The 57,216-nt window shown below is 40.5% G+C and carries 56 protein-coding genes, 7 tRNA genes and 4 pseudogenes (2 of these 67 only partly in view); 34 read left to right on the top strand and 33 right to left on the bottom strand.

Annotated elements, in window-relative coordinates; genetic code table 11:
• Nucleotides 1–1,178, bottom strand: the 5' portion of a protein-coding gene (locus ACWIUE_RS03380) for an NAD(P)-dependent alcohol dehydrogenase (RefSeq protein WP_454134855.1). 79 nt of this gene lie to the left of the window's left edge; the window shows 1,178 of its 1,257 coding nt (coding positions 1–1,178); its start codon is at nt 1,176–1,178; the stop codon falls past the left edge of the window.
• A 305-nt stretch (nt 1,179–1,483) separates the two neighbouring features.
• Here ACWIUE_RS03380 and ACWIUE_RS03375 point away from each other — a divergent pair, with 305 nt between their 5' ends.
• Entirely contained in the window at nt 1,484–5,311 is a 3,828-nt protein-coding gene (locus ACWIUE_RS03375; protein ID WP_454134853.1) for a type IIG restriction enzyme/methyltransferase, read from the top strand.
• An 8-nt stretch (nt 5,312–5,319) separates the two neighbouring features.
• Here ACWIUE_RS03375 and ACWIUE_RS03370 read toward each other — a convergent pair whose 3' ends face one another.
• Genes ACWIUE_RS03370 through ACWIUE_RS03360 form a run of 3 tightly spaced genes read right to left on the bottom strand, consistent with a single transcriptional unit; the run spans nt 5,320 to nt 7,891 of the window.
• Nucleotides 5,320–5,469 carry a hypothetical protein gene (locus tag ACWIUE_RS03370; protein ID WP_454134851.1) on the bottom strand — a complete coding sequence of 50 codons (150 nt, stop codon included), beginning with the start codon at nt 5,467–5,469 and terminating at the stop codon, nt 5,320–5,322.
• Nucleotides 5,470–7,245 carry an ATP-binding protein gene (locus tag ACWIUE_RS03365; protein WP_454134849.1) on the bottom strand — a complete coding sequence of 592 codons (1,776 nt, stop codon included), beginning with the start codon at nt 7,243–7,245 and terminating at the stop codon, nt 5,470–5,472.
• On the bottom strand, nt 7,232–7,891 hold the full coding sequence (locus ACWIUE_RS03360; RefSeq protein WP_454134847.1) for a response regulator transcription factor: 660 nt from the start codon (nt 7,889–7,891) through the stop codon (nt 7,232–7,234). The genes ACWIUE_RS03365 and ACWIUE_RS03360 overlap by 14 nt, the downstream gene beginning before the upstream one ends.
• A 203-nt stretch (nt 7,892–8,094) precedes the next feature.
• Here ACWIUE_RS03360 and ACWIUE_RS03355 point away from each other — a divergent pair, with 203 nt between their 5' ends.
• From ACWIUE_RS03355 to pstB, 7 genes are all read left to right on the top strand, one after another.
• The gene (locus ACWIUE_RS03355; protein WP_454134845.1) at nt 8,095–9,039 is read left to right on the top strand and encodes a hypothetical protein; all 945 of its coding nucleotides are present in this window, start codon (nt 8,095–8,097) and stop codon (nt 9,037–9,039) included.
• 90 nt (nt 9,040–9,129) lie between these two features.
• Nucleotides 9,130–9,360, top strand: a complete 231-nt coding sequence (locus ACWIUE_RS03350) for a hypothetical protein (RefSeq protein WP_454134843.1) — start codon at nt 9,130–9,132, stop codon at nt 9,358–9,360.
• A gap of 44 nt (nt 9,361–9,404) precedes the next feature.
• Entirely contained in the window at nt 9,405–10,286 is an 882-nt protein-coding gene (locus ACWIUE_RS03345) for a substrate-binding domain-containing protein (protein WP_454134841.1), read from the top strand.
• Nucleotides 10,265–10,414 carry a hypothetical protein gene (locus tag ACWIUE_RS03340; protein WP_454134839.1) on the top strand — a complete coding sequence of 50 codons (150 nt, stop codon included), beginning with the start codon at nt 10,265–10,267 and terminating at the stop codon, nt 10,412–10,414. Before ACWIUE_RS03345 ends, ACWIUE_RS03340 begins: the two co-directional genes overlap by 22 nt.
• Nucleotides 10,401–11,324 carry a phosphate ABC transporter permease subunit PstC gene (gene pstC / locus ACWIUE_RS03335; RefSeq protein WP_454134837.1) on the top strand — a complete coding sequence of 308 codons (924 nt, stop codon included), beginning with the start codon at nt 10,401–10,403 and terminating at the stop codon, nt 11,322–11,324. Before ACWIUE_RS03340 ends, pstC begins: the two co-directional genes overlap by 14 nt.
• A 14-nt stretch (nt 11,325–11,338) precedes the next feature.
• Nucleotides 11,339–12,199 (top strand): phosphate ABC transporter permease PstA, encoded by an 861-nt coding sequence (pstA, locus tag ACWIUE_RS03330; RefSeq protein ID WP_454134835.1) that lies wholly within the window; start codon nt 11,339–11,341, stop codon nt 12,197–12,199.
• Between the two features lie 64 nt (nt 12,200–12,263).
• Nucleotides 12,264–13,013 (top strand): phosphate ABC transporter ATP-binding protein PstB, encoded by a 750-nt coding sequence (gene pstB, locus ACWIUE_RS03325; protein ID WP_454134986.1) that lies wholly within the window; start codon nt 12,264–12,266, stop codon nt 13,011–13,013.
• A 53-nt stretch (nt 13,014–13,066) separates the two neighbouring features.
• Here the strand turns inward: pstB and ACWIUE_RS03320 are convergent, their stop codons facing one another.
• Both ACWIUE_RS03320 and ACWIUE_RS03315 read right to left on the bottom strand, forming a co-directional pair.
• Nucleotides 13,067–13,996: a ribose-phosphate pyrophosphokinase gene (locus ACWIUE_RS03320; RefSeq protein ID WP_454134833.1), complete on the bottom strand. Its 930-nt coding sequence runs from the start codon at nt 13,994–13,996 to the stop codon at nt 13,067–13,069.
• A 166-nt stretch (nt 13,997–14,162) separates the two neighbouring features.
• On the bottom strand, nt 14,163–14,309 hold the full coding sequence (locus tag ACWIUE_RS03315; protein ID WP_454134831.1) for a hypothetical protein: 147 nt from the start codon (nt 14,307–14,309) through the stop codon (nt 14,163–14,165).
• An 87-nt stretch (nt 14,310–14,396) separates the two neighbouring features.
• Between ACWIUE_RS03315 and ACWIUE_RS03310 the strand changes: the two genes are divergently transcribed.
• Together ACWIUE_RS03310 and ACWIUE_RS03305 are read left to right on the top strand one after the other, a co-directional pair.
• Nucleotides 14,397–14,591, top strand: coding sequence for an ankyrin repeat domain-containing protein (locus tag ACWIUE_RS03310; RefSeq protein WP_454134829.1), 195 nt, complete (start codon nt 14,397–14,399; stop codon nt 14,589–14,591).
• A gap of 95 nt (nt 14,592–14,686) precedes the next feature.
• Nucleotides 14,687–15,324, top strand: a pseudogene (locus ACWIUE_RS03305) (IS1595 family transposase).
• A 107-nt stretch (nt 15,325–15,431) separates the two neighbouring features.
• Here ACWIUE_RS03305 and ACWIUE_RS03300 read toward each other — a convergent pair.
• The 3 genes from ACWIUE_RS03300 to ACWIUE_RS03290 are packed head-to-tail and all read right to left on the bottom strand — an operon-like array spanning nt 15,432 to nt 17,760.
• On the bottom strand, nt 15,432–16,073 hold the full coding sequence (locus ACWIUE_RS03300) for a glycosyltransferase family 9 protein (protein ID WP_454134827.1): 642 nt from the start codon (nt 16,071–16,073) through the stop codon (nt 15,432–15,434).
• Nucleotides 16,066–17,520, bottom strand: a complete 1,455-nt coding sequence (locus tag ACWIUE_RS03295) for a Ppx/GppA phosphatase family protein (RefSeq protein WP_454134825.1) — start codon at nt 17,518–17,520, stop codon at nt 16,066–16,068. The genes ACWIUE_RS03300 and ACWIUE_RS03295 overlap by 8 nt, the downstream gene beginning before the upstream one ends.
• A 9-nt stretch (nt 17,521–17,529) precedes the next feature.
• Nucleotides 17,530–17,760 (bottom strand): hypothetical protein, encoded by a 231-nt coding sequence (locus ACWIUE_RS03290; protein WP_454134823.1) that lies wholly within the window; start codon nt 17,758–17,760, stop codon nt 17,530–17,532.
• Between the two features lie 129 nt (nt 17,761–17,889).
• On the opposite strand from ACWIUE_RS03290, the gene ACWIUE_RS03285 reads away from it, so the two are divergent.
• Entirely contained in the window at nt 17,890–19,188 is a 1,299-nt protein-coding gene (locus tag ACWIUE_RS03285; protein WP_454134821.1) for an ankyrin repeat domain-containing protein, read from the top strand.
• 324 nt (nt 19,189–19,512) lie between these two features.
• Here the strand turns inward: ACWIUE_RS03285 and argB are convergent, their stop codons facing one another.
• Nucleotides 19,513–20,367: an acetylglutamate kinase gene (gene argB / locus ACWIUE_RS03280; protein ID WP_454134819.1), complete on the bottom strand. Its 855-nt coding sequence runs from the start codon at nt 20,365–20,367 to the stop codon at nt 19,513–19,515.
• 58 nt (nt 20,368–20,425) lie between these two features.
• Here argB and ACWIUE_RS03275 point away from each other — a divergent pair, with 58 nt between their 5' ends.
• Nucleotides 20,426–21,370, top strand: a complete 945-nt coding sequence (locus ACWIUE_RS03275; RefSeq protein WP_454134817.1) for a D-2-hydroxyacid dehydrogenase — start codon at nt 20,426–20,428, stop codon at nt 21,368–21,370.
• Here ACWIUE_RS03275 and ACWIUE_RS03270 read toward each other — a convergent pair.
• The 3 genes from ACWIUE_RS03270 to ACWIUE_RS03260 all read right to left on the bottom strand — a co-directional run bounded on the left by ACWIUE_RS03270 (nt 21,317) and on the right by ACWIUE_RS03260 (nt 22,855).
• Nucleotides 21,317–21,484, bottom strand: a complete 168-nt coding sequence (locus tag ACWIUE_RS03270; RefSeq protein WP_454134816.1) for a hypothetical protein — start codon at nt 21,482–21,484, stop codon at nt 21,317–21,319. The genes ACWIUE_RS03275 and ACWIUE_RS03270 overlap by 54 nt on opposite strands.
• Nucleotides 21,485–21,500: 16 nt before the next feature.
• Entirely contained in the window at nt 21,501–21,962 is a 462-nt protein-coding gene (locus tag ACWIUE_RS03265; protein WP_454134814.1) for a hypothetical protein, read from the bottom strand.
• A 233-nt stretch (nt 21,963–22,195) separates the two neighbouring features.
• Entirely contained in the window at nt 22,196–22,855 is a 660-nt protein-coding gene (locus tag ACWIUE_RS03260; protein WP_454134812.1) for a hypothetical protein, read from the bottom strand.
• Nucleotides 22,856–22,962: 107 nt separating this feature from the next.
• On the opposite strand from ACWIUE_RS03260, the gene guaA reads away from it, so the two are divergent.
• From guaA to ACWIUE_RS03245, 3 genes are all read left to right on the top strand, one after another.
• Entirely contained in the window at nt 22,963–24,561 is a 1,599-nt protein-coding gene (guaA, locus tag ACWIUE_RS03255; RefSeq protein ID WP_454134810.1) for a glutamine-hydrolyzing GMP synthase, read from the top strand.
• 70 nt (nt 24,562–24,631) lie between these two features.
• Nucleotides 24,632–26,740 carry an McrB family protein gene (locus ACWIUE_RS03250; RefSeq protein ID WP_454134809.1) on the top strand — a complete coding sequence of 703 codons (2,109 nt, stop codon included), beginning with the start codon at nt 24,632–24,634 and terminating at the stop codon, nt 26,738–26,740.
• 16 nt (nt 26,741–26,756) lie between these two features.
• Nucleotides 26,757–28,106, top strand: coding sequence for an McrC family protein (locus tag ACWIUE_RS03245; protein WP_454134807.1), 1,350 nt, complete (start codon nt 26,757–26,759; stop codon nt 28,104–28,106).
• Between the two features lie 223 nt (nt 28,107–28,329).
• On the opposite strand, the gene ACWIUE_RS03240 is transcribed toward ACWIUE_RS03245, so the two are convergent.
• Genes ACWIUE_RS03240 through tatB form a run of 6 tightly spaced genes read right to left on the bottom strand, consistent with a single transcriptional unit; the run spans nt 28,330 to nt 31,655 of the window.
• Nucleotides 28,330–28,536: a PP0621 family protein gene (locus tag ACWIUE_RS03240; protein ID WP_454134805.1), complete on the bottom strand. Its 207-nt coding sequence runs from the start codon at nt 28,534–28,536 to the stop codon at nt 28,330–28,332.
• Nucleotides 28,521–29,081, bottom strand: coding sequence for a 16S rRNA (guanine(527)-N(7))-methyltransferase RsmG (rsmG, locus tag ACWIUE_RS03235; protein WP_454134803.1), 561 nt, complete (start codon nt 29,079–29,081; stop codon nt 28,521–28,523). The genes ACWIUE_RS03240 and rsmG overlap by 16 nt, the downstream gene beginning before the upstream one ends.
• Nucleotides 29,082–29,105: 24 nt before the next feature.
• Nucleotides 29,106–30,203 (bottom strand): tRNA preQ1(34) S-adenosylmethionine ribosyltransferase-isomerase QueA, encoded by a 1,098-nt coding sequence (gene queA, locus ACWIUE_RS03230; RefSeq protein WP_454134801.1) that lies wholly within the window; start codon nt 30,201–30,203, stop codon nt 29,106–29,108.
• Nucleotides 30,196–30,921, bottom strand: coding sequence for a twin-arginine translocase subunit TatC (tatC, locus tag ACWIUE_RS03225; protein ID WP_454134800.1), 726 nt, complete (start codon nt 30,919–30,921; stop codon nt 30,196–30,198). The genes queA and tatC overlap by 8 nt, the downstream gene beginning before the upstream one ends.
• Before the next feature lie 4 nt (nt 30,922–30,925).
• A complete protein-coding gene (locus ACWIUE_RS03220) occupies nt 30,926–31,105 on the bottom strand; it encodes a hypothetical protein (RefSeq protein WP_454134798.1) in 180 nt (59 codons plus the stop codon).
• The gene (gene tatB, locus ACWIUE_RS03215; RefSeq protein WP_454134796.1) at nt 31,092–31,655 is read right to left on the bottom strand and encodes a Sec-independent protein translocase protein TatB; all 564 of its coding nucleotides are present in this window, start codon (nt 31,653–31,655) and stop codon (nt 31,092–31,094) included. The genes ACWIUE_RS03220 and tatB overlap by 14 nt, the downstream gene beginning before the upstream one ends.
• A gap of 77 nt (nt 31,656–31,732) precedes the next feature.
• Between tatB and ACWIUE_RS03210 the strand changes: the two are divergent.
• The 6 genes and pseudogenes from ACWIUE_RS03210 to flgA all read left to right on the top strand — a co-directional run.
• Nucleotides 31,733–32,044 (top strand): annotated as a pseudogene (locus ACWIUE_RS03210) (hypothetical protein); the annotation flags it as partial.
• Between the two features lie 75 nt (nt 32,045–32,119).
• Nucleotides 32,120–33,178, top strand: a pseudogene (gene serS / locus ACWIUE_RS03205) (serine--tRNA ligase); the annotation flags it as partial.
• Between the two features lie 12 nt (nt 33,179–33,190).
• On the top strand, nt 33,191–35,719 hold the full coding sequence (locus tag ACWIUE_RS03200) for a tetratricopeptide repeat protein (RefSeq protein ID WP_454134794.1): 2,529 nt from the start codon (nt 33,191–33,193) through the stop codon (nt 35,717–35,719).
• Nucleotides 35,716–36,300: a hypothetical protein gene (locus ACWIUE_RS03195; protein WP_454134792.1), complete on the top strand. Its 585-nt coding sequence runs from the start codon at nt 35,716–35,718 to the stop codon at nt 36,298–36,300. The genes ACWIUE_RS03200 and ACWIUE_RS03195 overlap by 4 nt, the downstream gene beginning before the upstream one ends.
• Complete coding sequence (locus ACWIUE_RS03190; protein WP_454134790.1) at nt 36,293–38,362, top strand: ATP-dependent helicase; 2,070 nt, start codon at nt 36,293–36,295, stop codon at nt 38,360–38,362. The genes ACWIUE_RS03195 and ACWIUE_RS03190 overlap by 8 nt, the downstream gene beginning before the upstream one ends.
• A gap of 2 nt (nt 38,363–38,364) precedes the next feature.
• Nucleotides 38,365–39,138, top strand: a complete 774-nt coding sequence (gene flgA / locus ACWIUE_RS03185; protein WP_454134788.1) for a flagellar basal body P-ring formation chaperone FlgA — start codon at nt 38,365–38,367, stop codon at nt 39,136–39,138.
• Nucleotides 39,139–39,394: 256 nt separating this feature from the next.
• On the opposite strand, the gene ACWIUE_RS03180 is transcribed toward flgA, so the two are convergent.
• Nucleotides 39,395–39,955 carry a manganese efflux pump MntP gene (locus ACWIUE_RS03180; RefSeq protein ID WP_454134786.1) on the bottom strand — a complete coding sequence of 187 codons (561 nt, stop codon included), beginning with the start codon at nt 39,953–39,955 and terminating at the stop codon, nt 39,395–39,397.
• A 2-nt stretch (nt 39,956–39,957) separates the two neighbouring features.
• Complete coding sequence (locus tag ACWIUE_RS03175; RefSeq protein ID WP_454134785.1) at nt 39,958–41,406, bottom strand: L-aspartate oxidase; 1,449 nt, start codon at nt 41,404–41,406, stop codon at nt 39,958–39,960.
• A gap of 43 nt (nt 41,407–41,449) precedes the next feature.
• On the opposite strand from ACWIUE_RS03175, the gene ACWIUE_RS03170 reads away from it, so the two are divergent.
• From ACWIUE_RS03170 to uvrC, 3 genes are read left to right on the top strand one after another with little or no spacing between them, the layout of a single operon-like run.
• Complete coding sequence (locus ACWIUE_RS03170) at nt 41,450–41,710, top strand: hypothetical protein (RefSeq protein WP_454134783.1); 261 nt, start codon at nt 41,450–41,452, stop codon at nt 41,708–41,710.
• Complete coding sequence (locus ACWIUE_RS03165) at nt 41,707–42,207, top strand: hypothetical protein (protein ID WP_454134782.1); 501 nt, start codon at nt 41,707–41,709, stop codon at nt 42,205–42,207. The genes ACWIUE_RS03170 and ACWIUE_RS03165 overlap by 4 nt, the downstream gene beginning before the upstream one ends.
• Complete coding sequence (uvrC, locus tag ACWIUE_RS03160) at nt 42,185–43,966, top strand: excinuclease ABC subunit UvrC (RefSeq protein WP_454134780.1); 1,782 nt, start codon at nt 42,185–42,187, stop codon at nt 43,964–43,966. Before ACWIUE_RS03165 ends, uvrC begins: the two co-directional genes overlap by 23 nt.
• On the opposite strand, the gene ACWIUE_RS03155 is transcribed toward uvrC, so the two are convergent.
• Together ACWIUE_RS03155 and ACWIUE_RS03150 are read right to left on the bottom strand one after the other, a co-directional pair.
• Nucleotides 43,949–44,263, bottom strand: coding sequence for an SMR family transporter (locus tag ACWIUE_RS03155; RefSeq protein WP_454134779.1), 315 nt, complete (start codon nt 44,261–44,263; stop codon nt 43,949–43,951). The two genes, uvrC and ACWIUE_RS03155, sit on opposite strands and share 18 nt — an antisense overlap.
• A 13-nt stretch (nt 44,264–44,276) precedes the next feature.
• A complete protein-coding gene (locus ACWIUE_RS03150) occupies nt 44,277–44,774 on the bottom strand; it encodes a DMT family transporter (protein WP_454134777.1) in 498 nt (165 codons plus the stop codon).
• A 271-nt stretch (nt 44,775–45,045) separates the two neighbouring features.
• On the opposite strand from ACWIUE_RS03150, the gene ACWIUE_RS03145 reads away from it, so the two are divergent.
• From ACWIUE_RS03145 to ACWIUE_RS03120, 6 genes are all read left to right on the top strand, one after another.
• Nucleotides 45,046–45,121, top strand: a tRNA-Lys gene (locus tag ACWIUE_RS03145).
• A gap of 15 nt (nt 45,122–45,136) precedes the next feature.
• Nucleotides 45,137–45,211, top strand: a tRNA-Glu gene (locus tag ACWIUE_RS03140).
• 28 nt (nt 45,212–45,239) lie between these two features.
• Nucleotides 45,240–45,315: transfer RNA gene (locus ACWIUE_RS03135), tRNA-Val, on the top strand.
• A 1-nt stretch (nt 45,316) separates the two neighbouring features.
• Nucleotides 45,317–45,393, top strand: a tRNA-Asp gene (locus ACWIUE_RS03130).
• A gap of 33 nt (nt 45,394–45,426) precedes the next feature.
• Nucleotides 45,427–45,502: transfer RNA gene (locus ACWIUE_RS03125), tRNA-Glu, on the top strand.
• A 280-nt stretch (nt 45,503–45,782) separates the two neighbouring features.
• The gene (locus ACWIUE_RS03120; protein ID WP_454134775.1) at nt 45,783–46,640 is read left to right on the top strand and encodes a DUF5718 family protein; all 858 of its coding nucleotides are present in this window, start codon (nt 45,783–45,785) and stop codon (nt 46,638–46,640) included.
• A gap of 33 nt (nt 46,641–46,673) precedes the next feature.
• On the opposite strand, the gene ACWIUE_RS03115 is transcribed toward ACWIUE_RS03120, so the two are convergent.
• The gene (locus tag ACWIUE_RS03115) at nt 46,674–49,049 is read right to left on the bottom strand and encodes a hypothetical protein (RefSeq protein WP_454134773.1); all 2,376 of its coding nucleotides are present in this window, start codon (nt 49,047–49,049) and stop codon (nt 46,674–46,676) included.
• Nucleotides 49,050–49,058: 9 nt separating this feature from the next.
• Entirely contained in the window at nt 49,059–49,301 is a 243-nt protein-coding gene (locus ACWIUE_RS03110; RefSeq protein WP_454134771.1) for a hypothetical protein, read from the bottom strand.
• Here ACWIUE_RS03110 and ACWIUE_RS03105 point away from each other — a divergent pair.
• On the top strand, nt 49,301–49,456 hold the full coding sequence (locus ACWIUE_RS03105; protein WP_454134769.1) for a hypothetical protein: 156 nt from the start codon (nt 49,301–49,303) through the stop codon (nt 49,454–49,456). The two genes, ACWIUE_RS03110 and ACWIUE_RS03105, sit on opposite strands and share 1 nt — an antisense overlap.
• Nucleotides 49,457–49,540: 84 nt before the next feature.
• Here the strand turns inward: ACWIUE_RS03105 and ACWIUE_RS03100 are convergent, their stop codons facing one another.
• The 6 genes and pseudogenes from ACWIUE_RS03100 to ribB all read right to left on the bottom strand — a co-directional run.
• Entirely contained in the window at nt 49,541–51,649 is a 2,109-nt protein-coding gene (locus tag ACWIUE_RS03100) for an autotransporter outer membrane beta-barrel domain-containing protein (protein ID WP_454134768.1), read from the bottom strand.
• Nucleotides 51,650–51,652: 3 nt separating this feature from the next.
• Nucleotides 51,653–52,990: an FAD-dependent oxidoreductase gene (locus ACWIUE_RS03095; protein WP_454134766.1), complete on the bottom strand. Its 1,338-nt coding sequence runs from the start codon at nt 52,988–52,990 to the stop codon at nt 51,653–51,655.
• Nucleotides 52,991–53,000: 10 nt separating this feature from the next.
• Entirely contained in the window at nt 53,001–53,927 is a 927-nt protein-coding gene (locus ACWIUE_RS03090; RefSeq protein WP_454134764.1) for a metal ABC transporter ATP-binding protein, read from the bottom strand.
• Entirely contained in the window at nt 53,928–54,875 is a 948-nt protein-coding gene (locus ACWIUE_RS03085) for a metal ABC transporter solute-binding protein, Zn/Mn family (RefSeq protein WP_454134762.1), read from the bottom strand.
• Nucleotides 54,876–54,888: 13 nt separating this feature from the next.
• Nucleotides 54,889–55,206, bottom strand: a complete 318-nt coding sequence (locus ACWIUE_RS03080) for a hypothetical protein (RefSeq protein WP_454134984.1) — start codon at nt 55,204–55,206, stop codon at nt 54,889–54,891.
• A gap of 569 nt (nt 55,207–55,775) precedes the next feature.
• Nucleotides 55,776–56,373, bottom strand: a pseudogene (gene ribB, locus ACWIUE_RS03075) (3,4-dihydroxy-2-butanone-4-phosphate synthase); the annotation flags it as partial.
• A 110-nt stretch (nt 56,374–56,483) separates the two neighbouring features.
• Between ribB and ACWIUE_RS03070 the strand changes: the two are divergent.
• Nucleotides 56,484–56,558: transfer RNA gene (locus ACWIUE_RS03070), tRNA-Gln, on the top strand.
• An 89-nt stretch (nt 56,559–56,647) separates the two neighbouring features.
• Nucleotides 56,648–56,724, top strand: a tRNA-Met gene (locus ACWIUE_RS03065).
• A gap of 42 nt (nt 56,725–56,766) precedes the next feature.
• On the opposite strand, the gene ACWIUE_RS03060 is transcribed toward ACWIUE_RS03065, so the two are convergent.
• On the bottom strand, nt 56,767–56,910 hold the full coding sequence (locus ACWIUE_RS03060) for a hypothetical protein (RefSeq protein WP_454134760.1): 144 nt from the start codon (nt 56,908–56,910) through the stop codon (nt 56,767–56,769).
• 12 nt (nt 56,911–56,922) lie between these two features.
• Between ACWIUE_RS03060 and ACWIUE_RS03055 the strand changes: the two genes are divergently transcribed.
• Entirely contained in the window at nt 56,923–57,048 is a 126-nt protein-coding gene (locus ACWIUE_RS03055; RefSeq protein ID WP_454134759.1) for a hypothetical protein, read from the top strand.
• Here ACWIUE_RS03055 and ACWIUE_RS03050 read toward each other — a convergent pair.
• A protein-coding gene (locus tag ACWIUE_RS03050; protein WP_454134757.1) for a SixA phosphatase family protein crosses the window boundary here: on the bottom strand, nt 57,012–57,216 show its 3' portion. The gene runs 311 nt beyond the window's last position; 205 of the gene's 516 nt are visible here — the last part of the coding sequence; its start codon lies beyond the right edge, outside the window; the stop codon is at nt 57,012–57,014. The genes ACWIUE_RS03055 and ACWIUE_RS03050 overlap by 37 nt on opposite strands.

The raw sequence follows: 57,216 nt of genomic DNA, 5'->3' as shown, positions 1-57,216 counted from the left end.
TCGCTAATAGGGATTAGCTCAATCTGCGGGTAGATATTATTTTTCACGCTAAAATCTAGCATTTCTTGCGTTTCTTTTATGCCACCGATAAGTGAGCTATAAATCTTGCGCCTAAACTGCCAAATCATCGCATTTGCGTCTAAATGCGGATTATCTTTTGGTGCGGGTAAGCCTACGATTGCCATTTCGCCATACATTTTTAGCATTTTTTGATAGGCGTTTATGTCGTAGTGATAGGGGATAGTTGAGATGATAAAGTCAAATTCATTTGCGATTTGGCTAAATTCTTTATCTTTGACATTGATAAATCGCTTTGCGCCAAGTTTTAGCACAGATTCGCGCTTATCAACTATGTCAAATCCCGTAACCTCCGCGCCTAATGCCACCATATATTTTACCGCCATATGCCCTAGTCCGCCTACCCCTGCGACTGCGACTTTTTGCCCTCTTTTTACCTTGCTAAACATTATAGGCGAATAAGTCGTAATCCCCGCGCAAAGCAAGGGTGCGACTTTTTCAATCTGTGCGGATTTTGGCACTTTTATGGCAAATTTTTCGCTTACTACATAGTTGTTTGAGTAGCCACCATAGGTGTTTTCACCGCCGTGAAAGACATCTTTGCTATTGTAAGTAAAGACGGTTTTTGCATTGGTGCAAAACTGCTCTTCGCTACGCTTGCACGCTTCGCACTCGCCACAGCTATTTACCATACAGCCAATTCCCGCGTAATCGCCGATTTTAAACTTGCGAACTTTGCTCCCAACTGCGACTACGCGCCCTGCGATTTCGTGCCCGGGCACTATGGGATAGATAGGCGCGTGGTGGTCGCCAGCGACTGAATGCAAGTCGCTATGGCAAATCCCCGCGTATAAAATCTCTATCAAAATGTCGCGCTCGCCTAGTGGGTGGCGCGTGAAGGTGTATGGCTTAAATGTGAAATCCTTGCTAAAAGCTGCGTAGCCTTTAGAATCAATCCGCGCTCCGCTTTTTGCCTGTGCGATTGCCTCATCTGTGCCGATGATTTGGGATTTGCCTTTTGGATTCGCGCTTTTTGGATTCGCGTTTTCTGCACCAAATGCTAGTGAATGCCCCAAAATCGCACTTATGCCAATCGCACCGCCGATTTTCGCACTATCTTTTACAAACTCTCTGCGTTCGCTATGAATCTCTTTTTTCATCTTTTATCCTTTGAATTTAAATTTAAAAATGCAATTATAAAAGATGATAGTTACTATCTGTCAAGGGGCAAATCAAAATTTTTGCAAAAAATTTTAAGATTCGCGCAAAAATCAAAAATCACAAATCTTAGATTCACGCGAATCTAAAAGGCGAGAATCTAAAATCCACGCACAAGATTCGCACTCCAAAATCACTCCAAAATCGCATTTTATGTCGATTGCCACGAATCTATTGCATTCACATTATTCAAAGAAATCAAACAAAATAATGCTATAATGCACCAAATTTTACAAAAAGGGCGAAAATGCTTCAATTAAACATAAGAGAGACGCCTCAAGAGATTGCGAGTTTTCTTGGGGGCGATTTATACTACCACTCCAAAGTCCCCGAGCAGCAATACAAAGAATTTAAACAAAAAATCAATAATTATCTCCCAACACTTATTAGCCAAAACGAGGATTATTTGGTGGCAAACGCGCTTACGCCATTGCTCCAATCGCTAGGATTTAGCACAGCTATCAAGCAAAAATCACAAGGCAAAAGTGAGATTGATTTAGCCCTTATGCAAGATAGTAATATCGCAGTGATTATCGAAGCAAAAAAGCCAAGCAATGCAAATGAAATGATAAGCGCGGAGAATCACAACAAAAAGGCGTTGCACGAAGTGATTTTATATTATTTGCGTGAAAAAGAGCGTTGCTTAGAGAGTGGGGCAAGGTTTGATATAAAATATATCATTATCACGGATTTTTATCAATTTTTCATTTTCAAAGAAAGCGAATTTGAGAGATATTTATACAAAGATGAACATATCAAAAACAATCTTTATGGCAAATACAAATCTTTGACAAAGCAAACGGATTTAAAAAAAGAAAAAATAGCGCAAAAAACAAACGAGGATTTTTACAATGAGCTAAAAGAATATTTCGATAGCGAGCATTTTAATGCAGAATTTAGACCGCTATATTTGGATTTGCGTCAAATTGTGGATTGCAAAGATTTAAGCGAGATTAAGCCCTTTGTCAAGGCGTTTTCGCCCGAATTTTTGCTTGAATTATATATCCACAAAAATGACATTAACGAGGCGTTTTATAAAGAGTTGCTTTATATTTTGGGATTAAAAGTCCTAGATGGGAGCAGAGATAAAAACAAAAACACCATTATCCCAAACAATGTAAGCGGGACGCTGTATCATAACATAATCGATTCGCTACCTGATGAAGCAGACAAAACCCAAGAAAACATTATCTCTCTTATTATTTTGTGGCTAAATCGAATCTTATTTTTGAAGTTAATCGAGGCGAATCTCATTCGTTTTAATAGCCAAGAAAAAGGCAAACAATCCATAAAATTTCTAAACAACAAACACATAAAAGATTTTCAAAGTTTGGAGAATCTCTTTTTTGAAGTCTTTGCCAAGCCACACGATGAGCGCGATAAAAATTCGCCATTTTTTGCGATGCCATATCTCAACTCATCGCTGTTTAATCCAAATAAAATCGAGCAAAATCTCATTCACATACGCGCCCTAAGCAATGATAAAGAATTGCTCCCTTACAGCGAATACAACAAAAAATCCAAAATCTCAAATGTCGCTAAAATCCCGCTTTTGCGCTATTTGCTAGATTTTTTGGATAGCTATGATTTTGGTAGTGGCGAGGAATACGAAGCCGATACACTCATAAATGCAAGCATTTTAGGCAATGTCTTTGAGCGCATAAATGCGTATAAAGATGGCTCTTTTTACACGCCAAGTGCGATTAGCGCGTATATATGCGAGGAAAATTTGCAACAAGTCGTTGTGCAAAGATTTAATGAGGCAAATCCCAAATGGCAATGCAAAAATATAGCCGACATAGAATATGAAATCTACCGCGAAATCCGCACCGCTAGAAACACGAATGCCAAATCTACCCCACCCCAACCCCTCCCGCAAGGGGAGGGGCTTAAAGATGCCAAAAACTCCCCCTCCCTTGCGGAGGGGGACAAAGGGGGTGGGTTGCAATCCGCAAAAATAGATTCTCGCAATGACAAAAATCCCCATAACGATAGACAATCCATTATAAATAAACACATAGCCACGCTAAAAAGCATAAAAATCTGCGACCCAGCGGTAGGGAGCGGACATTTCTTAGTCTCCGCGCTAAATGAGATGATAAGAATCTACTATGATTTGGGGCTATTAGATTCTAGCATTTTAAGCAAAGAGTTGCATATTATCGGTGATGAGCTAGTTTTGAGTGATTTTGTCTATGCCAAGCCAAAAAGCCCAAATGAGCCAAGACACAAAATCCAAAAGGCATTATTCGCGCTAAAAAAATCTATCATCGAAAATAATCTTTTTGGCGTGGATATAAATCCAAATTCTGTGGAGATTTGCAAATTGCGCCTTTGGATAGAATTGCTAAAAAATAGCTATTATTTGACAGATTCAAACGATGGATTCAACGAAAATTTAGATTCGTGCATTCACCAAATGCAAACCCTCCCAAATATCGATATAAACATAAAATGTGGCAACTCTCTTATCTCAAACATAACCCTAAATTTTAGCAAAGAAAAGCTAGAATCCCAGCTAAAAGCCCTGCTAAACAAAGATAGAAAACTAGGCGAATCCGATGAAGAAGTCGCCGAAATAAAATCCATTTTAGATGATTTGAAAGTGAAACTACCCAAACAAATACAATCCTACAAAAACGCCACAAATGCCTACAAAAACGAGACAAACGAGGATTTAAGGGCATTGCATAAGCGCGAGATAGAATCTGCAAAAGAATTTATTTTAAGCCTTTTTATCAAAACCCACCCAAGCTATCGCGCATTTAAAAGCACCCTTGCAAACTATCTAAAATCCTATGGCTACGGCGGAATCGATAATGCAAAATTGCCAAACGCAAACCCAAAAGAATTGCAAGAAGCAAGCAAAAAGCTAAATGACTACCTAATCGCATTTAATTATCACAAAACGCTTGGCATTACAAACGAGCCACGCGCCTTTGTGCAAAAAGATTTTATCGCTTTGCTAAATTCTATGAAATCTTATGAATCCATCTCAAAAGAGGCAAAATCCTACTTTGAATGGCGATTTGAATTCCCCGAAGTGTTGGATAAAAATGGGGATTTTATGTGCTTTGATTTGATAGTGGGTAATCCGCCCTATGGGGATTTGCTAGATAGCGCGCAAAAGGATTTTTGCCAAAACAAAAAATTGCCAAAAGAGCAATGGAAATATCAATACGCCGACACAGGCGATACTTACAAACTCTTTATCGAAAAGGGCTTTAATCTCATTAAGCAAAATGGCAATCTTGCCTACATTGTCCCAATAACCGTTACTAGCAGTAAATCAAATATTGATTTACATAAAATGCTTTTGGATAATTGCGAATGGATTAAAGTCAGTAGCTATGGCGATAGACCCGCCAAAGTGTTCCCTAGTGCCGAGCAAAAAGTCTCAGTTATTAGCATTAAAAAAACGCTCTCACCCACAAAAGAACTATTTACAACGCAAGTAAATAAACGCTATTCTAGCCAAACCCTAAAAGAGCTAATAGAAGCTCAACAATTTATAAATAGTATCGAATTTGTGCGAGAAGGGGCGTTTTGTAAAATTAGTTTGCCGATTGAAAAAGTCATAATGAAAAAACTTTATGCCCAAAAACAAACGCTAAAATCCTTTATGAAAGGCAAAGAGAGAATCTATTATAGAGACACGGGCAATCGATATTATAATTTATTTACGACTTATTCTACCACCGATTCGACTACGCAAAAAAGTTTTGAGGTTAAAAATGCTAATGCAATCGTTGCCTTAATGACAAGCAATCTTTTTTGGTGGTTTAAAAATGCGTATGCGGAGGGCAGACATAGCTATATTTATGAATTTGAGCGATTCCCTATCCCAAAATTAAGCAAACAAATACTTGCAAATCTTGCTAAACTAGGCAAAAAACTTCAAGCCGACATAGAGAAAAAATCAAACTTCACCTCCACAGGCAAAAAAGAATACCGCCTCCGCAAATCAAAACACATAATTGATGAAATCGATAGGCTTATTTGTCCGCTTTATGATTTGAGCGATGAAGAAATGGACTTTATCATAAACTATGAAATCGAATTTAGAACGGATTGACATTTAAATCACCATTGCAATGCGAATCGCAAATTTTTGCAAAAAATTTTAAGATTCGCACCCACTTCGTCATTCTGAGCGAACAAAGTGAGCGAAGAATCCAAACCACGCGAATCCAAAAGGCGCGAATCTAAAATCCACACATAAGATTCGCGCATTTATTTTTGTGGCAAAAATCTTATCTCAAACTCACTTCCCTTGCCTAATTCGCTATGCACGGAGATTGTGGCGTTGTGGATTTTGGCGATGCGCTTCACTATTGCAAGTCCAAGCCCATTGCCACCCAAATTTTTAGAGCGCGACTTATCCACGCAGTAAAATCGCTCAAAGATTCGCTCGCATTCATTTGGCGCGATTCCTATGCCATTATCCACCACGCGCAACACCACGCCACCATTTTCATAATCCAAAATGACTTTCACCGCGCCATTTTCGCCACTATATTTAATCGCATTTTCGCACAAATTATACACCATATCTTCAAGCAACGCAGGGATTCCTAAAATCTCTTGCGCCCCCATTTTACCATCCACAAGCTCTTCGCATTCTACAAACTCGCATTTTATGCCCTTTTCACGCGCCAAAATCTCAATATTTGGCAAAATCTGCCTTATGATATTTGATAGATTTAACCGCTCTTTTTCCACCGCCACTTCTTCTAAAAATGAGATTTTTAAAATCTTTTCAATAAGCGTCAAAAGCCTTTTGGATTCGGCGTAGATTTTGGCGATAAATTCGGCTTTATCACGCTCTGCTACTAAATTGTTGCTTAACATTTCCGCACTTAGTAGAATGCTAGATAGGGGCGTTTTTAGCTCGTGGGTTACATTTGCGCTAAACTCTTTTCGCAATGCCAAAATGTCGCGCTGTGTGCTTTTATCAAAGAGCAAAATGATGATAGCTTTTAGCGCGGATTTTACAAAAATCGGCATACAAATAACGGCGCAAAAATACTCATTTAGCGTAATTTCAAAGGATTCGTTGCCCGAATCTATGCTATTTTGCACGGCATTGCCAAATTTTGGATTTTGGCTAAAAATATTGCTATTTTGCGTGGTTTTTAGGATTTGCAACGCCTTTGCATTGCATTGCGTGATATTGCCCTCCCAATCCACCACCAAAAAGCCTTCGTTCATATTTTTTGTGATTAGCTCAAAGCTCATTTTGCCCTGTTTTATGCGCTTTAATTGCTTTTTGATTTTCTTTTTTTGTTTGGAGATTTGTTGCATAAAAATATGCAATTCAGCGTAAGGATTCGTGCGAATGGGGTGGGATAAATCGATATTTTTGATGGGATTTAGGATTTTGCGTGAGAGCAAAATGCCAAGTGCCACGCTAAAAATCGCGCTAAAAATTAACAGCGTGGCAAAAAGTGGAGTGAAATTTTTGAGATAGGCAAAAAGCGAATCTTTGTCCTTGCTAACGCGCAAAATAAGAGATTCGCGCTGCGAATCCTGCGAATCTGCGCCCAAATTTAGCGTAATAAAGCGCGTAAAATAGAGATTTTCTTTTAGCTCTGAATCTGAAAGCCTTGCGACTTTTGGGCTTTTGCCTTGTAGTAAATTTTGCACTTCTGCGCGGTGCAGGTGATTATCTAGCGTTGCAATGTCGATTTTATTATCAAAAATCACTTTGCCACTCAAATCAATAATGCTTATGCGATAATGCGAATCTATCGCGCCAAACGCATTTTCAAGCAAATTTTGCGATAGATTATCCCCTAGCGATTCGCCCAAAATATTCGCATAAACTTCCAAATCCGCAAACGCTTCATTTTTGTGCGATTCGTTTAAAAATATCGCGCTTATGGCAATGCTAATCACTTGCACGATAAAAATAAGCGAAAAAATCCCAAGCACAAGCCGTCTTGCAAGGCTTTTTGGGCGGTAGATTTTGCCTAACGCAAATTCGCCTAAAAATTTAGGATTCGTCAAACAGGTAGCCTATTGAGCGAATCGTCTTTATGCAAGTGCCATATTTGCCTAATTTGGCGCGTAGAGAGCTTATGTGAATGTCAAGTGTCCGCGTGTTGCTATATCCCCAAATATTTTCAAGCAAATCTCCCTTGCTAAAAGCGCGATTGCGATTGCTAAAAAGTAGCACCAAAAGTTCAAATTCCTTTGGCGTCAAATCCACGCGCTCCCCATCAATGCTAATTTGGCGCGAATCCACTGCCACGACAAGCCCACTATGTTGCAAAATATTGCTATTTTGCGCGGGATTTCGGCGCATTTGTGCCTTTACTCGTGCGATTAGTTCAAGGGCAGAAAAGGGCTTTGTGAGATAGTCATCTGCGCCCAAATCTAGCCCGCTCACTTTGTCATACTCTGCGTTTAGTGCGCTAAGAATGATGATAGCGATATTTTTTGTCCTGTGATTTTCACGCAATTTTTTAATCACACTCAAACCATTTTCATTTGGTAGCATAATATCGCACACCAAAACCTGCGGAATCTCGCTTTTTAGCGCAATATAAAGACTTTGTGCGTCTTCAAAAATGCGCGAATCTATGCGCTGACTTTTTAGCGAATACGCCACAATCTCGGCGATATTTTTATCGTCCTCTAAAATAAATACCATTGTTTGCTCCAAAATTATTTTGGTATTTTAGCAGTATTTTGCCTTGCAAAAATAGTTAAGTTGCGATATTTTACAAAGATTTTACATTTCTTTGGGTGCAATTTTTGCGTGAGAGTAGAGATTTGCCAAACAAAAAGGGCGATTTAATTAAGCGATTTTAGATAAGATTCACGCGAATCTAAAAAATATTAAGGTAGTGAAAAATGAAAAAACTAATAGTTTTGTGCTTATTATGCCTTGCACCAAGCAATGCCTTTATAGAAACCTTGCCATCACAAGAAGAAATAGAATCTCAACCATTGCTTTATAGCCCAAATACCACGCAAATAAACGGCGAAACATTGTTTTTTAACGATTTGCGACAAAATCCCACATTGCCACAAAAACTAAAACCGCTTACATTGACAAAAAGCACAAAAGATTTTACAGATAGCCAAAAAGAAGGTGCAAATACATATCATCGCTTTGAGGGGGATTTGGAGGTTAGAGGTGTGTTGCAATATGCTATGAGTGCGGATTATAGCGGGTTTTATCAAGGGTGGATTTTGTTTTTTGATGAGCCTTATTATATGCAAAATCTCATTCCCAAAAATAAACCATATCCAAGCAAAACAGATATTTTCCCATATAGCGCGTATATGAGTATCACAAATCATCAACTACCCAAAGAACTTTATGATTTGGCTAGTAAAAATCCTTTATCTATCATCGGTGTGCGCGTGAGTGCGAAGCTAAAAACATTAGATATTACCACAGGCGATGGCGATGAGTGGAGGTTTTTTGGAGAAATACAAAATTTACAACCCATAGGCAAAACATTTATCAAATATCCTAATAGATTAGAATTGTATGTTTTAGGTGCGAATGGGGAGGCGATTTTGGAGTATGCGTCCAAAGATTCTTATGTCAATCTACGCGAATCGCCAAATGGCAAGATTCTCTATGCAATACAAAAAAATGATATGCCTGGCAATGTTTGTGAATATGAAAAATACAAAGCAAACAAAGGCGTAATCATATTTTTAGGCAAAGTTTCTACTAATCCTAAATGGTATAAAATCGCCTATATCCCACCAAATGCAAAAGACACAAGCAAAGCAATCTATGGCGTGATTCATAGCTCACAAGTGGGCTTTGAGTGTGAGTAGATTCAATGCTTCAAAAGCGAATCAATAAATTTTGCTTTTGATTCGCCTAAAGTAAGCAATTCTTACAGATTTAAAATTTGCTAAAATGTGTTGCTTCGTTGCGTTTGCTTCACTCACGCGCCTCGCAATGACGGGTGGGGCGCGGATTGCTTTGTGCGAATCTATGATTCGCCTTGCGATGACGAATCGGATTTGCGATTTACCACCAAAATTTACAAAAATTTTACAAAACCCTGTGTGTTGCTCTTACATTGCGTTGTTATGATTTCGCTCGTGTTGGTTGTGTATTGCAATCTAAGCGCAACATATCGCGTTTGCTAGCATTTACGCAAACTTCGCAAAATCTTAAAACAAAAGGAGCAAAGATGAAAGCGATTGTAAAATTAACAAAAGTCGCGCAAATGGTGGGCTTAATCGCCTTAATAGCAATGTGTTTTGGGTTAAATAGCCTCAAGGCAGCGGAGCAAAGTGGTAAAATCAATGTCATCTCACGCGAAGATGGCTCTGGCACACGCGGGGCGTTTGTAGAGATTTTTGGATTGCTTGAGAAAAAGGGTGATAAAAAAATCGATACCACGACACTAAAAGCAGAGATTACCAACTCCACCGCCGTAATGCTTCAAAGCATCGCAAAGGACAAAAATGCCATAGGCTATGTCTCATTAGGCTCGCTAAAGCCAATGGTAAAGGGCATTCAAATCGATGGCGTTGCGCCAAGCGTGGAAAATATAAAGGCAAAGAAATACGCCATTTCGCGCCCATTTAATGTCGTAACAAAGGGCTTAAGCGGTGATAAACTTGCGTTAGTGCGGGACTTTTTGGATTTTAGCAAGGCAAATGCTGGGGTGATTTCAAAGGCGGGATACATTCCGCTTGATGTCAAAAAAGTAGCGAGCAAAAAGCTAAATGGCAAAATCGTGGTGGCTGGTTCAAGCTCGATTACCCCACTAATGGAAAAGCTAAAAGAAGCCTATAAGGCGCAAAATCCAAGCGTGGAGATTGAGATTTTGCAATCCGATTCGACAACGGGGATAAATTCTGTCGTGCAAGGAATCGCAGACATTGGAATGGTGAGCCGTGAGCTAAAAGCCAAAGAGAGAGATTTGGGGATAAAAGATGAAGTTTTGGCGGTTGATGGATTGGCGGTGATTGTGAATCCTAAAAATAACATTAGCGATTTGACAAAGGCGCAGGTTAAGGACATTTTTAGTGGCAAAATCACAAAATGGGAAAATTTGGGGAAATAGCACTTTGTCATTGCGAGGCAGTGGCTGAAAGCCACAACGAAGCAATCCACAAAATAGATTGCCACGAAAATGCTACGCATTTTCTCGCAATAACGATACAAAATAGGACAAAAAATGGCAAAACATAAAAAATCGCCAAATAAATTTGACACCAAAACAAAGGCGCGAATCACACAAAGTTTCAAAGGGCGAATCACTGACTTTTTTACGCTCGAATCTTTGGCAAAAGTCGCATTTGGCTTTAGCGCGATTGTCTGCATTCTCGCGGTTATCATTATCTGCGCGTTTTTGTTTGGCAATGCTGTGCCTACGATTTATCACATTGGCGTTGGCGAATTTCTCTTAGGCGATGTGTGGCAGCCGCTCAATGAAGTCTTTGGGATTTTCCCTATGATTGTGGGGAGCGTGTATGTAACGGGACTAGCGATTGCCTTTGGCGTGCCTTTTGGGATTTTGTGCGCGGTGTATTTGGCGTATTTTTCGCGCCAAAACCGCTTTTTAACGCCTTTGGTTGAGCTGATGGCTGGGATTCCTAGCATTGTGTATGGATTTTTTGGGCTTATTGTGGTTGTGCCATTTTTCTCCCAAATCTTTGAGACAAATGGCAAGGGGCTTTTGAGCGCGAGTGTGTTGCTTGCGATGATGATTTTGCCCACCATAATTTTGGTATCAAAAAGTAGCATTGAAGCGGTAAGCAAAAGCTACTTTGAGGGCGCAATCGCGCTAGGGGCAAGTGTGGAGAGAGCGGTGTTTTTTGTCGTGTTGCGCGATGCTAAAAGCGGGATTTTGGCAAGCGTGATTTTAGGCATTGGACGGGCTATCGGTGAGGCTATGGCGGTAATCGTAATCGCGGGGAATCAACCCGTGATACCGCAATCCATAAGCAATGGCGTGCGGACGATGACGACAAATATCGTGCTAGAGCTTGGCTATGCAAGTGGGATTCACAGAGACGCGCTCATCGCTTCAAGTGCGGTGCTGTTTGTGTTTATATTGCTAATCAACGCGTGCTTTTTAGCGATAAAGAAAAGGGCGTAAAAAGGGGCGATTAAATGGGATTTAGAGACAAAATCGACAAAGAGATGATAGCCACCATAAAGGCGCAGGACTTTTTATCGCTATTTTTAAGGTGGATTATGTATGTGGGCGTGGGCTTTACACTCGCCACAATCGCGCTCATCGTTGGCTACATTTTGCTAAAAGGCATTCCGTTTTTAAGCGCGGAACTCTTTGAGTGGGAGTATTCTAGCGAAAATGCTTCGATGACACCCGCAATCATAAACACGCTTTTTATGATTGCGCTGTCGCTGTGCTTTGCCCTGCCTTTTGGAATCTTTGGGGCGATTTTCTTGCAAGAATACGCCAAGCCAAATAGCGCAGTGGTGGGCGTGATAAACCTCGCTTCGCAAGTGCTAGTGGGGATTCCTAGCATTGTGTATGGGCTTTTTGGATTTTTGGCTTTTGTCATCTATTTCAAAATGGGGGTTAGTATGCTCTCTGGTGCGCTTACTTTAGCGGTTATGATTTTGCCTTTGATTTTGACCGCCACACAAGAATCGCTCAAATCCGTCCCAAGTGCCTACAAAGAGGGGAGCTTCGCGCTGGGTGCGGGGAAACTGCGGACGATTTTTATCGTGGTGTTGCCCTGCGCGTTAAGCGGGATTTTAAGCGGAGTGATTTTAGGCGTGGGACGCATTATCGGGGAGAGCGCGGCATTGCTTTATACTTCTGGGAGCGTGGCAAAGGTAGCGGGAGTGGGAGATTCTGGACGGACGCTTAGCGTGCATCTCTACGCGATTTTAAGCGAGGGGCTATACATAGAGCAGGCGTATGCTACGGCGGTAATCTTGCTTTTTATCGTGGTGGGGATAAACCTGCTCTCAAATCTCGCAGTGAAAAAACTGCAAAAATAGATTGCCACGAAGTCGTGCCGACTTCTCGCAATGATAAACCAAAACAAAAGGAGACAAAATGGGTGTGGCGTTTAAAATCAAGGATATGAATCTCTATTATGGCAATTTTCGCGCGCTAAAAAATATCAATTTGGAGTTGCAAGAAAATGAGATTAGTGCGTTTATCGGTCCTAGTGGCTGTGGCAAATCCACGCTTCTAAAAAGCCTCAATCGTATGAATGACTTTGTGGAGGGTTGCAAAATCAAAGGGCAGATTTTACTCAATGACAAAAATATCTACAAAAATTACAATGTCAATCTGCTTCGCAAAAAGGTGGGAATGGTGTTTCAAAAGCCAAATCCATTTCCTATGAGTATCTATGAAAATCTTGCGTTTGGTCCCAAAACGCACGGAATCAAGGACAAAAATAAGCTCAATGAAATCGTGGAAAAATGCCTAAAAAATGTCGCGCTCTTTGATGAGCTAAAAGATAGGTTGCAAGATTCTGCGTTATCTCTAAGCGGAGGGCAGCAGCAGAGGCTTTGCATTGCAAGGGCGTTGGCAATCAACCCCGAAGTGATTTTGATGGACGAGCCTACAAGTGCGCTAGACCCCATCTCTACGCTAAAAATCGAAGAGCTTATCAAAGATTTGCGCACCAAATACACCATCATAATCGTTACGCACAATATGCAACAAGCAATGCGAATCAGCGATAAAACGGCGTTTTTCTGGCTAGGCGAAGTGGTGGAGTTTAACAAAACAAAAGTGATTTTTAGCGATGAAGCAAAAGAGAAAAAGACAAGGGATTACATCGCGGGGAGGTTTGGGTAGGATTTGCGTTTTTGGTGCGATTCTTGCGATAGATTCTGCGTTTTTACGCAAATTCACAAAAACAGCGAATTTACGCTTTCGTTGTGGTAGATTCGGCGCATAACTTCTGCAAATAGCGGTGCTACGGACAAAACTTTGATTTTTTTGCTAGTGTTTTCAAATGGTATCGAATTTGAGACAGCGACTTCATCTAACGCGCCATTTTCGATTTTTTCAATCGCATTGCCACTAAAAACCGCGTGTGTGCCTAGCGCAATCACGCTTATTGCGCCATTTTTTTTCAATACATCGGCTGCCTTTACCATAGTCCCCGCCGTATCGATAATATCATCAACCATAATCACGCTTTTATCCCGCACATCGCCGATAATATTCATCACTTCGCTTTCATTTGCCTTCTCGCGCTTTTTATCGACAATGACAAGTGGCAATCCCAAATGCTCGGCAAAATGCCGTGCTCGCGCCACTCCGCCAATATCTGGCGAAGCGATTATGGGATTTTTGAGATTTTTTGCCTTCACATAGTCATAAAATACGATTGAGCCATAGAGATTATCCACAGGAATGTCAAAAAAGCCCTGAATCTGCCCCGCGTGCAAATCCATAGTAATCACGCGATTCACCCCCGCACTTTGCAGTAGATTTGCCACAAGTTTCGCGCTTATAGGGACGCGTGGGGCAGCCTTTCTATCCTGTCTAGCATAGCCAAAATATGGAATGACAGCGTTGATATTGTTTGCAGAACTGCGCTTAAAGGCATCTACCATAATCAAAAGCTCCATAAGATTGTCATTTGTGGGTTTGCAGGTGGGTTGAATAATATAAATGTCCTTGCCACGCACCGATTCGGTAATCTTTACATTTATTTCGCCATCGCTAAATCGATTTATCTCCGCACTAGACAAGGCAATATCCAAATATTTCGCTAACTCTTTGGCAAACGCAGGATGCGCACTGCCCGTAAAAATCTTAAATCCTTTCACTTTTCGCTCCGCTTTTGTGTTTTTACTTTTTGTGTTTTCAAAGGCGAAATTATAGCGAAAAAATAAATGAATTTAGATTTTGCGAAATTTGTGAGATTTTGCGAGAGATTTTGTGAAGTTTGTGAGATTCTGCGATTTTTGCGCGAATCGCAGAATCTACCATAAATCAGTGCGGATTCTGCGAATCTCGCACGAAATTCGCAGAATCTAAAAAAAATTCGTCATTACGAGATTCGGCAATGCCGAATCGAAGCAATCCGCAGAATTTACTAAATAAACTTCGTTTTGCGAACGCAGTGAAGCAACCATCCAAATCTTACAAATCTTAAATCATTTTTCGCTAAAATCGCAAATTTATTTTAAAAATCAAAAGGATTGGATTAAGAGCTGGAATTGTAAATTGTGCAAATCTGCTGCGATTGGAAATTTAGATAGTGTCAAAAATTGCTTAGCAAATGATGTGAATGTAAATGCAAAAGATGAATTGGGATACACTGCTTTAATGCAGGCGTCACAAAATGGACATTTTGAGATTGTAAAATATTTGGTATCCAAAGATGCAAATGTGAATGCAAAAAAATTTGGTTCTCTTTAACTTAATCTCACACAAAGGAGTCTTAAGTTTATGATGCACACAATTAAAAACAAGTATATCATTCGTTTAAGAATAGTGAAGCTAAATTTAGAGAGATTCTTAAATATTTCCGCCTCGATATTGAAGCTACAAAAATATCAAAAATCGCTCAAATTTCAGAGGTTACTCTATGTAAAATCTTTAGGCAAATTAGAATTTTAATAGCAAAAGAATGTGAGAAAACTTCTAAAATGCAAGGCGAAATTGAAATAGATGAGAGTTATTTCGGAGCTAAAATAGTGCGAGGAAAAAGAGGTCGTGGAGCAGGGAGAAAAACGCCCGTGTTTGGAACGTTAAAACGAAATGGACAAGTCTATACTCAAATAGTAAAGAATTGCTCTGCTAACGAGCTATTGCCCATTTTATCTAACTTTGCAGGGTTAGAATCTAGCATAATGTATAGTGATACTTGGGCTGCCTATGATGGATTAGTAGATTTCGGTGCAAAGGCACATTATTAAGTAAAACACTCAAAAAATTAGTTTGCGTTAGGCAGAAATCACATAAATGGCATTGAAAACTTCTGGGGCTATGCTAAACATAGACTTGCTAAATTCAAAGGAATCAAAAAAGAGAATTTTTTATTTCATCTAAAAGAGACAGGATTTAGATAACCATAACCAAAAATCAAGGATAAGATTTGTATAAAATCTTGCTAAAAATAATAAGAAATAATCCGCTTAAGTTAAATTGAGCCAAAGATTTTATCATCCATCAAAGATAACCAAAAGCCCGTCCAATACGCAAAAATCATAATGGCACAATCTAAAATTTTGCGCGTGAATCTTGTGAGAAATTTTTTCATTTTAATAAATCCTTTGCGCTTTTGTGGATTTTTTGAATGATTTGTGGTAAATCTAACGCAAAATCGCTCAAATCAAGCGAAATATGATTTGCCCAGCCAAGCGCGAATCGCTCCATATTTGTGCTAATATAAAGCGTGATTGATGGGATTTTCATCGCCCACGCCGTGTGCGTTATGCCCGTATCGCCACCAATCACCAAATCCATACGCACTAACAACGCCTTAATCTCATCTAAATTTAATTTCGGTAAAACACAAAAGCGCGAATCTGTTTCGCCAAGTGCGCGAATCTCAGCCTCTTTTTTATCCCAAATAAGAAAAATTTTGGCATTTTCAAAATCGCCCCAAAGATTTTGTGCGAGTGCGTAAAAGGATTTAAGCGAAAATTCTTTATTTGCTTTGCTAGATTCGGCTAAAAATAAAATTTTGGGCGCGGATTTTGTGTGCGAATCGTGCGAATCTTGCGAATCTTGCGCTGATTTTGTGTGCGAATCTTGCGAATCTTGCGCTAAATTTTTAGCGAATTTTGCCTTTATAAAGTCCAAAAATACAAGGGTTGAGATTATGTCGCCTAGCGAACTTAAACGGATTATGGCGACTTTTAGCGTGGAGTTTGTCATTAAAATTCTCTCACTCAAAGGCGATTTTTAGGGTTGAATCAGGCAGATTTAACGCCAACATTTTCTCTTTTAGCAAATAAAAATCACTTTTCACGCATAAAGTATCATCGCTAAACTCAAATGCCACGCCTTTTGGGCTTAGAGACGCCACTTCTGCCACGCTCAAAATGAAGCTAAGCCACTGCAAAATAGCGATTGGCGGCATAAGTTTGCTAATGTATAAAATCTCATCGTCCTTTGGAATGCGCTTGTCGCTATATTTCACAAGCAGACTAATTATCGCTCTATCAATGTGCGAATAGCCGTAGTTTAGGGCATTTAGGATAAAATACGCGCTGTGATTATACATCGAATAAAATCCAAGCGAATCGCCGATTTTATTTAGTCCAGCGGCATTTTCAAGGTGAAAGAGATATTTTGGCGAAATCTTATGCTTTGGCGCAAGTAGGTTAAAAAGCAAAGTCGCATTCTTTTTAACCGCGCCTTGCGCCCTTTCATTTATGCAAAATCTATCAATTAGGCTACGATAGGATGGATTGAAACCATTTGGAAACAAAAAGCGCGAATTGCGAAGCAAATCGCTTAAAAATACGCCCTCGCGCACTCCCACGCCACTTGTGATAACGCTTTTTGCGCCAAATTTTTCAAGTAGCATTGACAAAATCAGCGCACCTTCGCGGATATTATCCTCCCTATCTTGTGGCACTTGAAGCGCACGAAGCCCCTTAATGTCGCTTGTGTAGATTTCTTTGAAAAAATCGCTGTATTTTTGGACTTCAAATTCATAGCCGTGAATTGTGTTTATGGGGTATTTTTCTTTTTTCATTATCATTTTTGAGAGAGCGCGAATCGTGCCACCTATGCCAAAAACGCACTCATTTTGAAAATCAAACGATATTTTTTCAAATTCGGTTTGAATGAATTTTTTTGCTTTTTTTATGTCGATTTTCGCGCCTGAAAATAGCTCTTTTAGGCGAATCGTGCCAATGTTTAGGGAGATTAGATTTTGGAGTTTGCCTTCTTTAATAATTGCGCACTCCGTGCTACCGCCGCCTATGTCGATTGTAATGCCATCTTTTTTGTGAAGCAGATTCGCACACGCCACGCCCCCAAAAAACGCCTCTTTTTGCCCGTCAATGACTTTGATTCGCACTCCTGTTTTGCGCTTTACGCGATTTAAAAACTCTGCCCTATTTGGCGCGTCTCTTGTCGCACTTGTCGCCACGCAAAGGATTTTTCGCGCTTTGTAATTTTTGGCAATGCCTACAAAATCACAAATGGCATTTATGGCGCGATTCATCGGCACTTCTTGCAAAACCCCGCCATTTTCATAGCAATTTTCACTGATTCGCACCTTGCTTTTCACTTCGTAGATTAGATGAAATCCAAAGCGACTTGTCCGCTTAAAAATCGCCATTCGCGCGGAGTTTGAGCCTATGTCAATAACTGCTGTAATCTTACTCATAATCACCCCTTAAAAATTTGCGATTGTAGCAAAAATATATTTAGATTTGGCGAATTTGGTGGGTAGATTCAGCGAATCGCTCGAAATCGTAGAATCTAGTGCGTTTTTTGGCATTTTTGGTGAATCGTAGAATCTTAAAAAAATTCTCCCCCTCCCTTGCGGAGGGGGATTAAGGGGGTGGGTTGAATCAAAATAATCCATCTTTGCGAGACTTGCTTTTGGCAAGTCGTGGCAATCCAAAATCAAAAGCGATTCACCGATTTAATTCGCAATGTCAAAAATCTCACACCAAATCTACTTAATTTTCTTTTTAAAGTTCATTTAAGCAATGCGATATAAAATTCACAAAATTTAAAAAAAGGACTTAGAATGACAAAAAATCTACTTTTGATTTTTATGCTAACCATAGCACAGATTCAAATAGCGTGGGCGAACTATGATGAAGACTTAATCAGTGCGACAAGACAAGGCAACCTAAATGAAGTTAAGTTGCTAATATCAAAAGGTGCAAATGTGAATACGAAAGATGGTATTGATTGGACTGCTTTAATATGGGCTTCATTAAACGGACATTTGGAGATTGTAAAATATTTAGTAAAAAATGGTGCGGATGTGAATTCATCAGTCGGTTATGCTTTAATATTGGCTTCACAAAAAGGACATTTTGAGATTGTGAAATATTTGGTATCCAAAGGCGCAAATGTAAATGCGAAAGGTGGCACTTTTGAAAGGACTGCTTTAATGAATGCTTCATTAAATGGACATTTTGAGGTTGTGAAAATTTTAGTCGCAAATGGCGCAAATGTGAATGCGAAAGATGAATGGGGCAATAGCGCATTATACTATTCGGCAACTGATGAAATATGGGACTATCTCCGTCCAAAAACAATCGGTATGAATCTTAACGCCGCTTTTATGAACGCTGCGATGCGTGGCAATATTAAGCAACTCAAATATTTTTTATCGCAAGGTGCAAATGCGAACGCAAAATATGAAAATGGCAACACTGCTTTAATGGCGGCTTCATCAAATGGATATTTGGAGGCTGTGAAATATTTGGTAAAAAATGGCGCAAATGTGAATGCAAAAAATGAAGATGGCGAAACTGCTTTAATGTGGGCTTCAAGTGAAGGACATTTGGGGGTTGTAAAATTTTTGGCATCCAAAGGCGCAAATGTGAATGCGAAAAGTGAATGGTATGGCACTGCTTTAATAGAGGCTTCATCAGAAGGATATTTTGAAATTGTAAAAATTTTAGTCGCAAATGGTGCGGATGTAAATGCGAAAGATGATGGCGGCTGGACTGCTTTAATGTGGGCTTCTAAAAATGGACATTTTGAGATTGTGAAATTTTTGACAGAAAAAGGTGCAAATGTGAATGCGAAAGACAAAAATGGCTGGACTGATTTAATTGTTGCTTCGCTCTATGGACATTTGGAGATTGTAAAATATTTAGTCGCAAATGGCGCAGATGTAAATGTAAAAGATGATAGTGGCAACACTGCTTTAATAGAGGCTTCATCAAGAGGACATTTTGAAGTTGTAAAATATTTAGTAAAAAATGGTGCAAATGTGAATGCAAAAGACAAAAATGGCTTTACTGCTTTAAATTGGGCAAAAACTAGCGAAATAAAGCAATTTTTGATAAACAATGGGGCGAGAGAATAGGGATTTATTCTACCCACCCCTTAATCCCCCGCGCGCATTTGGGAGGGGGAGAGTTTGAGATATTTCGCTACGCTCAATATGACAAAATATAGATTGCCACGACTTACCAAAGGCAAGTCTCGCAATGACGAAGTGGGGGCGATTCGCGTTTGATTCGTGGATTGCTTCGATTCGGCGTTGCCGAATCTCGCAATGACGAAATTTTTTTAGATTCTGCGAATTGAGTGCGGTTTTATGTAAAAGTAGTTTTATGCAAAAGTAGTTTTATATAAAAATCATTCAAATGATTACCCAAAGACACAACTTGCCACCCACAAATCCCGCTCAATCGCCCACGATTTGCGTCCCTATCCCTTCGCTTGTAAAAAGCTCCAACAAAATCGAATGCAACACCCGCCCATCGATAATATGCACCTTTTTCACGCCATTTTCTACGCAACTCACGCACGCATCGATTTTTGGTATCATTCCACCGCTAATCACGCTTGAATCTTTATACGCCTTTGCGCTTTTTGGCGTGAGCGTGGGGATAACTTCGCCTTTTTCGTCTAAAACGCCCTTTGTATCTGTCAAAAAAATCGCCTTATTTGCGCAAATCGCCTTTGCGATTTCACACGCCGCGCTATCGGCATTTATGTTAAATCCGCAGTGTTCTATGCTATCTCCCGCCGCGATTGGCGCGATGATTGGCACAAAGCCGTCATTTAGCAACTTTTCGACAATCTCTGTATTTACATTCACAATCTCCCCTGTGAATCCAAATGCGCCATTGTCCTTTGGTATCGCCTTTAAAAGCCCCGCGTCCTTGCCTGAAATGCCCACCGCTTTGATTCCATAGTGGCTGAAAAAAAATGTAAGTTCGCGGTTTATATCCCCGCTTAGCACCATTTCTACGACTTTCATCGCTTCTTTTGAAGTTACGCGAATCCCATCTCTAAATTCGCTCTCAATCCCCAAAGATTCGAGCATAGAAGTGATTTTTTTGCCTCCGCCGTGTATTATTATGGGTTTGATTCCTAGCATATAAAGCAAAATTATGTCTTTTGCGAAGTTTTCTTTTAGTTTTAGATTTTGTTGCGCCGCCCCGCCGTATTTGATAACCATAATGCTCCCGCGAAATTCTTGGATAAAAGGTATCGAATCTACCAAAATATCTGCGATTTTTATCTTTGCTAACATATTTCCCCCAAAAATGTAATATAATTTCAGCGCATTATAACTAAAAAAGGGGGTTTTTATGAATATTGTATTATTAGATGCGGAGACGCTAGGGAGCACGGATTTAAGCGCGATTGAGAGATTGGGGCGATTTAGTAGCTATCAAAAAACAGCGAAAAAGGACATTATCAAACGCGCAAAAGATGCGGATATCATTTTGACAAATAAAGTTGTGCTAGATTCTGCGACTTTGGCGAAGTTGCCGAAGTTAAAGCTGATTTGCATAACCGCCACAGGGATGAATAATATCGATTTAGAAGCCGCCAAAAAGCTAAAAATCGCCGTCAAAAATGTCGCAAATTACAGCACCGCAAGTGTGGCGCAACACACGCTTGCCTGTGTGCTAAATGCAATGGCAAAGCTAAATTATTATGATAGATTCTGCAAAAAGGGCGAGTGGAGCAAAAGCGCGATTTTTAATCATCTAAATGATAATTTTGAGCTTTATGAGCTGCAAGGCAAATCTTGGGGGATAATTGGGCTTGGCAATATCGGCAAAGCGGTGGCAAATCTCGCCCTTGCTTTTGGCGCAAATGTGGCATATTTCTCCACAAGTGGCAAAAATGATGATAAAAAATTTAAGAGAGAAAAGGATTTAGGCGCGCTTTTTAAAAATTGTGATATTATCAGCATTCACGCGCCACTGAATGAATCTACGAAAAATTTGATTACCAAAAAGGAACTTCGTTTGCTTAAAAAAGATGCGATTTTGGCAAATATGGGGCGCGGTGGGATTGTAAATGAAGCGGACTTGGCAAGTGCGCTAAAAAAGAGGGACTTTTATTTTACCGCCGATGTGCTAGAAGTCGAGCCGATGACTAAAAAACACGCCTTACTTGATAAAAAGCTCCGCGCTAAAATCTTGCTAACGCCCCACATCGCGTGGGCGTATAAAGAAAGTCGGGAGCGACTAATTGAAGGCGTAGAGAAAAATATAAAAGAGTTTTTGGATAAAAAGCAATGATATTTTTTGCAAAAACGCAGAATCTTGCACGGATTCTGTATAATTCGCAGAATCTATAAAATTTTGCCTTTTGCCCGTGCGAGTCGCAGAATCTAAAAGGCGAAATTCACGCAAAATTTGTAGAAAATTATTATCTTATATTTATGCTTTCATAGCCTTCGTATGGCTTATTTGGGTTATCCAATCTAAACAATCTACTAAATCGCTTTTGCACTTTGTCCAAAAACTTTACTTCCTCATCATAGTTTTTTGGAACACCATTTTCTTTGATGATTTCATTATATGCTATTGGCATATATTTGGAGCACTCCCCGCTATATGAAGTAGGTCCTGTCTGTTTGTTAAATTGCAAACCTACTTCAACTTGCAAATTTCGAGCTTTTGGATACATATCATCATCGTTTTTATACTGCTCTACATATTTTGTGACCCTCTCCCTCAAATCGCTTGGCACGCAGTCTATATCGCCACTAGCTGTTCTTGGCTTTGTCCATATATCCTTGACTTCGTCGCCCCATTCGGTAAAGAAGCCACATCCGCCAAACATCGCACCGCAAATGCCTACACCTACAAGCAATCTTAATTTGCTCATTTTTTCTCCTTTTGAAATAAATTTTTAAGAGAAAATTGTATCTGCCCCCCTTAAAGTTTTCTTAAAGAAAGATTAAAGTTTGCTTAAATTGCTTAAATTGTTTTGGTGGAAGTGTGAAAATCGTGGGGTTGTGCTAGATTCTGCGATTTTGCGTCAAAGACGCATTTTCTCGCAACGACAAAAATGGAGCAACTTTTGCGAATTTTTGAGGGATTTTTGGATTGACACGCAACTCATAGCACATTTATCATTAAACTCACACTATGCGTTGTCTGCGCCCCTATGCCACCTTTTTTGCCATAAAAAGTCGCACGATAGATTATGTCCAAATTCAGCGGAAAATACTTAAATAGCGCAACCCCAGCCTCCACATAGCCACCATTGAAACTATGCCCGCGAGGCGAAGTAGAGTTGCTATATCCCCCACCAAGCAAAAATGATAGCGGTTGAATGATGGGCGAATTATACATTATCGGGTAAGTGTAGGGGTGTAGATACGCCACAAGTCCCACGCTGTGCGTTTTGTAGTCGCTTTTGGTGTAGAGATATTTTAGGCGCAAACCCATATCGATTTCCTCGTCCTCTGCCTCAAAGTAGTTCCACCCCACGCTTACGCCCAAATCCATCGCTACCTTTTTATTGTCCGCGCCAAGCGCATTATTTAAGCGCGAAGTCAAAAAGTTCGCGCCGATGTGAAATGTCGCCATCTGCAAAATGTTGCCATAAAACATTTTGGTTTCTTCGCTATTTTGCATAAATCCACGCGGTGCAAAGGCGTTATTTGCGTCCCACGCGTTGCTTTGCGGATAGTAGATAAAATCATCTGCTACAAGATTCGCACCAAATGCGCTCAAAATCACCGCCACAAAGGCGAATTTTCGTAGTTTTTTCATTGTTGTCGCTCCATTTTTAAAGATTTAAAGTTGAAATTCTATGAAGCGGTTGTGAATTATTTGTGAAATTTAAGCTAAAATTTCGCATCTTAATACAAGGAATTTTTATGTTTAATCCACAAATAATCGTGCTTGATTTTGGCTCACAATACACGCAGTTAATCGCTAGGCGTTTGCGCGAAATAGGCGTATATACGGAAATAATGCCATATTTTGAGAATGCCGAATCGATTCAAGCCAAAAATCCGCGCGGACTAATCCTAAGCGGTGGTCCTGCGAGCGTGTATGAAAAGGACGCGTATAAGCCTGATTTGCGCATTTTTGAATTAGGAATCCCCGTGCTAGGAATCTGCTATGGAATGCAATTTATCGCGCATTTTTTCGGCGGACAAGTGGCAAAATCAAATGCGCAAGAATTTGGCAAAGCAAAATTGAAAATTTTAGATTCGGGCGAATCTATCGAATCTAACAGCGATTCACGCGAATCTAATGCCGATTCGCACGGAATTTTTAGTGGCGTGAAGCAAGATTCGATTGTGTGGATGAGCCATAGCGATAAAGTTACCGCCTTGCCTAGCGGATTTAGCGCGATTGGTAGCAGTGAAAATAGCGAGATTTGCGCGATTGCAGATTTTACGCGCAAAATCTATGCGATACAATTCCACCCCGAAGTTGTGCATAGTGAGTGCGGAGCGAAGATTTTAGAAAATTTCGCATTAAAAATCTGCGGGGCAAATAATCAATGGAATATGAAAAATTTTGCCGAGTTAGAAATCGCCAAAGTGCGAGAAATCGCACAAAATGGCAAGGTTTTATGCGCGGTGAGTGGGGGCGTGGATTCTAGCGTTGTCGCCGCGCTTTTGCACCGCGCCATCGGGGATAATCTAATCCCAGTCTTTGTCGATACAGGCTTGCTCCGCGCAGGCGAGCGAGAGGCAGTGGAGCAAATGTTTAGGGAGAATCTACGCGTCCCGCTTATCACCGCAGACGCAAGTGAGCTGTTTTTAAGTCGCTTAAAGGGCGTTACCGAGCCAGAGCAAAAGCGAAAAATCATCGGCGAGAGTTTTATCGAAGTCTTTGAGCGCGAAGCAAAAAAGCACAACGCAAATGGTGAGATTAAATTTTTGGCACAAGGCACGCTCTACCCCGATGTCATCGAATCTGTAAGCGTAAAGGGACCAAGCAAAACAATCAAATCTCATCACAATGTCGGCGGACTGCCTGAATGGATGCGCTTTGAGCTAATCGAGCCATTGCGCGAACTCTTTAAAGATGAAGTGCGGAGCTTGGGGCGCGAGCTAGGAATGCCAGAATCTATGCTTATGCGACACCCATTTCCCGGACCCGGACTTGCGATTCGCATTATGGGCGAGGTTACACGCGAGAGTTTAGCGATTTTGCGTATGGCAGATTCTATCTTTATCGAGGAGCTGCATAAAAATGGGCTATATGATAGCGTGTGGCAGGCGTTTTGCGTACTACTCAATGTCCGCAGTGTAGGCGTGATGGGCGATAATCGCACCTATGATAACACCATCGCGCTTCGCGCCGTAGAGGCGATTGACGGAATGACAGCGAGATTTTCGCATTTGAGCTTTGAGTTTTTAGAAAAAGTGAGTAATAGAATCATAAACGAAGTAGAGGGGATAAATCGCGTAGTCTATGACATAAGCTCCAAGCCCCCAGCCACGATAGAGTGGGAGTAGTGATTTTAATGAAATCTTTAACTAATATGTGTTACAATATAAAACTTGATAATTTTAAAAGGAGCGAAATATGGAAGCAAATAACAGCGAAGCAAGGAAATTATTTGAGAATTTTCAAAGTGTTTGGACTTTGGATAGAGTCAAAAATATGACTTTGGAGGATTATACGGGCATAAAAAGCGATGGAGAACGCAATGATTTTACATATTGGATAGAGAGAAAATTGGAAACTTTAGGCAGTATATGGGGTGGCAGTGGGTTTAAATTTGGCATTTACAGGAGAAGCAATACAGAAACTAAAGAGCAAGGTAGCGGGAAAATATACGATGAAAATTATGGGTGGTTTGAAGAATATGGTAAAACACCAAGCGAAGCATTTGAAAAAATAAAATCCTTGATTATACAAGTTATTGAATATAGTCAAAATAATAATCTTATAGAAATTGACAAAATAAATTTGTGGTTTTTGTATAAGTGGAAAATTGCCTTTCATTATCAAAATCCAAACAATATGAAAATATTTTGTATCTTTGCAAAGCAAAAATTGGCTGAAATTGCCGACAATGAATTAGGAACAATAGAGCTAAAGCCGTATGAAATTTATACACAAATTTTAGATAAATTGTTACAAAATAAACCCTATAATTTTAATGATGTGTTTAATATAAGCAAAGATTTATGGGAAAAATATAACACAAAAGAAAATAGAAATAATAAATCTGCACAAAGTAGCGAAATAGAACATAACAAAGGAGAAAAAATGAATGATAAAATCAAAGCCCTGCCACTTAATCAAATCCTTTATGGACCGCCGGGCACGGGCAAGACTTATAGCACGATTGATAGGGCTTTGGAGATTTTGCACCACTATGATGAGTTGATAGAGATTCCTGAATCTAGAGAGAATAAAAAGGCGATTTTTGAATCTTACCGCGCAAATGGGCAAATCGCGTTTGTAACCTTTCATCAAAGTTTTTCGTATGAGGAATTTGTCGAGGGGATAAAGCCTATCATAAAAGATTCGGGTGATATGATTTATAAAACACAACAAGGAATTTTTAGAAAAATTTGTGAAGTTGCATTAAAAAACTTGCTAGATTCACAAAAAAGCAAAGAGATTCTGCAAAACGAAATAAATTTTGAAAATAAATTTAAAGAATTTTTAAATGACTTAATAGAAAATCAAACCGAGATTGAAAAAAGCAATGTCGGCAGTTTTAGAATCAGCGATTTCGATGATGATAAAATTTATATTAACACACAGGATACACCAAGAAATGTGGATTTAAAAATGGATATACTAACAAAGATTTTGCAAAGCGATAAGGTGTTTAATACTGCGCAAAGTATATGGAATGAATTTATTGGTAATTATAGAGACCAAAAATCCACATACTATTTTCAAATATATAAAAAATTTAAAGAATTTGAAAAATCCTACAAACCACAAAATCAAGCTGTTGGCGAAGTTAAACTAAAACCCTACATTCTCATCATCGATGAAATCAATCGGGGGAATATCGCTAAAATTTTAGGCGAACTCATCACGCTTATCGAGCCTAGTAAGCGAATCGGCGCAAGTGATGAGGAAAAAGCGCGTGGCATAGGCAACGAATCTTTGGAAGTAACTTTGCCGTATAGTAGCGAGAATGGCAAAACCTTTGGTGTGCCAAGCAATCTCTACATAATTGGCACGATGAATACCGCTGATAGAAGTATCGCATTGCTTGATACCGCGCTTCGTAGGCGATTTGAGTTTGTAGAGATGATGCCAAAGCCTGAAACATTAGAAAAAATCAAAGTCGAAAATGGCGAAATAAATTTACAAACGCTTTTAGAAAAAATGAATGCGCGAATCGAATTTTTACTTGATAGAGAGCATACCATAGGACACGCATTTTTCTTTGAAAAAGTTTGTGAAAATACTTTGACACTTGAATCGCTTAAAGAAATCTTTGCAAAGAAAATTATCCCGCTGTTGCAAGAGTATTTTTATGATGATTATAAGAAAATCCAAGCCGTGCTAAATGATAATCAAATGATTAAACCAAAGCCAAAACCTGACTTTTTGGGTAAATTTAACGATGAAATAGATAGCGAAAAGGTCGTGTATGAAATCACAGATTCTAACTCGTGGGATACATTGACTTTCATTAAAATCTGCAAATCAAACGATTAGCGCGAATCTAGCGACAATGAGTAAAAATAACACCCTTTGTATCGCCGAGTGGCAGAGCTTTGGCGTGAAGGATATAAAAGCCGTCATTGCCGATAAAAGCAAGGCAAAAGCGAAAAATATTTTCAAAGAACTTAAAAATTTCGCTGATGACAAAGGCAACCATATATTTTTAAATTCTTATGGCAAAAATCGCCTTAAAGCACGAAATTATGTCGGGCTTATCCAAACAAAAAGCGGATTTTGTTTAGAGATTTTGCCAAAGACTTTTCGCACAGCAAATGAAAATGAGGGCTTTAAAAATCACCAAAATAAAATAAACGAGGCAAAGGACATTTTGCTAAAAATGTTGCAAACTTTGCGCGATTCGCCATTCAAACAAAGCCATATTTCAAACCTCAAAACACACAAATTCCCCTTGCTAGAAATCTTTGCCAATATGTTTTTGGACGAGTTAGAGTGCCTTATCAAAAGGGGCATAAAGAGCGACTATGTGGAGCGAACGGAAAATCGCACATTCCTAAAAGGTAAGCTACTTTTCACGCAAAATCTAAAGCAAAATCTCACGCACAAAGAGCGATTTTACACCGCTAGTGATGAGTTTATCGCCGATATTGCGCCAAATCGCCTTATCGTTAGCACACTTTTGCTTTTAAACAAGTGCAATTTCAGTACCAAAACAAGCACACGCATTTTGCAAAGTCGCTTTGTGTTTGATGAGATTCGCCAAAGCTCAAATTATGACAAAGACTTCGCAAAATGCGCGAATCTAAGGCATTTTAAGAGCTATGAGATTTTGCTTTTATGGTGCAAAATTTTCCTTAAACGCCACAATTTTATGCCATATCAAGGCGATAAAAAAGCATTCGCATTGCTTTTTAAAATGCAAAAATTATTTGAGAATTTTGTGGCGTGGCATTTGAAAAAGGCACTCACAAATCACACTATCAAAGCCCAAGATAAAAGCAAATACCTTATTAAAGGCGATAAATTTAATATAAAACCCGATTTAGTCATCTATCACAAAAATGCTAAATTAGAAAATCCACCAAAAATTATCGCCGATACGAAGTGGAAAATTTTGGATTTTAGCAAAGATGATTGCGGAATTTCGCAGGGCGATTTGTATCAGCTTTTTGCGTATTTGGCGAAGTATGAGTGCGAAAATGGACTTTTGATTTTCCCAAAGATTGATGGAGAGAGCGCACCGCAAACTTTTATTTATAAAGCAAAGTCAAATTTAGGCGAAGCGAAATGCCACAAACTTCAAATCCACTTTTTTGATTGCCAAAATCCAAGCGAGATTCTGCGATTCGCAGAATCTACCCACCCCCTAGCCCCCTCCGCAAGGGAGGGGGATAATTTTTAGATTCTGCGTTTTTAAACACTTCGCAGAATCTACTTTTTTGTCATTGCGAGACTTGCGAAGCAAGTCGTGGCAATCCAAAATTTGATTTATGGATTGCTTTGGTAAATCAAGATTTGCCTCGCAATGACGAAGTAAGGCAATGATAAAATAAGGTAAGTTCGCAGAATCTCGTAAATGACGAACACTTCGCAGAATCTATAAATCCGCAGAATCTAATCCATTTTTATCCCAAGCATTTTGTGCTACAAAAATATTTATTGCCCTTTTTGATTGCCTCATCTTTTGCGGTGTAAGTGCCACAAACCGCGCATTCTACCATTTCAAAGGATACTTCATCATTTTTTTGCGAATCATTTCGCAATGATTTTTTGCGAAAAAACAAAAAATATACCGCCACAATAATGCCTAAAAATATCAGTAATTTTCCCATTTTATTGCCTCGCTTTTGGATTTGTAAAAGATTTTTGCGCTAGATTCTGCGATATTTGCGCTAGATTCTGCGTTCTTTGTGTAAAGCAAAAAATGCCCATTTTCATCTAAAAATCGCGCAGATAGTGCGATGATTGTGCTGCATTTAGCAAATGCGCGCGAAGTGATTAAGTCAATCTTTGGTAGCGTGCTAATTTCTTCAATACGACTTTTCAAAATTCTTATATTTTTTAGGTTTAAATTTATAGCGATAATGTTTAAAAAACTCGCCCTTTTGATTTGTGGCTCAACCAAAATAAACTCGCACTGCGGGAGTGAAATCGCTAATGGAATCGCAGGGAATCCGCACCCACTGCCAATATCAAGCGCACTATGAAAATCGCTGATAAATCCTAGTGGCGCAATCGAATCTGCGATATTTTGCATAATATCCGCCTTTGTTTTGTAGCCTGTGATATTGTGCGTTTTGCTCCATATAAGCAATTCATCACAAAAAAATTCAAATTTATCCGCATAGTTTTTTAGCAAATTTCTTATATTTTTCATAATAAACCTACAATATCAATTAACCTACAATATCAGCATACAATCGCCATAAGAGTAAAATTTGTATTTTAAATTTTGTGCGATTTGGTAAATTTCAAGCGTCTTATCAAGCCCGATAAATCCCGCCACAAGCATAATTAGCGTGGATTTTGGCAAGTGAAAATTTGTCAAAATATGCGAAGTTTTGCGCGGTGGATTTAGCGGATTTATAAAAATATCGCATTCGCCATAAAAATCACCATTTTTATTAGAAATTTGATTTTGCGCTAAATGCTCCACGCACCTTGTCGCAGTCGTGCCTACGCACAAAATTTCACGCGCATTTTTAATCATTTCTGCGCTTTTTTGTGCCACAAAAAACGATTCGCAGTGCATTTTGTGTGCCGTAATGTCGGCAGATTCGACAGCAAAAAATGTCCCAGCCCCGATATGTAGGCTCACAAAGCAATGCGGACGCGCTTTAATCTCACGCATATCATCATCGCTAAAATGCAAACTTGCCGTAGGCGCGGCGATTGAGCCGATATTTTTGGCAAAAATGCTTTGATAATCAGCTAAATCGGCTTCATTGTCGCTTCGTTTGATATAGGGTGGGAGCGGAATATGCCCGTGCGCTTCTAAAAATGCCAAAATTGCGCATTCATCTAAAATCTCATCATTGCGATAAAATTCTACTTCGCGCAGTCCATTTTCGCGCAATTTGCGCACTTTTGCGCTCACGCCATCGCTAAAATTTATGCAATCGCCCACACGCACTTTGCCTTTAATCTGCACTAAAAATCTATGCCGTGAATCCGCGTTAGATTCGCCCAAATATTTATGATATAAAAGCTCGATTTTTGCCCCGCTTGACTTTACTCCGTAGATTCGCGCATTTATTACTTTTGTATCATTTAGCACAATTAGGCAATTTTGCGGGATAAAGTCCCAGATTCGCGCAAAAGTCGTGTGAGTGATAGTATCCCGCGCCCTATCATACACCAAAAGTTTTGCCGCACTCTTTGGCATCGTGGGCTTACTAGCAATGAGGCTTGAATCTAGCGCGTAGTCGTAGCTTGTCAATCGTTTTAGTCGTGCCAAATCATTAAGATTCGCCGAATCTTTTAGCGCAAAATCACTCATTGTCTTTTGGCTCGGGATTTACGAAGCGCACGATGATTATGGATAGTCCATAAAGCAAGATTAGCGGGATTGCCATCAAAAACTGCGTGATGACATCAGGTGGGGTTAGAAATGCCGCTAGGATAAAGATTAGCACGATTGCCACGCGAAAAAAGCCAATTAGCGTTTTGTCGCTAATAAGCCCTAATTTGGCTAGAAAATAGCACGCCACAGGCAATTCAAAGGCGATTCCAAAGCCTATCATAACTTTTGCAAAAAATCCCGTGTAATATCCTATGCTAGGCGTTGCGACAAAGTCTTTTGCGTTGCCAAAATTGATAAGATAATCTAACCCGATGGGAAACACCACATAGTAGGCAAATAACGCACCGCCCAAAAACATAAGCGTCCCAAAAAGCACGAATGGCAAAATGAGCTTTTTTTCGTTTGAATAAAGTCCCGGCGCGATAAAAAGCCAAATCTGCCAAAAAATAACAGGCAAAGCGACAATGATTGCGGCAAAAAATGAGACTTTGATAGCCGTCAAAAATGCCTCGCCTACTTGCAAAAATACGGGTTTTGAGCCTTGTGGCAGGACTTTTATGAGTGGCTCTAACATCCATCCTAAAATCGCTTCATTGAAGCTAAAACAAATCGCAAAAGCTATGATGAGCGCAAGTGCGGAGGTTACGAGCCGTTTGCGAAGGTCGATTAAGTGGGGTTTTAAATCTTCAAGCATTATTTTATCCGTTTTTCAATTTGTGTCTTTGGTATGCAAAATTCGCCATTGCGAGATTTGGCATAGCAAATCTTATGGATTGCAACGCTTGGGCTTCGCCACTGCCTCGCAATGACGAAGTGGGGGCAGATTCTGCGTTTTTATGCGAGATTCTGCGATTTAAACTAATTTTATTTATTTTCATTTTTACTCTTTTTTGTAGTTTTTGCTTTTGGTGTGCGCTTTTTAGGTGCAGAATCTGCGCTAGATTCTGCGATTTTGGGTTTTAAAGCGCGTTTTTTCGCAGAATCTGCGCTTTTTTTGGGATTTTTCGCTTCGCTCAAAGTGGCAACTTTTTTAGATTCTGCGATTTTGGGCGTTAAAACGCGTTTTTTCGCAGAATCTTTTGTTGATTTTGCGCTAGATTCTGCGATTTTATTTTGCATTTCTTTACCCATATTTTCGACTTCATCAAAGGTGCTTTTTACGCGCTCAAAGTCCGCATCCTGCAAAATTTCATCCTTTAATTTCAGTGCCGAATCTTCAAATTTTTTCTTGTATTCTAACGCGTCTTGCTTCATTTCAGTGATGTGAATCTCCCTATCTATCGACTCTTTGGCGTCATTTATCGTCTTTTTTACGGCGCGAAGGAACTTTGCGAACTTTACAAACGCCTCTGGCAGTTTGTCAGGACCCAAGAAAATCACCGCAATGATGGCAATCACAAGGATTTCGCCAAACGAAAAATCAAACATTTTTCACCCCTAAAATTAAAATCGTTATTGTATAATATTTTGCGTTATAATTCTAAAATTTTTTAAAAGGGTGTTTGATGATTGATATAAAGTCGCTATTGAATGATTTTTCGCGCACAGCGGAGCGTTTGGGGGCAAAGGGAGTGGATTGCGCAAAGCTTGATTTTCTAAAAAAATGCGTTGAAAACTATAAAAGCACTTTGCAGAATTTAGAATCGCTTAGAGCAGCGCAAAATGCGAAGTCAAAGGACTTTTTTAGCGCAAAAAAAGCTGGGGCGAATCCTGCGGATTTACAAAATGAGTTAGCCAATCTAAAAACAGAGATTTCACGCGTGGAGAGCGATTTTCGCATTATCGAATCACAAACAAATGAGCTTTTGTTAGAAATCCCAAATATCCCTGATGAGAGAACGCCTTTTGGCAAGAGTGAGAGTGAAAATGTGGAGATTAAAAAAATCGGCACTCCAAAGGCGTTTGACTTCGCGCCAAAGGCACACTATGAGCTTGGCGAATCTAATAAATGGATTGATTTTGAAGTGGGCGTGAAACTTGCCAAATCGCGCTTTTCACTGCTTCGCGGGGGCGCGGCAAAGCTAAATCGTGCGCTTATAAATTTTATGTTGGAGCATAATTCTGCATTTGGTTTTGAAGAAATCGCCACGCCTGTGATTGTGAATCGGGATTGCTTACTGACGACAGGGCAATTACCGAAATTTGAATATGATATGTTTAAATTAGCAAATTCATCTTGTGGCGACTTTTTAGGGAGTGCTTCGGCTCACTTCGTCAATGAACCGCAAAGTTCTATTTCCTCGCTCGCCTCGCACAACCCTAAAAATTCATCCACAATATTAGAATTTGCTTCTAACAATAAAATCGCCGAATCTACGCAGAATCTAAACGCAGAATCTAGCGATGCAACAGATTCTGCGACACAAAAAGGGCACGAGCTTTATCTCATCTCTACCGCCGAAATCACGCTCACAAATATGTATAGAGACTGCATTATCCCGCTTGAAACTCTGCCACTCAAACTTTGCGCCTATACGCCTTGCTTTCGCAAAGAGGCAGGGAGTGCGGGGCGCGATACACGGGGGATTATAAGGCAACATCAATTCGACAAAGTCGAGTTAGTAGCGATTACCACGCAAGATTCGAGCGATAAAATGCAGGATTTTATGGTGGAGGTGGCAAGTGGTATTTTGCAAAAATTGGAGCTTCCGCATAGAATGATTCAGCTGTGTAGCGGGGATTTGGGGTTTAGCGCGAGTAATACAATCGACATTGAAGTGTGGTTGCCTTACCAAAACTGCTACCGCGAGATTAGCTCTGTAAGCAATACGCGCGATTTTCAAAGCAGACGCGGGAGGATTCGCTACAAAGATGGCAAAAAAAATATTTTAGCGCACACGCTAAATGGCTCATCGCTTGCTGTGGGGCGGACTTTGGTAGCGATTATGGAGAATTATCAGCAAAAAAATGGCGAAATCGCTATCCCCACCGCACTAAAAAAATATTTATAGGATTTTCACACAATGCCAAAGCAACAAAACACGCAAAATTCGCAAGATTCAGCGCAAAATCCACAAAACTCGCGCGATTCGCAGAATCTCACAAATCCGCAAGATTTAGCGAATAAAGATTCAGCGAATAAATCCGCAAAAGATTCTGCGTTTGTGCAAAAATTAGAGTTGATAAAGGGGCGATTTATCTTCGTAGGTGGCGAAGTGCGCGGGATTTTGGGTAGCGCAGTGCAAAAGCTTTCCGCTACAATCGCAAAAATTAAATCGCTAAATAAAAATATTTTATATGCCGCAAGTGCGACTCTTGCGCTGTTTGTGGTGTTTGTCATTGTGCTTATTATGTTTTTAAATAAAGAAGAGCCACTCCCCGCCATCTATGCGCCAAAGTCCGCGCCTACGCAGGTTACACTGAAATCCACCGCTTTGCAAAAAAGTGGCGAAGTGCAGAGCTTATTGCAAAAGGCGGCATTGCTTTATGAAAGCGGGCAGGTGGCGGAGGCACTAGATATTTACAAAAATATTTCGACTTTTTCGCAGAGCTTTGCGAACTTTAATTTAGGCGTGGCGAAGCTAAAAGAGCGAAATTTAAATGACGCGCTAAATGCCTTTGATGGGGCGATTCAAAGTGGCGAAAATATCGCCGCCGCCGCGATAAACGCCGCAAATATTGCCTATCAAAAAAGCGATTTGAAAAAATATCATTATTATGTGAATCTCGCGCAAGGGACGCTCGTTGAGTGGGCAAATAAACCGCTTTATAGTTATCTTTATAGTTTGGTAAATTTCTATGATGAAAATTATTTTGCCACGCTTTCATCGCTAAATAATCCCACTTCGCAATTTTATAGTGCAGAATCTGCTTTGCTTAGCGCAAAAATCTACCTAAATTTTGGCGATGAATATAATGCGTTAAAAAAATTGCTAGAAGTCCCAAATATCGATAATCGCTTTAATATCGGGCTTTTATACGCTAGAATGGGCGAGTTTGACTTGGCAAGCGAGCAAATTAGTAGCTATTTGAAAGATTACAACACACAGAAGGCAAATATGGCACTTGCGCTAATTGAGTTAAAGCGGGGTAATTACACGCAGAGCGCGGAGATTTACAATGCGCTTTTAGAAAAAAATAGCACAAAAGATTTGGCGAAAATCTACCCCATAAAAGTTAAAATCAGCGAGACGCTTTTAGATGTGAGCGTGGCGCAAAGGACTTTTTGGGAGCGCAATGCAAGCTCGCAAATGGCGATGCTTTGGCATTATAAGATTTTGTTTTATTTCGCGCCGTTTCGGGTTTTTGATGCAGATTCTGCGATTGCGATGATAAATGAGGGCGGAGTAGAGCTAAAAATGGATAATTTGGTAAGTGCAAGTGCGAAATTTGCGCAAGGTGCGATGAAAGCAAATATCGATAAGCAAATCACGCAGGGATTAAGGGCGATTTTGCAAAATAATCTTTTTGATGGCAAAAAAATACTTCTAGATTCAGCGAAAAAGTATCCAAATCACCCCATTTTGCAATATAATTTGGGGCTAATTTATGCGCAGTTAAATGACTTTGAGGGCGCAAGACGGCACTTTTTAAAGGCGTATCATTTGGATAGCAATGATATTTTAAGCGGGATTTTCGCGCTAATGTGCGCTCAACTCACGCAAACTAACAGCACGCGAATCGCAAATGACATCAGCGCAAACTTTGAAGAAATGCACTTTGATTCACCCGCAAATGAGGCATTTTACCGCTCACTTTTTGGATATGCAAATGGCAATATTATCGATAATTTCGCAGAATCTAGCGTAGATTCGCCACTAGCAGTCGCGCTAAAAGCACTATACGCGCTTGGGACGCGAGATAGCGAGGTGATAAAAAGCGCGTTTGCCACCTTGCAAAAGCGCACAAATGATGACATCGTAGCGCAGATTTTATCGCACCTTGTGGCACATTATGGCAAAAATATTAAGAAGCATTCGATTGATTTATTTGACTTTGTGAAAAACATTACGCATTTAAAGCAAGTGCTTGGCGGGGCGAATTTCGCGCGGGAGATTTATGTGTATAGCGCGTTTTTAGCGGGGGCGAGTAGCTATGTCGATAAGATTTTAAATGATAGATTGCTAAATGAAAGTGGCGGATTTAGCGGGATTTTGCAGGCACTAGCGTTAAATGCGATTTATTTGCAGGACTTTGAGCGGGCATTTGCGTATTATAACGAGCTAATTGACGCGTATAAAGTGCAAAATAGCGAGATTTATTTTTATGCGGCGGTTTCTGCGATTGGTGCGGGAAATTATGATAATGCGGTAGCGTTGATTCAACTCGCGCGAATGGATAATGGGGCGAATTTTGAAGCAAGGTATGCGCTAGGTTTGCTCCACCAAGCGATGGGGAATTTGAATTTGGCGTCAATGCAGTTTGGCGCGATAAATGCGAGTGGATTTAAGTCGGACTTTTTTGACTTTGAGATTGATAGCAGTGAAATTTTGAATGATTCTACGACTCGCACGAAAACCGCAGAATCTAGCGTGAAAAGGGTGAATAAATGAGTAGAAATTTGTCATTGCAAGAAAATAATCTCCCCCTCCCAAATGCGCGCGGGGGATTAAGGGGGTGGGTAGATTCTGCGAATGCAGAATCTAATGCAAAAAATTCGTCATTGCGAGATTCTGCGTTTAACGCAGAATCGTGGCAATCCAAAAAAAATAATCCGTGCGATAGCACCGAATCTCGCCCGCTTCGTGGTGCAAAAAATCGGGAGCAAGGTTGCAGTAGTGCAACCGCCGATTTTTTGCTAGAAGCGGATAAGCGAGGCTCTCCCCCTAAAAGCGAAAAGCGTGAGCTTTTGGCGCGTAGGGGGAGCGGGGCGGGGGGTGCAGCCCTTTTGCGAGAAAAAACAAGCGATTCTAATCCAAAAAATGGCGAAAAAATCGCAGATTCTGCGTTTCAAATAAAAAACGCAGAATCTACCACCAAAAACGCTTCGCGCGGAAGTATTTTGGATGAGAAATCGGGGTTGCGAAGCCACGAGCGAGAAAATAGAACTAATGGTTCATTGACGAAGCGAGTGGCAAGTCTCCCCGATTTATCGCCAAAAGACAACGCGCACTTGGAGCAACCAAATGACTGACATTTTAAACTCCCTAAACCCAGAGCAATGCGAAGCTGTCAAACAAATCGATGGCGCGTTGCTAATTTTGGCAGGGGCAGGGAGCGGAAAAACAAAAACGCTCACCACGCGCCTAGCGTATTTGATTGACGAAGTGGGAATCCCATCAAGCGCGACTTTGACGCTCACTTTTACAAACAAAGCGGCTCTCGAGATGCGCACCCGTGCGCTAAATCTAATAAAGCGCGTGGATTGTGCGCCCCCTTTGCTTTGCACTTTTCATAAATTTGGGCTTTTGTTTTTGAAGCTACACATTCATTTGCTAGGGCGCAAGGCGAATTTTATTTTGCTTGACAATGACGATAGGAAGCGAATCTTGCGCAATTTTAAGTCAAATGTCTCTTTAAGCCTTTTGGGTGCGGAAATTTCGCGCTATAAAAATCTGCTTTTAAGCCCCGCCGAAGTGGCGAATCAAGCCAAAGATAGCACATTTAAAGAAATCGCAAAGATTTATGGCGCATACAACGCGCTTTTGTTAGAAAATAATATGGTTGATTTTGATGATTTGTTGCTTTTAACTTTTGAGATTTTAGATAAAAATCCCGTGCTTTGCGATGAAATCAGCCAAAAATATCAATACATTATGGTTGATGAATACCAAGATACGAATGAATTGCAGTATAAATTGCTTAAAAAACTCTGCGCTACGCACAATAATATCTGCGTGGTAGGCGATGATGACCAAAGTATTTATGGGTGGAGAGGGGCGAAGATTCAAAATATTTTGGATTTTAGCGAGAATTTTAAGGGCGCAAAGATTATTAGATTAGAGAAAAATTATCGCTCTACACGGGAGATTTTGGAGGTTGCAAATCGCCTAATCGCCTTTAATACGAAACGATTAGGCAAAGAATTGCAAAGCACAAAGGGCAGTGGCAAAGAAGTGGAATTTTTAGAATCACAAAGCGAAGATGACGAAGCCAAACAAATCGCTAATCGAATCAAAAAATTACTTGATTCAGGCGTAAATCCAAACGAAATTGCCATTTTGTTTCGCCTAAATGCTATGAGTATAAGCATTGAAGAATCATTAAGCAGGGCAAATATTCCCTATAAACTTATCGGCACTATTAGATTTTATGAACGCGCCGAAATTAAGGATATTTTGAGCTATTTTCGCCTTGTGGTGAATCCAAACGATGATTTTTCGCTTTTGCGAATCATAAACCGCCCAAAACGCGGAATCGGCAAAATTTCACAAGATAAATTAGAGGCTTTTGCCAAAAGTAAAGGCATTTCGATTTTTGAGGCGGTGATGAATCTAAAAAGCGAAATCCCATTGCCACAAAAGCATATCAATGCAATTTGCGAACTTTTTGAAACGCTAGAGTTGCTACGAGAAAAGCAAAAAGATTCCATTGTCGGTTTTATAAATCTATTTAAAGAAAAAATCGATATTTTGGATTCATTTGATGATAAGCACGATGATATTGATAGACAGGCAAATGTTAATACTTTTTATGAGCGATTTAAAGCATTTATGATACAAAATCTAGAGCTAGATTTGGAGGATTTTTTAAACGATATTTCTTTGAGTAGCGATAGCGATGAGATTGCGGAAAATTGCGTTTTTTGTATGAGCATACATTCTAGCAAGGGCTTAGAATTTGAGTATTTATTTGTCATAGGTTTGGAAGAGGGATTGTTTCCACTAAAAAGAAAAGATGATATTGTGGATATTGAAGAAGAGCGCAGACTTGCTTATGTAGCCTTTACTAGAGCAAAAGATAATCTAGTGCTATCCAGCGCAAAATGGCGTTCTTGTGCAAAATGGCTTGAATCTCAAGGGCGAAAATCTCGTTTTTTAAGCGAATGTGGCATTATAGAAAAAGACACAAAAAGCATAGGATTCAAACAAGAAAATAACGATGAAATCCAAAAAAATGATTTAGTATTTCACAAAGCTTTTGGAACAGGGCGTGTAGAAAAAGTTATTAAAGATGGCGCAAATAGCAAGTTGCAGATAAATTTTGGCGGAATCGTGCGCAATAATATTGTATCAAGTTTAGTAAAAAAGGCGTGAAAATGAAATGTATTTTAATGCTTATTTTAGGGCTTTGTGTAGCTTTTGGCGCGGAAAATAATACGAATCTAAATTCACAAGATTCGGTGAATCAAAATGCGAATCAAAGCGCTGATTCAAGCGAATCTAATCCAAACGATGCGCAAAATCCAGCACTTATAAATGCCATAAAAAGCGCGGTTGAGAAGCGATTTTTGGATTATTACAAAAAATACAATATCACCATAAACAACCTTGAAATCGCCCCCGTAATCGAGCGCAATTTGGCGAAATATCGCTTGGAAAAAATCATTTTTGATGATAGGGATTTGCGAAAGGATAGCGGGAATTTTGAAGTGCATATCCGCCACAATGAGCGCAAAAAGCGCGTGTTTTTCAACTTTCAAATTAACGCGATTATTGATAGTTTGAGCGCGGTTGGGAGTATCAAAAGTGGCGAAGTTATCGACAAAAACAACACTATGATTGCGCAAATCCCGCTTACCAAAAATCTCACTCTGCCTGTTAGCGCGGAGATTTTGGGGGAATATGAAGCAAAGAGCTTTATTGCAGGGGGCGCAAGTATCGTGGCTAGTAAAATTACGCCCAAAATCATCGTGCGCAAGGGCGATATTTTAAGCGTGGCGTATAAAAATAGCGACATTAACATAACTTTTAGCGTCAAAGCAACGCAAGATGGCGCAAAAGGGCAAACTATCCGCGCGCAGAACTCGCAAAGTGGCAAGGCGTTGAATGTTATTATTGTAGATTCAAAGAATGCGAAAATTTTGGAGTAGATTTGGTGGAATTGGCGAATTTGGCGCAAGCAAGATTGTTAGATTCTGCGAATTTGGCGCAAGATTCTGCGATTTACACGAGTTTCGCACAAAAATCGCAGAATCTATAAAAGAAATTCATCGCATTTGCCTTTTTAAAAAATTTCGTGCGATTGTAGTGAAAAAATATTGAGATTCTGCGAATTTGTGGGCGAGATTCTGCGAATCGCAGAAAATTTGCAAAATCTATCTTTTATCCTTGTCGATAACTTCGTGATTACACATTCAAATGCTCCCACAATATTTTTGCACCAAGCGCGATTAGCACGACACCGCCTAACAAAGCCGCTTTGTTACCCAAATATAGCCCGAAACGATTGCCGATTTTTAGCGCGATGATTGAAAAAATCGCCGTGATAACGCCGATAGCTGTGGCACAAAGGACGATGTTGCTACGCTCAATCGCTAGACTAACGCCAACTGCGAGTGCGTCAATGCTAGTGGCGATGGCAAGTGGGAGCATTGCGCGAACGCCAAACTCCGCGCTATTTGAATCGCAAGTCTGCGCTTCAAAGGATTCGCGTATCATTTTTGCGCCGATTATCGCAAGTAAGCCAAATGCGATGAAATGGTCGATTGACCCGATGAATCCGCCTATCGCCACGCCTAAAAAGTAGCCCAAAAGTGGCATTAACGCCTGAAATCCGCCAAAGTAAAGCCCCACGATTACGCAATGCTTTGGCGTAACGCGCCGAACGCTAAAACCCTTGCAAAGGCTCACAGCAAAGGCGTCTGCGGCAAGCGCACACGACAACAAAATGACGCTAAAAATCCCCATTGCTAAATCGCATTTTCTGCCACGAAATGTGCGCCCAAGCTCTCTTTGCGTTTTAATGCGGTGCGGACGATTTTTCGCGCTGTTAATAGGCGAAGTTTCAATAACCGCCCTATGTCGCCAAGCAACATTACTTCAATCCCGCCAAGTGCCGAATCTAGTCCGCTTTTTGTGCGCTTTATCCCCGCATTTTGCCACATAATCTCGCGCAACACGGCTTTATACTGCAAATCGCCATCCTTCTCCAAAATCTCACTATTTAGCGGAAAGTTCCGCGCACTCGTGCTTATATGTGAATCCAAAATATTTTTTGCAGCGATTTTGCCAAAAACTAGCCCTTCTAAAAGCGAATTTGACGCAAGGCGATTTGCGCCGTGAAGTCCGTTGTTTGCGCATTCTCCCACTGCGTAGAGATTTTGCATTCCACACACTTTGGCATTCAAATCACACGCGATTCCGCCCATAGAGTAGTGAAATGCGGGAGAAATGGGGATTTTGTCCTTTGGTATGTCAAGCCCACACGCGCTCAAAGCCCGATAAATATTTGGAAATCTGCGCTTAAATCCGTCCTTATCAAACGCACTCAAATCAATAAACGCACTTTCATTATTTTTCGCACAATAATCAAAAATCCCCCGTGCCACGATGTCGCGCGGTGCTAGTTCGCCTCGTCTGTCATACTCAAACAAAAATCGCTTACCCTTGCTATCTACGACAATCCCGCCATCTCCGCGCACCGCTTCGCTTATGAGCTGTTTTCTAGCGTGATTTGTGGCGACAAAGACCGTTGGGTGAAATTGCAACATTTCCATATCGCGCAGTGGTAGATTGTGCTCCAAAATAATGCCGTGAATGTCGCTACTAATGGTGTGTGCGTTTGTGTGATATTTGAAAAGTCCGCCCACACCGCCACTTGCGATGACGACATTATCGGCGTAGAGATTTATGACGCCTTGCCTTGTATTCACGCACACGCCATAGACTTTGTCGTCCTCTATTAGCAAGTCGATGACTTGTGCGCCCTTCCAAAGCGTGTGTTTTAGGTTTTTGATAAGGTGCGTATGCAGGATTCGCCCCGTGCCATCGCCATTTGCGTGGATTATGCGCGAAATGCTATGTCCGCCCTCTTTGGCAAGCATAATTTTCCCCTCACTATCCCTATCCACCGCAAATCCATCGGCGATTAGTTCATCTAAAATTTCTATGCTAGATTCGCTTAACTTGCGCACGACTTGAATATCATTGACATTGCTCCCAGCATCAAGCGTATCGCGTATGTGAGAAGGCACATCGTCCTTGCCATTTGCGATAGTTATGCCACCTTGCGCGTAAAATGTATTGCACTCCCACGGCTCATCTTTGCATAGCAAAAGCGCGTTTAGGTTTTGCCCCAAGTGTTTGGCGCAGTAAAGTCCAGCGACACCAGCACCGATGATGATAACATCATATTTCATAATTAACCTCCATTTATTTGGCAATTTGTTCTGGGGTAATCATTTGCGTTGTTTTGGCACAAAATTTCGCTCGATGGACGCCCAAGTCCTATTTCGCTCATTTCGCGCCAAAACAACGCAAAGCACTACCGCCATTACTTCGATTGTTTTTTGTGCAAGATTCCCGCTTTTTTGTCATTCTGAGCGTAGCGAAGAATCCAAAACACGCGAATCTATGTCCAAATTTACGCTACTCCAATACGGATTCGCCTTATACCCGCACCCACTAAAAACCGCCACAAAAAATGCTATAATCACAAAATGAAAAATATTCAAAGCGTCATCTCCAATCTTAGGCACACGAGCCTAAAAAAACTAAATTCAAACGCAATTATAAACAAATTGCTTTTAACTTTGCCAAAATCTGTGCGCGATGGCGTCCTTTTTGCCACGCTAAAAGGCGAGACGCTTTTCATTGCCACACGCCACATTAGCCTGTGCGCCGAGATAAACAACTTTCGCGCAAATGATTTGCTAAATGCGATAAATTCTTTGCTAGATTCTGCGAATTTGGCGCAAAATAGCGATTTATCGCAGAATCTAGCACTTTTAAGCAAAATCAAAAAAATCAAAGCATACACACCAAAAAATATTTTAGATTACGCCACAAATAAAATCGAAAAAATTGAAGTTATACATTACAAAGAGCGCGCTCGTGGGGATTTTAGCGTGAATGAAAACTCGCCCCTAAAAGATATTTTTGCAAATATCAAAAATTTAATAAAGAAAAATTTAGCAAATGAATCTAAAAGAGCAAATTAAATCCCTCCCGCATACAAGCGGAATCTATCAGTATTTTGATGACAAAAATCGCATTCTCTACATTGGCAAGGCAAAGGATTTGCATAAAAGGGTGCGCAGTTATTTTAATCTACGGGGCGAATCTCCCGCACCTGCCGCAAATGTAAGCCATCGAATCGCAACTATGATTCGCCAAATTTCACATTTGCAAATTATCCTAACACAAAGCGAATCTGACGCCTTAATCTTAGAAAACTCCCTAATTAAGCAGCTTAAACCAAAATACAACATTCTACTTCGCGATGACAAGACTTATCCATACATTTTGATTGACAAAAACGCGCCGTTTCCGCGCCCTGAAATCGTGCGAAAAATCACAAATGATAAAAATCATCTCTATTTTGGTCCGTATTCTAGCGGTTCGCGAGAGATTTTGAATGCGATTTATGAGATTTTGCCACTTGTGCAAAAAAAGTCCTGTTTGAGTGGTAAAAAAGCGTGTTTGTTTCATCAAATAGGGCGTTGCAGTGCGCCTTGTGAGGGCAAAATTTCACGCGAAAAATATAGCGATATTGTCAAAAATGCAATAAATTTGCTTCAAAATCCAAGCAAAATCCTAAAAATTTTGGAGCAAAAAATGCAAAATTTTGCAAAAAATCTGCGCTTTGAGGATGCAAATCTTATAAAGATTCAATGCGAAAAAATCCGCCAAGTAGCCAAAATCAGCAGTATTGATTTGGCAAAACTTTATAATTGCGATATTTTTGTCATTGAAAGCAATGCGACAAAATCCGTGCTTGTAAAAATCTTTATGCGCGATGGGCGCGTGGTTTTTAGCGATAATATTTTCATAAATCACAACGAAAATGAATTAGATTTGGACTTTTTATACACGCAAAGTTTGCTAAATCACTATAAAAATAATGCGCCTTTTGCGCTAGATTCAATCCTTTTGCCTTATGATTTGAGTGATGGGGCGATTTTAAGTGAATTTTTTCGGCAAAAATTTGGCAAAAATATAAGAATTTTGAACCCAAAAAGTGGTGAAAAGAAAAAATTGATAGATTTAGCAAAAAATAATGCCAAAAATTTACTTGAAAATAGCGAAAATTCAGCCGAATCGCGCATTTTAGAAGCAATCAAAAATTTATTTTCTTTGCAAAATGTGCCAAATCGAATCGAAGTTTTTGACACAAGCCATTTTCAAGGACAAAGCGCGGTGGGCGCAAAAATCACTTATGAAAACGGCGAATTTGTAAAAAGCGCATACAAACGCTACACATTAAGTGGGAGCGATGAATACGCGCAAATGACAGAGCTACTCACACGCAGGGCGGGGAGTTTTGAGGTGGATTTCGCACCTGATTTGTGGCTGCTTGATGGCGGGTGTGCACAGATTAAAATCGCGCAAGAGATTATGCAATCTTGTGGCGCAAATGTGGATATTTTGGGCATTGCAAAAGAAAAGATAAATCACAAAGCATATCGCGCAAAAGGCGGTGCGAGGGATATTTTGCGCTCTTTGGATTTAGAATTGCGCCTTGAAAAGAGCGATGAACGGCTTATGTTTTTACAAAAATTGCGCGATGAGGCGCATAGATTTGCCATTAGTTTTCATCGCAAAAAAGGGCGCAAAAATCTGCAAAAATCCGCGATAAGTGGCAAATACACAGAGGCGCAACTTAAAAAACTGCTAAATTACTTTGGCACATTTCAATCCCTCCAAAACGCCGATGAGAATTTAATAAAATCTGTGCTGAAATCACGCAAAGTGCAGTAAATACACGGCGATTAGCACGAGCGCAATGCCGACAAAACCGATTGGCTTTAATCGCTGATTGAATAAAATCCACCCGCCGCCCGCCGTGCCTAAAATGCCGATTGCGCCCCACAGCGTGTATGCTACGGGTAGCTCCATACCAAAATCTAGTGCGAGTGCGAGTAGCAAAAACACGCTATCTACAAGAATGAGTGCCAAAATCCCCCACCAAACGCGCTTGAATCCATCTGATTTGACAAGTGCGAGATTTGCGAAAATATCTAAAATGCCAGAGATTACCACTAGAAAAAATGCCATTTTAAGTCCTAAATTATGGGAGATTTAGCGGATTTTGATTTTTGCGGATAGATTCAGCGTTTTGTGTCAAATGATTCGCAGAATCTAGCGCAAAATCGCCATTTTGATTCACAAAATCGCCATTTTGATTCGCAGAATCTATGGGCGATTTTGTCGCAGAATCTTCGTGCTTTTCGCCTAAAATAATGCAAATAATGCCGATAAATCCAAGTGCTATGCCAAAGCACTGCGCCGTGCTTAAATGCGGCTCAAAAAAGGCAAAGCTGACTAACAAAACGCCAATCCCCCCTACGATTTCCCAAGTCGCATACGCCACGCCAACGGCGATTTGGCGCAGTGTGAGCGACATTAAGAAATACGAGATATTCATAAGCACCACAAGTGCGACTTTGCCGATTGTGCCTTGCCCTGCGTTATCTAGGACTTTTAGGACGCTTAAAGCGCATATTTCAAGCGCGATGGCGGTGATTAGCATTATCCACGATGAAGCGCGAGAGTTTGAGTATTGCATTTTATTCCCTTGTTTGTAAAAAGCGGGATTATATCATAAGATTTGCTAAAATGCGCTAGATTCTGCGATTTTGGGGTAGATTCTGCGTTACAAAATCAACTAAATCCATTATCTTAATAAAATTCTCAATCCAAAATGTGATTGCAATATTTCTAAAAATTATTCTTAAAAACTCCCAAAATTTTGCATAATTTTAGCTAATTTTTTATTGACAAAAATTTTTAAACTAACTATAATTTCGCCTTTGTTTTTAAAATCACTAAATTTGTGCGACCCGTTAGCTCAGCTGGTAGAGCAATTCCCTTTTAAGGAATGGGCCGTTGGTTCGAATCCAACACGGGTCACCATTTTAGCGTAATTCTGGCCCCTTCATCTAGCGGTTAGGATCCCACCCTTTCACGGTGGTTACAGGGGTTCGAGTCCCCTAGGGGTCACCAGAATTCGACTTGCAAGTAATAATCCAAAGGTCGCTTAGCTCAGTTGGTAGAGCGCTACCCTTACAAGGTAGATGTCATAAGTTCGAGTCTTATAGCGACCACCACGCAGCGGTAGTTCAGCTGGTTAGAATGCCGCCCTGTCACGGCGGAGGTCGCGGGTTCGAGCCCCGTCCGCTGCGCCACCTTCATTTTTGCTTTTTACCATTTTTCTAGCAGACCCCTTCATCTAGCGGTCAAGGATACTGCTCTTTCACGGCAGAAACAGAAGTTCAAATCTTCTAGGGGTCGCCACCACGCGAAAAAATCCGCCACCGAAGCAAAGGCAAATTCGCCACCGCAAACAAACTCCGCCACCAAAGCAAATCAAATCCGCCGTTGTTTTAGACTAATTTTCAAAAACACAGCATTTGTTACAAATTTGCACTTATTTATATTGCTAGTTTTGCCCTAAAATGCGCTAGATTCTGCGATTTTACATTTTTTTAATGAAAAAAATTATCATTTATAAGATTGCGTTTAAGATTTTTGCACTAAAATTTGCCTTTTATTTTTTAAAATTTAGGGGGCAGAAATGCACGATTTCAAGCGCGATTTAGGGCAGATGATAGGATTTGGATTGGCGGGTAATTTTGCTTATCATTTGGAGCAAGCAGGCGAGGCTAGCGACTTTGCTTCGCTTGTGGGCGAAGATGCCTCCGCGCCAAAGGGGATTTTCCCGTTTTTTGTGCCACACGCAAAGGATTATTTGGGGCGATTTTGCTTTGATAATAATGCGGTGATTTTACCGCCCGATTCTGCGCTAAATGTGCAAGCGGAGGCGGAGGTCGCGCTTTGCTGTGAGATTGAATATAGTGCGGATAAAAAACTCGTGCTTGGCGTTACACCTACGCATTTTATGGCGTTTAATGATGCCTCCGTGCGAAATGATAAGTCCGCCGCCAAACTCTCGCAAAAAAAGAATTTTTCGCTCGGCTCAAAGGGGTTTAGCGCGCGGCAAATCGCAATCCCAAAGGGCGAATTTACGCGTGGCGGGATTTGCGATGATTATTCGCTAGCTTCATTTATCTGCACGGGCGGAGAATGCGAGATTTATGGCGAGTTAAGTCGCCTAGATTCATATAGCTATTTTTATGAAAAACTTATTCGCTGGATTGTGGAGCGATTAAATTTTCAGGATAATTTTGGCGTTTTGGAGAGTTTGGCGGATGTCTTGAAAGTGGCGCAATATCCGCAAAAGGCAATCATTGCAATCGGTGCTACGCGCTATTTTGCGAGTAATGAAAAGCGATTTTTACGCAAGGGCGATGTGGTAAGCACGATTGTTTTCAATCACAAAAAATATAGTTTTGATTTTATTTGTAATCTCGTAAAGCGCGGAGATTCAGCGGATTTTGATGATATTTTGCTTTTACGGCAAAGGGTGCTTTGAGATTCGCAGAATCTTGCCCCAAATCCGCAGAATCTATTTATAAACCAAAATCGTCTCTAAAAATGCCACTTGCCTTTTTTCTGCGCTGATTTTGTCGCAAATCGCTAATTTGTCCTGTGGTAGGATTTTTAGCAACTCATCGCTTTTCCCAAATGACGCAATATAGCACTCCAAAGTCGCAAACCAATTTATTTCCGCGTGAGATTCTGCGGAGTTTGCGGTAGATTCTGCGATTTTCGCACGAGATTCTGCAAAATCCTTGCGAGATTCTGCGATTTTCGCACGAGATTCTTTAAAATCCACGCGAGATTCTGCGATTTTCGCCCTAGATTCTGCGCCTAAATTTCGCTCAATCTCCCCCAAATACGCGATATTAAAAATCCCCTCGATTTTATTTTGCAAATACGAAATCTCAAAATACGCCTTCAAATCATCATAAACCGCCTTGCACTCGCCATTACTCGCATTTAGCAAGGCGCACTCAAAAATATTATTTAGATGATTTTGCAGGGCGACAAACTCGCCCAAACCCTTTAAGGCGTGGTATTTTTGGATATTTGCATAGATTTTTTGATACTCATTTTTTGCGTAAAAATCCAAAAATTCCACTTTCAGCAAAATGTCATTTTTCCGCGCCACCGCGCTATTTTTAAAGGGCAAAAACTGCGCCAAAACCTCCAATAAATCAAGTGCCTTTTGATTTGCGCCCTTCGCCTCTAACTCGTTTATTGTCGCTAAAATCTGCTCCCCAAAGGCAAGTGCCTTTTTGTAATTTATCGTGCTTTTGATTGCGCTAAAAGATTCTGCGAGTTTGAAAAACTCATCAAAATGCTTGTTTTTGAAAAGCGATTCTGCGTCTTTGAACTTCCGCGCGTTGCGTAGCAGGGCATTTACCGCGTCCTTTTTGAGCGCGACACTTTGCCACGCCTTTAAAATCTCTTGCGCTTTTTGCAAATCACTCGCATTTCCGCTTAAAAGCAGCTCTTTTGCGCCCTCAAATGCGTCATTGTAGAGATTTTCCAATCGCTCAAAATAGCTACTTTCCCTCAAATGCGGATTTTGCGCCACAATCTCATAGCAAGTTTTGTAATCTTTCGCATTCAACGCCTCATTTAGCTCTTTTATCGCGCCTAAATTCTGCGTTAGCGTATCAAAAGCGCATTTTTTATCATCATCCTCAAAAAATATTTTAAGCGTCTCAAATGCGCCCAAAAACGCTTCCTGCGTGGGATTTTCGCCCAAAATAATTTGTGCTTTTTTAAACTCATCAATCCATAGTTTATCTTTTAGCGCAATGTATTTTTTAAGCGTTTTTAATGGCAGATTCTGCGAGGCGATTTGCTGTGCAAGGGCGAGATTCTGCGAATTTAGCGCGGAATCAAACTCCCCCTCAAATCTATTCAAATCAAAAATCTCCAAATTCCCACTAGCAAAGCCAATGTAGAGCTTCGCATCAATCACGCGCATACTCGCAATGCCCTCATAATCCATCGCAATGTCAAACACACTCTTATTTTTCGCCAAATCCAAATAGCGCAGCTTCCCATCCCGCGCGCCAATGTAGGCGAAATTATCATCCTTTGTCATCCCCGCGCGCGTCAGCCAAGCATCGTAATTTTTCCGCAGGGCAAGGGATTTTTGCGTGATATTATAAATGCCACTCTCCCCATTTGCGCAAATAAAAAAGATTTTAGAATCATCATCAAAAAATGTCATATCCTCCGCCACTGCGCCTGTTTCAAACTCGCCGATGATAGTATTTGTCCCCATATCAAAAATGCAATTTACATTATCATACGAGCTATACACCACAAGATTCTGCGACTTTCCAAAGTGAATATTGCTGATGTAATCTGCGCGCGGGGGCAAAATGGCGATGATATTAAAATGTGGCATTCCGTAAATAAACACCTTCCCATCCTCGCCACCGCTTACCATATATTTACCATTTTTGGCAAAGCGAATGTTGTAAATGTCCGCCTTGTGCCAAGAGAGCGTTTTTATGTGCGAAAGCGTGCCGTTATAAAGGTGCAAAATGTGGCAGTTTGGGGAGTGCGGCTCGCCAAGTGCGACATATCCATTCATCGAAAGGGCGCAGGACTTGCTAAACTGATGCTGTGCTTCGAAATCAAAAATCTTGTTGTTGAAGATAAATTCGCCATCTTGCAATTCATAAAGATTGTAGTTTGAGTCAAGGAAAATCACGCTCTTTGCGCTATTTTTCGCAGAATCTAATGTGACGGGGTTTGGTGTTGCGGAATTTGATTTTGTGGTGTTTAAATTTGTGGAATCTGATTTTGTGGAACTTAATGTTGCAGAATCTAATTTTGCCGAACTTAAATTTGCGGAGCTCGCGCCGATGGCGAGAATACTTGCATTTAGCTTGTAGCGAATGGGTTTTGGTAGCATTTGCAATCCTTAAAATTTCTCAGATTCTGCGATTTTAAAAATATAAATCGTTTGATTTGTCGCAGAATCTAATATTTTTTTTGGGGATTTCTTTAAGATTCTGCGAAATATGCGAAATTTGGCGAAAATCGCAGAATCTAGCATTTTTATTTTTCCGTCATTGCGAACGAGCGAAGCGAGTGTGGCAATCCATTTGTTTAATTTTTTTATGGATTGCTTCGTTGCACTCGCTTCGCTTTGTGCGCCTCGCAATGACGGATAATTTTAGAGATTCTTCGCTCACTTTGTTCGCTCAGAATGACAAAATTTTTTTGGCAGATTCTACGAATTTCGTGCGAGATTCTGCGATTTTTGTCTTTAAAACAATCGAAGTAATGGCGGTGGTGCTTTGGATTATTTTTGCGTGAAACAAGCGAAAATAGGACTTGTGCGTCCATTGAGCGCAGTTTTATGCAAAAATAATTCAAATGATTACCCCAGAACAAATTGCCCTACCAAAGCACGCGCCATTCAAAGCCGCCGCCGTTTGAGATTCCCTTGTCGCCGAAGTTGCCAAAATACTGCAATCCAAACTCCATATCGAAGTTTGATTTTTGAAGCAAATACGAAATTCCTGCGTTTGCGTAACCTAAAATTTTGTCGCTATCTAGGGCGAAATCGAAGTTTTCGCTTCGCACTAAAACCTTGCTTTTGGCGAGTTTGGGGGCGAGATTGAACTTCGCGCCTACGCCAAAGTTTATCCCAAATCCGCTGAAATAATTTGCGTAAGAAATCCCCAAATCGCCGTAGATTAGGTTAAAAAGCGCGTTTTGGTAAATCGCAGAATCTGCTTTGATTTCCTTTGATTTGAGTGCTTTGTAGTCAAATCCTGCTTCGAGCGATAATGCCCCGCCTGTGCGAAAATCAAAGGTTTTGCCAAAAGTTAAATTTGCGCCAAATCCCAAATTTTGCGGTTTTAAATCTGCCAAAAATTGCGTTTTTAAGTCGTTTGAGAAGTAGAAAAAGTCCCCGTATGCCTTTAAAAATAGCGCGTAGGGCAAGTCGATTTTATAGTGCAGTCCGCCGAATAAGTTTAGATTTTTGACTGCCAAATCTTTGTCGTGCTTGTCGCGTAATGTGCCGTAGGTTAGGGCGAAGTGTGCGCCAAGTGTGTGAGATTCTGCGATATTTGCGCTAAAAGCGGTGATGAAACCATAATCAAATCCTGATAGCGCGTAGTTTCCTGCCTGTGCGAAAGAGTTGTGATTGATGAAGGGGGTGAAAATGAAATAATAATTTTTTGCAGAATCTGCGGTGGATTCTGCGATTTGGGGGCGATTTGCAGAATCTGCGGGATTGCGAGAAATGTTTCTTTGGATTCTGCGATTTTTTGCGGTAGATTCTGCGTTTTTGTAGAAAAATGTTTCGTTTTGTTTTAAAATCGCAGAATCTGCGAGATTTTTCGCTTCGCTCAAAATGACAAAGGCGGAGTTAAGATTCACAGAATCTCGCAATGACGGAAATTGTGCGTTAGATTCTGCGCCTCGCAATGACGAAACTTTTTTGATTCTGCGAATCGTGCGTTTTTGCGGGGTTTGTGAATTTTGCGGAGTTTGCGTTAGATTCTGCGATTTGGCAAATTTTCGTGGGAAAATCATCGCACTAGTCATTATTTGAAAATTATTCATCGTGCGGAGATTGCTTTTGTAAAGTTCGGTAATTGGCGTATGCAGGGAAAAATCGCCACTCTTTTCTTTCACGCGAACGATAAAATACTCTCCACTCTCCAAAATATCATAAAAATCAGCATCTTTTAGCATAAGGCGAGAAAAGTCGATATTTAGCGCATTTATCGGCTCTCCATCATTTGGGGACACCACAAGTTTGGCGATTTTATACCCTGCCCCCATCTCAAAATCACCACTAAAATCAATGATAAATTTTGAATCCTTATCCTTAAAATATAGATTTTTATCGGTGGGCGTGTAGTTATTATAGGTGATTATCAAATGCGAATTTTTATTCTCCGTCTTGTTGTCGTAACCCGTAAAGTTATTAAATTCATTGGCATTTTCAATAATTTTTATTGTGTAGTTTTGGATGACTAACTTTGCTTGGTCGCTCTCAAAGGCGAAGTGTGCCGCTTTTTTGACGAGAGTATTTATGTAACTGCCTTCATTTGTGAGTATCGTGCCTAAATTATTGATTGTAATTTCTATCGGTTTATACTGCGTCCAAATACCGCGCATTGTGCCGTAGTTTTCAAGTGTGCTTATGGCATTTTGAGAGAAAATCCTAATCCCACCCGAAATTGTGCCTTTGTTGATAAAATTTATTATTTTGCCATCGTTGTTGTTTATGTAAAAACTTTGTTCGTCAGTGCTTGTAATGTCGCTTGTGTTTGTAAAAGTCGTAATTTGCGTTTCGATTTTGATTTGACTTGTGGAGAATGGTGCGGAATTTTGGATATTTTTATCTTTGTGAATTGTATCGATTTTGCACTCGGCATTTGGCGTGCAAATGGTGCTTAATTCAATGGGATTTGCATTTAGATTCTGCGATAAGGGGGGGGGGATTATGCTAAAAAGAGCAATGCAGATAATTTGCCAAATTTTTCGCATTTACTACCCCAAATCCGCTAAAAATCGCTCACTATCAAACTTCGCGCCCAAATACTCCGCGATTTCCTTTGCGTCAATCTCTGCGTTGCCAAGACAGCTTGTCGCGCCGGGGGATGGCGTCATATTGAAAGTCAGCCCTTTTTTGGTTTGGATTTTTTTCTCGCCTAACTCTAATCTTTTCGCCCCTAAATCAATCACTTGCGGACGCACCTCGCCAAAGCCCTCCGCATAAGTCAAATCGCTAATTTTTAGCGATGGGATAATTTTCCTTGCGTCCTTTATAAAGAGCCGTTTGCCAAGCAGTGGCAGCTCAAATGCCATATTTTTTAGCACATAGCTACGGATTTCACTATCGCTTAATAAATCAAATCCCACTTTTAGCGCACCTAGCTTAAAATCAATGCTTAAAAGCTCCCCACTTACATTATTCCAAAAGTGCTTCCCGCGCTCTAATTTTGGCATAGCAAGTGCGGTGGGTCCAAGTCTCGTAACGCCCTCTACCGCGATATCAGGGTCGCCGTGAAGTGCGGCAAAGGGTAATTTTGGATTTTGCACGCCATAGACTTTGCCACGCAAAAGTTTTCCCGGCACAAAGTAAAAGCTCCCCGCCACAGGCAAACAACCCAAATCCTTGCCATAGCCACATTTTTGCGCCAAAGGCAAAGAGTGCGAGCCGGCATTGACTAGCACAAACTTCGCATACACCTTGCTCCCATCGCGTGAGCGGATTTCATATCCATCGCCCTTTGCCTTAATATCCACCACGCAAAATTTATTTTTCACGCAATTTTTTGGATTTGCAATCATCGCAGAATCTACAAAATGATTGCTAATTATCTCAAAATTCATAGCACACCACGACTCTTTGTAGCCTGACGCTACGACATTTTCGCTTCTATCATTTCCATTCATTGCTTCAATTATTTTTGGCTCTAACGCTTTGATTTGACTTTTTTCAAAAAATTGCAACCCCTCAAAAATCCCCTCAAACTCGCCGTGTCGCTTTTTCATAAACTCGCATTCTTTGTCGCCCACGCCGATTGCGAGTTTTTGCATTTTAAAAATGCCTTTGTTTTGGAGATTGTGGCGGAGGGCGTAGTTTTTGAGTTTGTCAGCGGAGATTTTGACTTTGGCGGCTTTTTGCGCCGTGTAGTTTGTTTCAATCGAGCCATCGTGAATCGTCTGTGAATTTGCCTTTTGACTTGAACTAACCTTCGCTAGATTTTGGCACTTTTCTAGCAAAATGACATTTTTAATATCCGTGTAGGCACTCAACGCATAAAACGCCGCACATCCCGAAATCCCGCCGCCAATGATTGCAACCTCAAAATTTTCATTCATTTTTTATCCTTTATTTCTGCCAAAGGGTGCGATTTACAAACACCGCTTTGTTTGCATACTCCAAGATAGAAATATCGTGGCTGATTAAAATTATAGTATGATTAGCGTTTATTTGCTTTAATAATTCATAAATTTCTTTTTGCGTAGGCATATCGATACTTGCCGTTGGCTCATCAAAAATCAGCAGTTTTGGCTCGCCACATAGCGCGCGGGCTATCATTACACGCTGTCTTTGCCCGCCTGATAAATCGCTAATTTTTCGATTTTTCAAATGCGAAATGTCTAAAATCTCCATAATTTTCTCCGCCTCAAAAATATCAGTTTTTGTGATTTTGTAACCAAAGGTTTTATGGCGTATAAATCCCATCAGCACGACATCTAATGCCACAATGGGAAAGTTTTTATTTATATTAGTTTCTTGCGAAGTGTAACCAATTAGCGAATTTTTGTTAAATAAAGTTACATTTGGATAAATCATCTCTCCGCCATTTGGTTTCAAAAGTCCCAAAATAATCTTTGCCAAAGTGCTTTTTCCCCCGCCGTTTGGACCGATGAGCGCGATAAAGTCGCCCTTGCAAATCTCCAAATCAATATTTTGCAAAACAAACTCATTTGTGTATTTAAACGAAATATTTTGCAATCGCAGAATCTTTGGCGCATTATCGCAAGTTTTCGCACACAGCGCAGAATCTGCAAGGATTTGGCGGAGATTTTGTTTGAGATTTTGCACTTTTTGTGCGGGATTATGCGACGCGCAAATGCTTTGATTTTGTAGGAGATTCTGCGAATCTTGGGGGAGATTCTGCGAATCTTGGGGGAGATTCTGCGAATTTTTCGTCATTGCGAGACTTTGCGAAGCGAAGTCGTGGCAATCTATTAGATTCTGCGAATTCGCAGAATCTGCGTGATTTTGGGGAAGATTCTGCGAATTTTGCATTTATTTTGCCACTTCGTTTAGAAAATCTCTAATATTGCTAATCCACTCAAACGCCAGCGGGTCGGCGGTTTTCAGCGTGAGATTTGCCTCTTTTGCGAGTGTCTTTGCGCTTTTGGTGGAAAACTGCGGTTGAGTAAAAATCACTTTGATATTATGCTTTTTAATAAGTCGCAAAACCTCTTTTGTGTGCGCGATTTTCGCCTCTTTGCCGTCCTGCTCGATTGCGATTTCTTCTAATCCAAGCTCATCTGCGATTAGCGAAAATGCGGGATGATAAACCAAAAATGCCTTTTTTTGATTCGCAAAAACGCCCCTAAAATGCGTATAAAGCGCGTCAATCTCTTTGTGAAGCTCCGCCAAATTTTTCGCATAAATCGCGCAATTCGCAGAATCTATCTCACAAAGAGTATCTTTTATCTGCGTGGCGTGGGACTTTGAGAGGTTGAAAGATAACCAAATATGTGGCAAATGAATGTGGGCGTGGTGGGCGTGATTGTCTTTTGGCGATAAATCGTGCGAATGTTTGTGTGCGTGTGTGCGATTCGCAGAATCTGCGTGGTGCGAATGCTTGTGCTTCGCAGAATCTGCGGTGTGCGAATGCGAATCGTGTGTGTGTTTCGCAGAATCTGCGGTGGATTCTGCCTTATCTTTTGGCAAGGGGGCGATTATTTTTAGATTTGGATTTACACCCTTAAATCGCTCCATCCACGCACTTTCAAAAGGCATACCGATGGTAAAATAAACCTGCGATTTGCTTAGCTTTTCTAGCTCTTTTAGCGATGGCTCGTAGGTTTCAGGGCTTTTGCCCTTTTGCACCAAAATATTGACTTCCGCCAAGTTTCCTGCAATTTTTTGAATGAAAAACGCCTGTGGGATGACACTCACACTCACGCTAACCTTTGCAAACGCGCACACCGCGCTAAAAACTAATATCGCTAAAAATCTCATTTCTGCCCCCTTTTTAAATCAAAACTTCGCTTTTAATCGTTAGCCCAAAGCCACCTAGCGCGATATATTGATGATTTTTGCGGGTGGATAGAAGCGCGAAATCGCTAATTTTTAGGCTTTTTAGAATCTGTGCGCCGATGCCGACAACCTTGCTTGCTTCACTTGCATCGTTTTTATTGATTTGACTTTTTTGGCTCATCTCGTTGTTTGCGTTATTTAGGCATACCAAAAATCCGCCATTTTCGCGCAAAAACGCCACTGCTTTATTGAGCGTCTCAAATTCGTTATTTTCTAAAAGTTGCAAGGTGTTATTAAATGAATGAAAACGCACAAAAGGCGCATTTTGCGCACAATTTGTTCTGGGGTATTCATTCGAGTCGTTTTTATATGAAACTTCGCTCAATGGACGATTCAGTCCTATTTTCGCTCGTTTCGCATAAAAACGACTCGAAGCAACACCGCCATTACTTCGATTGTTTGATTGCGTGGTAGTTTTTGCGTTTATTTTGTCATTCTGAGGGAGCGAAGCGACCGAAGAATCCCTGTTTTTTTGAGATATTTCGCTACGCTCAATATGACAATTTATTGTGGATTGCTTCGTTGTGGCTTCGCCACTGCCTCGCAATGACGAATTATTTGAATCGTTTGCAATTCTAGTATCTTGCGCGAGATTCGTGGGTTGCGCAGAAAAATTCGATTGAGATAAGACTTGCGGTCTATCGAATGAGAATTTTTCAAGCTCCCGCGAAGATTGCGTAAGAGACGAATTGCCTGCATTAAATTTATACACAATGTGTCGCGAATCCAAATGGTCTATAAACTCAATTCTCTCGCACTCCACGCCAAAAAAGCGCGTTTTTTTCGCGCCGACTTTCTCTACCAAAACTTCATATTGAAATTTATAATGCACCAAATCAGAGACATAAAGCACTTTTAGCCCGTGTTGTGTGGCAAAATCCATCACAAAATTATCATTATTGCTTGCCATTGTGCCATCTTTTTTCATTAGCTCACAAATCACGGCGATGGGCTTTAATCCTGCAAGTTTGCAAATATCCACACTTGCCTCCGTATGCCCCGTGCGGACTAAAACACCGCCTTTTTTAGCGATGAGCGGGAAAATATGTCCGGGCTTTGCAAAGTCGCTTGGGCGCGAATTATCATCGCAAATTAGTTTGATTGTCATATCGCGCTCAAAGGCACTAACGCCCGTTTTGGCGCGTTTGGCATCGACTGACACGGTGAAAGCTGTTTCGTGATTGGAGCTATTTTTATCCACCATTAGCGGAAAATCTAGCTTTTTGGCAAGTTTATCCGTCAAACTCACGCACAAAACGCCCCGCGCCTCAGTTACCAAAAAATTCACTTTATCAGGGCTTGAAAACTCCCCCGCATAGACTATGTCGCCCTCATTTTCTCTGCCCTCATCGTCCATTATAATTATCATTTCGCCGTTTTTTATCGCGCTTATTGCGTCCTCTACGCGCTTTAATTGCATAAAAATCCTTCATATTTTTGAAAATAAAATCGCAAATTATAGCAGATGAAAATTAAAAACGCTTGACAAAAAAGCGCAAATTTAAATATAATTCGCCTTTTTAAAATTGATGGGGTATAGCCAAGCGGTAAGGCAGCTGGTTTTGGTCCAGCCATTCAGAGGTTCGAATCCTTTTACCCCAGCCACTTTTTGGGATTAGATTAAATCAAATTTTATCGCGTTTGTTTGGAGCGTTTTGTTTAAGGCGTTTGCTTAAAGCACAAAGGCGCGTTGTCGCGGGATAGAGCAGTCCGGTAGCTCGTTGGGCTCATAACCCAAAGGTCGGTGGTTCAAATCCGCCTCCCGCAACCAAATTTGACTTCTTTTTGATTTTTTTCAAAACAATTTTAGATTTTATAAATCCTCGCAGATTCTGCGAATCGCAGAATCCTGCAAAGACACAAATAAAATAACGCAAAATGTATGAATTGCCACGCTTGTTTTACTTATTTGCAAAGACAAATCTATTTTAGATTCTGCGTTTTCTTGGATTGCCATAAAGTCGCACAAGTGCGATTTCTTGCAATGATTATTTTTGCGCGAGATTCTGCGAGAAATATCGTAGATTCTGCGAAATTTGCGCGTGTAAAACGCAGAATCTACAAGCACTCTGGCGCAATTAGCGTTGAGATGTAAAATCCGCCTTTGACTTCATCTGCGCCTTTTTTGCGGGATAATTCGATGATTGTCCCTTTTTTGATTGGCAAATCTTGCTTTACACTCGCAAACTCCACGAAATTCCCCAAATCAAATTGATGCCCAACTAGCGCGATGATTTTTGCCGATGGCGCGGACTTCAATGCC

It is taken from the genome of Helicobacter sp. 23-1045, from assembly GCF_053654655.1.
This window is presented reverse-complemented; position numbering and strand designations above follow the sequence as displayed.

Coding starts and splice junctions, on each gene's coding strand:
- argB (WP_454134819.1), bottom strand. CDS start 20,367: ATGTTAGCAAAGATAAAAATCGCAGATATTTTGGTAGATTCGATACCT.
- pstA (WP_454134835.1), top strand. CDS start 11,339: ATGGGATTTAGAGACAAAATCGACAAAGAGATGATAGCCACCATAAAG.
- pstC (WP_454134837.1), top strand. CDS start 10,401: ATGGCAAAACATAAAAAATCGCCAAATAAATTTGACACCAAAACAAAG.
- ACWIUE_RS03195 (WP_454134792.1), top strand. CDS start 35,716: ATGAGTAGAAATTTGTCATTGCAAGAAAATAATCTCCCCCTCCCAAAT.
- ACWIUE_RS03345 (WP_454134841.1), top strand. CDS start 9,405: ATGAAAGCGATTGTAAAATTAACAAAAGTCGCGCAAATGGTGGGCTTA.
- ACWIUE_RS03295 (WP_454134825.1), bottom strand. CDS start 17,520: ATGAGTAAGATTACAGCAGTTATTGACATAGGCTCAAACTCCGCGCGA.
- ACWIUE_RS03115 (WP_454134773.1), bottom strand. CDS start 49,049: ATGCTACCAAAACCCATTCGCTACAAGCTAAATGCAAGTATTCTCGCC.
- queA (WP_454134801.1), bottom strand. CDS start 30,203: ATGAGTGATTTTGCGCTAAAAGATTCGGCGAATCTTAATGATTTGGCA.
- ACWIUE_RS03360 (WP_454134847.1), bottom strand. CDS start 7,891: ATGGTATTTATTTTAGAGGACGATAAAAATATCGCCGAGATTGTGGCG.
- ACWIUE_RS03260 (WP_454134812.1), bottom strand. CDS start 22,855: ATGAAAAAACTACGAAAATTCGCCTTTGTGGCGGTGATTTTGAGCGCA.
- ACWIUE_RS03200 (WP_454134794.1), top strand. CDS start 33,191: ATGCCAAAGCAACAAAACACGCAAAATTCGCAAGATTCAGCGCAAAAT.
- guaA (WP_454134810.1), top strand. CDS start 22,963: ATGTTTAATCCACAAATAATCGTGCTTGATTTTGGCTCACAATACACG.
- ACWIUE_RS03165 (WP_454134782.1), top strand. CDS start 41,707: ATGAAAAATATTCAAAGCGTCATCTCCAATCTTAGGCACACGAGCCTA.
- ACWIUE_RS03355 (WP_454134845.1), top strand. CDS start 8,095: ATGAAAAAACTAATAGTTTTGTGCTTATTATGCCTTGCACCAAGCAAT.
- ACWIUE_RS03340 (WP_454134839.1), top strand. CDS start 10,265: ATGGGAAAATTTGGGGAAATAGCACTTTGTCATTGCGAGGCAGTGGCT.
- ACWIUE_RS03370 (WP_454134851.1), bottom strand. CDS start 5,469: ATGCGCGAATCTTATGTGTGGATTTTAGATTCGCGCCTTTTGGATTCG.
- ACWIUE_RS03105 (WP_454134769.1), top strand. CDS start 49,301: ATGACGGATAATTTTAGAGATTCTTCGCTCACTTTGTTCGCTCAGAAT.
- ACWIUE_RS03265 (WP_454134814.1), bottom strand. CDS start 21,962: ATGAGCAAATTAAGATTGCTTGTAGGTGTAGGCATTTGCGGTGCGATG.
- ACWIUE_RS03220 (WP_454134798.1), bottom strand. CDS start 31,105: ATGAAAATAAATAAAATTAGTTTAAATCGCAGAATCTCGCATAAAAAC.
- ACWIUE_RS03085 (WP_454134762.1), bottom strand. CDS start 54,875: ATGAGATTTTTAGCGATATTAGTTTTTAGCGCGGTGTGCGCGTTTGCA.
- ACWIUE_RS03180 (WP_454134786.1), bottom strand. CDS start 39,955: ATGGGGATTTTTAGCGTCATTTTGTTGTCGTGTGCGCTTGCCGCAGAC.
- rsmG (WP_454134803.1), bottom strand. CDS start 29,081: ATGAAAAATATAAGAAATTTGCTAAAAAACTATGCGGATAAATTTGAA.
- ACWIUE_RS03285 (WP_454134821.1), top strand. CDS start 17,890: ATGACAAAAAATCTACTTTTGATTTTTATGCTAACCATAGCACAGATT.
- uvrC (WP_454134780.1), top strand. CDS start 42,185: ATGAATCTAAAAGAGCAAATTAAATCCCTCCCGCATACAAGCGGAATC.
- tatB (WP_454134796.1), bottom strand. CDS start 31,655: ATGTTTGATTTTTCGTTTGGCGAAATCCTTGTGATTGCCATCATTGCG.
- ACWIUE_RS03150 (WP_454134777.1), bottom strand. CDS start 44,774: ATGCAATACTCAAACTCTCGCGCTTCATCGTGGATAATGCTAATCACC.
- ACWIUE_RS03095 (WP_454134766.1), bottom strand. CDS start 52,990: ATGAATGAAAATTTTGAGGTTGCAATCATTGGCGGCGGGATTTCGGGA.
- ACWIUE_RS03090 (WP_454134764.1), bottom strand. CDS start 53,927: ATGCAAAATTCGCAGAATCTTCCCCAAAATCACGCAGATTCTGCGAAT.
- tatC (WP_454134800.1), bottom strand. CDS start 30,921: ATGCTTGAAGATTTAAAACCCCACTTAATCGACCTTCGCAAACGGCTC.
- ACWIUE_RS03375 (WP_454134853.1), top strand. CDS start 1,484: ATGCTTCAATTAAACATAAGAGAGACGCCTCAAGAGATTGCGAGTTTT.
- ACWIUE_RS03060 (WP_454134760.1), bottom strand. CDS start 56,910: ATGGCAATCCAAGAAAACGCAGAATCTAAAATAGATTTGTCTTTGCAA.
- ACWIUE_RS03175 (WP_454134785.1), bottom strand. CDS start 41,406: ATGAAATATGATGTTATCATCATCGGTGCTGGTGTCGCTGGACTTTAC.
- ACWIUE_RS03245 (WP_454134807.1), top strand. CDS start 26,757: ATGAGTAAAAATAACACCCTTTGTATCGCCGAGTGGCAGAGCTTTGGC.
- ACWIUE_RS03155 (WP_454134779.1), bottom strand. CDS start 44,263: ATGGCATTTTTTCTAGTGGTAATCTCTGGCATTTTAGATATTTTCGCA.
- ACWIUE_RS03240 (WP_454134805.1), bottom strand. CDS start 28,536: ATGGGAAAATTACTGATATTTTTAGGCATTATTGTGGCGGTATATTTT.
- ACWIUE_RS03120 (WP_454134775.1), top strand. CDS start 45,783: ATGCACGATTTCAAGCGCGATTTAGGGCAGATGATAGGATTTGGATTG.
- ACWIUE_RS03100 (WP_454134768.1), bottom strand. CDS start 51,649: ATGCGAAAAATTTGGCAAATTATCTGCATTGCTCTTTTTAGCATAATC.
- flgA (WP_454134788.1), top strand. CDS start 38,365: ATGAAATGTATTTTAATGCTTATTTTAGGGCTTTGTGTAGCTTTTGGC.
- ACWIUE_RS03190 (WP_454134790.1), top strand. CDS start 36,293: ATGACTGACATTTTAAACTCCCTAAACCCAGAGCAATGCGAAGCTGTC.
- ACWIUE_RS03250 (WP_454134809.1), top strand. CDS start 24,632: ATGGAAGCAAATAACAGCGAAGCAAGGAAATTATTTGAGAATTTTCAA.
- ACWIUE_RS03275 (WP_454134817.1), top strand. CDS start 20,426: ATGAATATTGTATTATTAGATGCGGAGACGCTAGGGAGCACGGATTTA.